The organism is Kitasatospora sp. NPDC002965 (genome assembly GCF_040611255.1).
In the GTDB taxonomy this organism is placed as follows: Bacteria; Actinomycetota; Actinomycetes; order Streptomycetales; family Streptomycetaceae; genus Kitasatospora.
This window is the reverse complement of record NZ_JBEXNT010000073.1, coordinates 1-47,349: the sequence shown is the minus strand read 5'-3', so window position 1 is coordinate 47,349 and position 47,349 is coordinate 1. Positions and strand designations below refer to the sequence as shown.

The 47,349-nt window shown below is 74.2% G+C and carries 3 protein-coding genes; 1 reads left to right on the top strand and 2 read right to left on the bottom strand.

Going from position 1 to position 47,349, the window contains the following annotated elements; all coding sequences use genetic code 11:
- Positions 1 to 3,311: type I polyketide synthase (locus ABZY91_RS25450; protein ID WP_355405386.1), on the bottom strand; the 3,311-nt coding region annotated here is incomplete at its 3' end.
- 251 nt (positions 3,312 to 3,562) lie between these two features.
- Between ABZY91_RS25450 and ABZY91_RS25445 the strand changes: the two genes are divergently transcribed.
- Entirely contained in the window at positions 3,563 to 5,911 is a 2,349-nt protein-coding gene (locus tag ABZY91_RS25445) for an FHA domain-containing protein (RefSeq protein WP_355405385.1), read from the top strand.
- A gap of 84 nt (positions 5,912 to 5,995) precedes the next feature.
- Here ABZY91_RS25445 and ABZY91_RS25440 read toward each other — a convergent pair whose 3' ends face one another.
- Positions 5,996 to 47,173 (bottom strand): type I polyketide synthase, encoded by a 41,178-nt coding sequence (locus tag ABZY91_RS25440; protein WP_355405384.1) that lies wholly within the window; start codon positions 47,171 to 47,173, stop codon positions 5,996 to 5,998.
- Positions 47,174 to 47,349: the final 176 nt, after the last annotated feature.

The window sequence follows — 47,349 nt, the reverse complement described above, 5'->3', positions numbered from 1 at the left end:
GCGACGAGCCGGGCCGCCGCCGGGGCGTCCGGCCGTTCGGGCAGGTCGACCAGTCCGCCCCACCGGTCCGGGTGCTCCAGGCCGAGGACCCGGGCCAGTCCCCAGACCGCCGCCGGGCCCGGGTCGGGCGCCGGATCGTCCGGCCCGGTGGCCACCGCGCGCCGGGTGACGAACCAGTGCGGTGCCGTCAGGCCCTGCCGGACGACCGCGAGGGCCTGCTCCGGGGTGGACACCGCGGCCAGCACACCGGCGAGGGCCGGCCCGGGCTCGGCGACCACCTCGGTGCCCGCGGCCCGCAGGGCGCCGGCGAGCGCCCCGTCCTCCTCGCCCAGCACCAGCCACGCGCCGTCCGGCGCGGCGGCGGGCTGCGGCGCGGTGGCGGGCTGCGGCACGGCGGTCTGCCCGGCGCCGGTCTGCGGCTCCGCGCCGGCCAGGTCGGTGGCCGAGGCGTCCGTGCCCGGCAGGTCGGTGGCCGGCGGGCCGGCGGTCAGGACGTCGTCCGCCGGCTGCCACTCGACGCGGTAGCGCCACCCCTCGGTGCCCGGCTGCTCCTCGGCCGGGCCGTCCAGCCAGAACCGCCGCCGGTGGAACGCGTACGTCGGGAGGTCGACGCGGCGCGCGCCGGGAAGCACCGCGCTCCAGTCGACCGGGAAACCGTGGACGAACAGCGTGCCCAGCGCGGTGAGCGCGGTGGTGGGCTCGTCGCGGTCCTTGCGCAGCGTCGGGACGCACACGGCGTCCGGGCGCAGCTGCCGGGCCAGCGCCGTCAGGACGCCGTCCGGGCCGAGCTCCACGAGCGTGCCGATGCCGTCCAGCGCGCCGACGGCGTCCGCGAAACGGACGGGCCGGCGGACCTGCTCGACCCAGTACTCCGGGTCCGTCCACTCCCCCGGTCCCACCCGTCGGCCGGTCACGCTCGACACCGCCGGCGTCGACGGCTCGGCGAAGGCCAGGGACTTCACGACGGTCCGGAACTCCGCCAGCATCGGCTCCATCAGCCGGGAGTGGAACGCGTGGCCGGTCCGCAGCCGACTGGTCTTCCAGCCGCGCCCGGCCGCGAGCACGGCCGCCTCCTCCACCGCGTCCGCGGCCCCGGAGACCACCACGGCCGCCGGGCCGTTCACCGCCGCGACGTCCAGCGTGCCGAACGCCGCCCGGACGTCGGCCTCGGAGGCTCCGACGGCGAGCATCGCCCCGCCGGCGGGTAGGGCCTGCATCAGCCGGCCGCGCGCGGCGACCAGCGCGGCCGCGTCCGCGAGCGACAGCACCCCGGCCACGTGCGCGGCGGCGATCTCACCGATCGAGTGCCCGACCAGGACGTCCGCCCGCACACCCCAGTGCGTGAGCAGTGCGTGCAACGCCACCTCGACGGCGAACAGCGCCGGCTGCGCGTACTCGGTCCGGTGGACGAGGTCCTCGTCGTGGAGCGCGACGGCCAGCGGCACGCCCAGGTGCGGGTCCAGCGCGGCGGTGACGGTGGCCAGCGCGTCCGCGAACACCGGGAACTCGGCGGCGAGTGCCGCCCCCATGGCCGCCCGCTGCGCGCCCTGGCCGGTGAAGAGGAACGCCCGCTTCCCGCGGACCGCGACCCCTTCGACCATGCCCTCGCCCCGGCCTCCGGAGGCCCAGGCGGTCAGCGCGTCGGCCGCCCGTGCCAGGCCGTCATCGGTCCGCTGCGCGAGGAACACGGCCCGGTGCGGCAGCGCGGCCCGCAGGGTGGTCGACCGGGCGAGGTCGGCCGGGGACCCGTCCGGATGCTCCCGCAGGTGGCGGCCGAGCCGTCCGGCCTGCCGGCGCAGCGCGTCGGCGTCCGGTCCGCTGACGACCAGCGGCACCACCCGGCCGGCCGCCGGAGCGGGTGCGGCCCGGGGGGCGGACGGGGTCTGGGACACGGACGGGGTCTGGGGGGCGGAGGGGGTCTGGGGGGCGGGGGGTTCCTCCACGATGACGTGGGCGTTGGTGCCGCTGATGCCGAACGACGAGACGGCCGCCCGGCGCGGACGGTCCACCGCCGGCCAGGGGCGGGCCTCGGTGAGCAGTTCCACGTCCCCTGACGCCCAGTCGACCTGGGGGGTGGGCGCGTCGACGTGCAGCGTGCGGGGCAGCACGCCGTGCCGCATCGCCTGGACCATCTTGATGATGCCGGCCGCCCCGGCCGCCGCCTGGGTGTGCCCGAGGTTCGACTTGATCGACCCGAGCCAGAGCGGGTCGCCGCCGTCCCGGTCCCGCCCGTACGTCGCCAGCAGCGCCTGGGCCTCGATCGGGTCGCCCAGCGTCGTCCCCGTACCGTGCGCCTCGACCACGTCGACGTCCCGCGGCGACAGACCGGCGTTCGCCAGCGCCTCCCGGATGACGCGCTGCTGCGACGGGCCGTTCGGCGCCGTCAGACCGCTGGAGGCGCCGTCCTGGTTCACCGCCGTGCCCCGCACCACCGCCAGGACCGGGTGGCCGAGCCGCTGCGCGTCCGACAGCCGCTCCACCAGCAGCATGCCGACGCCCTCGCCCCAGCCGGTGCCGTCCGCACCCGCCGCGAAGGACTTGCACCGGCCGTCGGCCGCCAGCCCCCGCTGCCGCGAGAACCCGACGAACGTCTCCGGGGTCGCCATCACCGCGGCCCCGCCCGCGAGGGCGAGATCGCACTCGCCCGCCTGCAGCGCCCGGGCCGCCAGGTGCAGCGTGACCAGGGACGACGAGCAGGCGGTGTCCACCGTCAGCGCGGGGCCCTCCAGGCCGAGCGTGTAGGAGATCCGGCCGGAGGCGACGCTGCCGGAGTTGCCGGTCCCGAGGTACGCCTCGACCTCGTCCGGGACGTCCAGCAGGCGCGCGGCGTAGTCGTGGTACATCAGGCCCACGTAGACGCCGGTGCGGGAGCCGCGCAGGCCCAGCGGGTCCACCCCGGCCCGCTCCAGCGCCTCCCACGCCGTCTCCAGCAGCAGGCGCTGCTGCGGGTCCGTCGCCAGCGCCTCGCGCGGCGAGATCCCGAACACGTCCGGGTCGAAGTCCGCGGCCTCGTAGAGGAACCCGCCTTCGCGCGCGTACGAGGTGCCGGGGTGGTCCGGGTCGGGGTGGTAGAGCCCCTCGACGTCCCAGCCGCGGTCGGTCGGGAACAGGCCGATGCCGTCCCGGCCCTCCTCCACCAGCTTCCACAGCTCGTCCGGAGTGGTGATCCCGCCCGGGTAGCGGCAGGCCATCCCGACGATCGCGATCGGCTCGCGGGCGCCGGCCTCGGCCTCCGCCAGCCGCTTGCGCGTCTGATGGAGGTCGGCGGTCACCCGCTTCAAATAGTCCCGGAGCCTCTGCTCAGTCGACACCAGCGCGTCACCTCACTCCGGTGGTCACCGGGATCGCAGGGTGGGACGGCACCGCGGACCGGCGGTACCGTCCCAGACGCTAGGAGCGGTCCCTCGGGCCCCTCAACCCCTAGGAGTCCCTTAGCCGCGGATCCCGGCCCGCCGGCGGGAATCCCCCCGACGGGCCGGGATCCGCCGATCGCGCGGTCCGAGGCCGTCACAGGGGGCAGGCGCCCGGGCGGCCGGGCCCCCACCGGACTAGCATCGACCGTATGGGAGAACGAGAGTTCGGGCCCAGCGCGCCCCAGCTCGTACTCGATGCCGAAGGCGACTCGCAGGTCATGAGCCCGAGCCGCTCCTACGCCGTCGGCCGGGACCCGGCCAGCGACGTCGTGTTCACCGACCCCCGGGTCTCCTGGCACCACGCCGTCCTGCACGAGGGGGACGGCCGGTGGGTGCTCGACGACGTCGGTTCCACCAACGGCACGTACACCGAGGGCCACCGCGTCCGGCACCTGGACGTCGGCCCCGGCAGCGTGGTCCGCTTCGGCGATCCCGCCGACGGGCCCCGCTGCAGCCTGAGCGCCCTGCCCGAGCCGATGACCGTCCAGCAGCGGCAGTCGTCCGCCCTCACCTCGATCACCGGCTCCTACCGCCCGCCGACCAGCATCCTCCCGCTGTCCGCCCGCGTCGTCCGGATCGGCCGCGCCCCCGACAACGACCTGGTGGTGAGCGACCTCTCCGCCTCCCGCCACCACGCCGAGCTCCGTGCCCTCCCCGACGGCCGGTACGAGATCGCGGACCTGGAGAGCCACAACGGCACCTACCTCAACGGCCAGCCCGTGTTCGAGGCCCTCGTCGGCCAGGGCGACCTGGTCGGCATCGGCCACTCGGAGTTCTGCCTGATCGGCGACGAGCTCCAGGAGTTCGTCGACACCGGCATCGTCGACCTCGACGTCGAGGACCTCACCGTCACGGTCGGCGACGCCCACGTCCTGCTCGACCATGTCACCTTCCCGGTCGGCGAGAAGAGCCTGCTGGCCGTCACCGGCCCCAGCGGCGCGGGCAAGTCCACCCTGCTCAACGCCCTCACCGGGCTCCGCCCCGCGACCGGGGGCACCGTCCGCTACGACGGCCGCGACCTCTACCGCGAGTACGCCGAGCTGCGCCACCGCATCGGCCTCGTCCCGCAGGACGACATCCTGCACACCCAGCTGCGGGTCCGCCGAGCCCTGCGGTACGCGGCCGAGCTCCGCTTCCCCGGCGACACCGCCCCCGCCGAACGGGAGGCCCGGGTCGAGGAGGTGATCAGCGAGCTCGGCCTCACCCAGCGCGCCGACCAGGTCATCTCCAATCTCTCCGGCGGCCAGCGCAAGCGTGTCAGCGTCGCCCTCGAACTGCTCACCAAGCCCTCCCTGCTGTTCCTGGACGAACCCACCAGCGGTCTCGACCCCGGCATGGACCGCTCGGTCATGCAGATGCTCCGCGGCCTCGCCGACGACGGACACACCGTCATCGTCGTCACCCACAGCGTGCTCAGCCTCGACCTCTGCGACCGTCTGCTCCTGCTCGTCCCCGGCGGCCGGATCGCCTGGTACGGCCCGCCCGGCGAGGCCCTCGGCCACTTCGGCTTCGACCACTGGCCCCAGGCGTTCGAAGCCTTCGAGAGCCGGCGCGACCACGACTGGGCCGGTCAGTACCGGGCGTCCACCCCCTACCGGCGCTACATCGCCGGCGCCATGGACCACCCCGCCCGCTCGCTCCCCGGCACGCCGGCGCCCACCGCCTCGGCCCCCCGACCCACCCCGAGGCGCTGGGGCAAACAGGTCTCCACCCTCGTCCGCCGCTACGCCACGGTGCTCGCCGCCGACAGGACCTTCCTCGCCGTGATGATCGCCCTGCCGTTCATCATGGGCGCCCTGACGCGCGCCCTCGCGGGCCGACAGCTCGACGAGGACACCGCCCTCAACGCGCTGCTCATCCTCTGCGTCGGCGGCGTCCTCACCGGGGCCGCCAACGCCGTCCGCGAACTGGTCAAGGAAACCGTCATCTACCAGCGCGAACGCGCCGTCGGCCTGTCCAGATCCGCGTACCTCTGCTCGAAGATCGTGGTGCTCGGCACCATCACGGTCGTCCAGTCGGTGGTCCTCACCCTGGTCGCCCTGGTCGGCGTCGGGCTCGGACCACCGGGGGCCGGAGGCGTGTTCCTGCCGCGCCTGGTGGAGATCACCCTCGCCGTCGCCCTGCTCTCCGTCACCACGATGGTCCTCGGCCTCCTCGTCTCCGCCGTGGTGAAGAAGGAGGAGGTGACCATGCCCCTGCTGGTCCTGGTCGCCATCGTCCAGGTGGTGTTCTGCGGCGCGCTGCTCCAGCTCGACCAGACGCCGATCCTCAACCAGCTCTCCTGGCTGGCGCCCGCGCGCTGGGGGTTCGGCGCGATGGCCGCCACCGTCGACCTGGGCGCCCTCCTGCCCGACCCCCTCACCGACGACCCGATGTTCGCCCACCGCGGCAGCGTCTGGCTGCTCGACATGGGCATGCTGCTGGCCCTCTCCGTGCTCTTCGGACTCGTCGTCGCCCGGCTGCTGCGCCGGCGCGAACCCGTGATCATGCGGAAGTAGGCCGCGTCCACCGGTCGCGCCGCGCCCTCGCGGCCGGTGGAGCGCCGGCCCCTGCGTGCCGGCGCTCCGCCCCGCCCCGGCCGGCTACAGGCCGAGGTCGTTGTCGATGAACGCGAACATCTCCTCGTCGCTGGCCTCCTCCAGCAGGTCGACGACCTCGTCCGCCTCCGTCGGCTGCCAGCCCGCGAGCAGCCTCCGGAGCCGGTCCGCGATCTGGTCGCGCACCGCGGGGTCGAGCCCGTCGGCGGCCAACGAGGCCTCGAACCGGTCGAGCTCGGCCAGCGCGGGCAGCGGCGGGGCCACCGGCTCCACCGGGGCCAACTGCTCGAACAGGTGCTCGGCCAGGTCGCCGGGGGTCGGGTAGTCGAAGATCACCGTCGCCGGCAGGCGCAGGCCGGTCACCGCGGTCAGACCGTTGCGCAGTTCGACCGCGGTGAGCGAGTCGAACCCCTGGTCGAGGAAGCCCCGGGCGGGCTCCATCGGATGGTCGGCCGGGTAGCCCAGCACCGTCGCCATGTGGCCGTGCACCAGGTCCAGCAGCAGTTCGCGCCTCGCCTCGTCCGACAGCCCCGCCAACCGCTGGGCGACCGGCACCACCGTGGGCGCCACGGCCCTGACCGCCGGCCTCCGGACCAGGCCGCTCAGCAGCGCCGGCACCTCCCCCGCCGCCCGCACGGCCGCCAGGTCGAGCCGGATCGGCACCACCGGCGCCGCCGCGGCGGTCACGGCAGCGTCGAACGCCGCCAGCCCCGACGCGACGTCGAAGGGCAGCACGCCGGCCCGGGCCATCCGCTGCCGGTCGGCCTCGTCCAGGTCACCGGCCATGCCGCCCTCGGCCCACGGTCCCCAGGCCAGCGCCTGCCCCGGCAGCCCGAGCGCCCGGCGGTGCTGGGCGAACGCGTCGAGGAACCCGTTGGCCGCGGCGTAGTTCGCCTGCCCCGGCGTCCCGAAGACCGCCGACGCGGACGAGAACAGGACGAACGCCGAGAGTTCCAGGCCCCGGGTGAGTTCGTGCAGGTGCAGCGTGCCGTCCACCTTCGGCCGCAGGACGCGGTCGAGCCGGTCGGGCGTCATCTGCTCGACGATCCCGTCGTCCAGGACACCGGCGGTGTGCACCACCCCGGTCAGCGGGTGCTCCGCCGGGATCCCGGCGATCACCGCGGCCAGCGCGGCACGGTCGGTCACGTCCGCCGCGGCGAGCGTCACCTCCACGCCTTCGGCGCCGAGCTCCCCGGCCACCGCCTCCCCGCCGCCGCTGCGGCTGACCAGGACCAGCCGGCGGATCCCGTGGGAGGCGACCAGATGACGCGCCACCCGGCCCGCGAGCGTGCCGGACCCGCCGGTGATCAGCACGGTTCCGGCGCCGAACGATCCGACCGCCGGGTCCGTGGCCGGGTCCGTGACCGATGCGGTGGTCGGATCGGTGACCCGGCCGGTGGTCGGGTCGATCGCCCGGTCACCGGCGGTCGTGCGCGCCAGCCGCGGCGCGAACAGCGCGCCACCACGGACCGCCACCTGAGGCTCACCGGAGGCCACCGCCGCCGGCAGCGCCAGCCAGGACGCGGCGTCCTCGTCGACGTCGACCAGGACGAACCGGTCCGGATTCTCCTGCTGGGCCGACCGGAGCAGGCCCCAGACCGCAGCCCCGGCGAGGTCGACGCCGTCACCGCCTTCGCCCCCTTCGCCACCGGGCAGGACCGCGTTCCTGGTCAGCACCACCACCCGGGAGTCGGTGACCAGCGAGCTCTGCACGACCGCCAGCACCCGGCGGACCTCCGCACGCGTCACCTCGGCGACCCCGCCGGCCCCCTGACCGCCGCTGCCCGCGCCACCCGCGGCCACGAGCACCACCGGGGCACCGAAGCCGTCCCGCGCCGGCACACCCGGCAGCTCCGGCAGCGGCTCCCCGAGCACCGCCCAGCCGGCCGCCCTCGGCGAGGCCGCCGAAGGGGAAGGCACCGGCACCCGGTCCCACTCGACCGCGAACAGGTCCGCCGCCACGGGACGGGTGGACGGCACCGGCCTCATCACCAGCGACCCGACCGCGAGCACGGCCTGCCCCGCCGTGGTGAACGCCTCCAACCGGACCGCGTCACCGCCGGCCGGACTGATCCGGACCCGCAACCGGTCCGCGCCGGCGGCGTACACCGCCACGTCCGACCAGCTGAACGGCAGCCGTGCCACCGCGTCGGCGTCACCGCCCTCGGCGTCGCCGCCCGGCAGGCTCAGCGCGTGCAGGGCCGCGTCGATCAGGGCGGGATGCGCACCGAACCGCGACGCCTCACGCCGGAACTCCTCGCCGAGGACCACCTCGGTGAACAGGTCGTCGCCACGACGCCAGACCTCCCGAAGCGCCTGGAACGCCGGCCCGTAGTCCAGGCCCATGTCCCGGAGACCGGCGTAGAGGCCGTCGAGCGGCACCTCCACCGCGCCGGCGGGCGGCCAGACGGCGGAGGTGTCGACGGCCCGCCCCGCCGCAGCGCCGGCCGGCGCGAGGGCGCCGGTGGCGTGGTGCTGCCAGCCGTCGCCGTGCTCGTCACGGGAGTGGATGCGCACGTCCCGGCGGCCCCGCTCGTCCGGGCCGTCCACCGTCACCTGGATCCGAACCGCGGCCCGGTCGGGAACGACGAGCGGCACGTGCAGCGTCAGCTCCTCGACGGTGTCGCAGCCGACCTGGCGGGCGGCCTGGAGCGCGAGCTCCAGCAGCGCCGTCCCGGGCAGCAGCGCCGCACCGGCGACCACGTGATCGGCCAGCCAGGGCTGGTCACCGAGCGAGAGCCGGCCGGTGAGCACCGTCCCGTCCCCGTCGACCAGCGGCACGACCGCGCCGAGCAAGGGGTGCTCGGCGGCGCCGAGCCCGGCCGCACCGAGATCGCCGGCGCCGCGGGTCGCGGCAAGCCAGTACCGCTGCCGCTGGAAGGCGTAGGCGGGGAGTTCGAGCGGCCGGACGCCGGTGAAGAAGGGCGACCAGTCGACCGGGACACCGTTGACGTGCAGGGTCGCGAGCGCCGTCAGTGCGGTGGTCGCCTCGTCGCGGTCGCGGCGCAGCAGCGGCGTGGCGACGGCGTCGGGCTGCTGGACGAGCGCCGACAGGACGCCGTCCGGGCCCAGTTCGACGAACCTGGTGACGCCGTCGAGCGCCGCGAGGGCGTCCGCGAAGCGGACCGGCTTGCGGACCTGGTCGACCCAGTACTCCGGGTCCGACCACTCGCCCGGCCGGACCGGGCGGCCGGTCACCGTGGAGACCGCCGGGAGCGACGGTTCGGCAAAGGCCAGGGACTTCACGATCACGCGGAAGTCCTCCAGCATCGGCTCCATCAGCCGGGAGTGGAAGGCGTGGCTGGTCCGCAGACGGCTGGTCTTCCAGCCCCGCTCGCCCGCAGCCTCCGCGACGGCGTCGATCTCGGCTTCCAGGCCCGCGACCACCACGGCCCCAGGGCCGTTCACCACAGCGACGTCCACGTCCGGGAACGCGGCGAGGACGTCCGCCTCGGAGGCTCCGACGGCGAGCATCGCCCCACCGGCCGGAAGGGCCTGCATCAGTCGGCCGCGTGCCGCGACCAGCGTGGCGGCGTCCCCGAGGGACAGCACCCCGGCCACGTGCGCGGCAGCGATCTCACCGATCGAGTGCCCCACCAGAACATCCGGCCGCACACCCCAGTGCGTGAGGAGCGCGTGCAGGGCGACCTCCACTGCGAACAGGGCCGGCTGGGCGTACCCGGTGCGGTGGATCAGCTCCTCGTCCGCGAGGACCTCCGCCAACGGCCGGTCCAGATCGGCATCCAGGTGCAACGCCACCTGGTCGAACGCGTCCGCGAACACCGGGAACGCCTCGTACAACCCCCGGCCCATCGACGCACGCTGCGCACCCTGACCCGTGAACAGGAACGCCACCCGACCCGCCCGTGCGGTGCCGGTCAGACCACCCGCACCGGACGCCACCGCGTCCAGCCCGGCCGTCAGCGCGTCGGTCCCACCCGCGAGCACCACCGCGCGATGCGCCAGCGCCGGGCGCCGCGCCGCAGCCGCGGCGAGCGCGTGGAGATCCTGGTCGGCGACGTGCCGCAGACGCTCCGCCTGGGCCCGCAGCGCCGACTCGGTGTGCCCGGCGAGCAGCACCGGGACGACCGTCGGCTCCGGGCCGTCGGCCGGGACCTCCCCTGCGGGGGCCTCTTCGAGGATGACGTGCGCGTTGGTGCCGCTGACGCCGAACGCCGAGACGCCGGCCCGACGAGGCCGGTCCCCGGGGTTCCAGGGACGCGACTCGGTCAGCAGCTCGACCTCACCGGCCGACCATTCCACGTGCGGCGACGGCTCGTCCGCGTGCAGGGTGGCGGGGAGCGTCTCGTGCCGCATCGCCAGCAGCATCTTGATGATGCCCGCGACACCGGCCGCCGCCTGCGTGTGGCCGATGTTCGACTTCACCGACCCGAGCCAGAGCGGCTCGCCGCCGTCACGGTCCTGACCGTAGGTGGCCAGGAGTGCCTGGGCCTCGATCGGGTCACCGAGCGTCGTGCCGGTGCCGTGCGCCTCGACCGCGTCGACGTCCTGCGGGGTCAACCCCGCCTGCGCCAGCGCCGCCCGGATCACCCGCTGCTGCGACGGACCGTTCGGCGCCGTCAGACCGTTCGACGCACCGTCCTGGTTCACCGCCGTGCCCCGGACCACCGCCAGGACCTGGCGACCGGCAGCCCGCGCCGACGACAACCGCTCGACGAGCAGCATGCCGACACCCTCGGACCAGCCCGTCCCGTCCGCGCCCGCACCGAACGACTTGCACCGGCCGTCGGCAGCAAGTCCGCGCTGACGCGAGAACTCCACGAAGACATCGGCGTTCGGCATCACGGTCGCACCGCCGACCAGCGCCATCGAGCACTCACCCGACCGCAGCGCCTGCGCCGCCAGGTGCAACGCGACCAGCGACGACGAGCACGCCGTGTCCACCGTCACCGCAGGGCCTTCGAGTCCGAAGGAGTAGGAGATCCGGCCGGACATCACCGACGAGGCCGTGCCCGTCAGCAGATGCCCCTCCAGGCCCTCCCCGCTCTCCACCGACCCGATGCCGTATCCCATGAACGAGGCACCGACGAACACGCCCACCGGCTCGCCGCGCAGGCCCAGCGGATCGACCCCACCCCGCTCCAATGCCTCCCACGACGTCTCCAGCAGCAACCGCTGCTGCGGATCCATCGCCAGCGCCTCGCGCGGCGAGATCCCGAACAGCCTGGCGTCGAAGTCGCCGGCCTCGTAGACGAAGCCTCCGTGCCGGGTGTACGAGGTGCCCGCGTGGTCCGGGTCGGGGTGGTACAGGGCTTCCAGGTCCCAGCCACGGTCGGCCGGGAAGGCCCCGATGCCGTCCCGGCCCTCGGCCATCAGATCCCAGAACGCCTCGGGTGTCTCCACCCCGCCCGGCAACCGCAGCCCCATCCCCACGATGACCACCGGGTCGTCCTGGACCGCGACCGGAACCGCCGCCCCGGTCGGTGCGGCTGCCTCCGCGCTGCCCACCACCTGTGCCAGCACGAACGCGGCGAGCCGCTCGGCGCTCGGGTAGTCGAACGCCAGCGTCGCCGGCAGCGCCAGCCCGGTCGCCGACCGCAGACGGTTGCGCAGTTCGACGGCGGTCAGCGAGTCGAAGCCCAGCTCCTTGAACGCCCGCGACGCCTCGATCTCCCCGGCCGACGCATGGCCGAGAGCCGCCGCGACCTCGGCCCGGACCAGCTCCAGCACGGTCCGCTGCCGCTCCGCCGACGACAGACCCGCCAACCGCGCGGCCAGCCCGGAGTCCGACTCCGGCACGGTGGCCGACTCGGCGGCCTCCGGCAGCCGGTCGAAGAACGGTCGGGCGCGGCTCGCGGTGAACAGCGGCAGGAAGTCCGCCCAGCGGACGTCCGCGACGGTGACGGCCGCCTCGCCCGAGCCGACAGCCGACGCCAGCGCTGCCAGCGCCCGAGCGGGATCCATCGGGCTCAGACCCCGCCGTCGCAGCTGCGCGGCCGTCTCGTCGTCCGCCGCCATACCAACCCGGGCCCAAGGGCCCCAGGCGACGGCGGTACCCGGCAGACCCTGCGCGCGACGCCGCGCCACCAGCGCGTCCAACGCCGCGTTCGCCGCCCCGTACGCCGCCTGCTCCCCGCTGCCCCAGACACCCGAGATCGACGAGAACACCACGAACGCGTCAAGATCCGTACCCACCAACGCGTCCAGGTGCAACGCCCCGTCGACCTTGCCCCGGATCACCCGGTCCAGATGCGCCTCGTCCGCGTCCACGAGTGACACGTCCTCGGCCACACCGGCCGCATGCACGACCGCGTCGACCCGACCGACCACGGCCAGCAACGCCTCCACCGCGGACCGATCCGCCAGATCACACGCATGGATCTCCGCCATCGGCAGCTCCGCCAACAACTCCGCCGCCCCGGGCGCTTGAGATCCACGCCGCGAGAGCAACACCAACCGCTCCGCACCGTTCGCCGCCGCCCACCGCGCCACCTCGACGCCCAGACCACCCGTCCCACCGGCGATCAGCACCGTGCCCCGAGGCTTCCAGACCGACCCGGAACCCACCGGCGCATGCTCCAAGCGCCGCACCAGCACACCGCCGCCGCGCACCGCGACCTGATCCTCCGCACCCAACGCACCACCCAGGACAGCAGCGACACGACCCGCCGCCCGACTGTCCACGACGGCAGGAAGGTCGAGCAGACCGCCCCACATCCCGGGGTGCTCCAGCCCCACCGCCCGGCCGAAGCCCCACAGCTGCGCCTGGTCGACGTCCACCGCGCCGTCCGCCCGGCCGGTGACCACGGCACCCCGCGTCACCAGCCACAACGCGGCCCCGGACCCGGCAGTCGCCATCGTCCGGACCAGTGCCAGCGCCTCGTCCACGGACCCCGGCGCCGCCAGGACGCCGACGACGTCCAGGCCACACAGGCGGGTGTCCAGCTCCGCCGTCGAACCCGCCGGCACCGAAAGGACCTTGGCTCCGTGCTGTTCCAGCGCGTCGGCCAACGGGACATCGCCGACCAGGATCCAGGTACCTCCCGCGAGGGACACAGCCCCGGGTTCCGGCAGCGGCTCCCAGGTGACGTGGTAGCGCCAGCCGTCCAGGAGCGAACGCTCCCGACCCTGCGCGCGCCAGGAGGTCAGCGCGGGCAGGACACCTTCCAGGTCGGCCTCCGCGACGCCGAGCTGCGCGGCGAGGCCGGGCAGGTCGCCCTGCTCGATCCGGTCCCAGAAACCCGCCTCGACAGCGTCGACCACCGGAGACCTGAATTCGAGCCAGTACTCCTGGCGTTGGAAGGCGTAGGTCGGCAGCTCGGCCGGTCGGACGCCCGTGAATAGCGGCGACCAGTCGACCGGGACGCCGTTGACGTGCAAGGTCGCGAGTGCCGTCAGTGCGGTGGTCGCTTCGTCGCGGTCGCGGCGCAGCAGGGGCGCGGTGACGGCGTCGGGCTGCTGGACGAGCGCGGACAGGACCGCGTCCGGGCCGAGCTCGACGTAGGTGGTGACGCCGTCGAGGGCGTCGAGGGCGTCGGCGAACCGGACGGGCTTGCGGACCTGGTCCACCCAGTACTCCGGGTCCGACCACTGCCCGACACCGACCGGGCGGCCTGTCACGGAGGACACCGCCGGGACCGAAGGCTCAGCGAAGGACAACCCACGCACCACGGCGCGGAAGTCCTCCAACATCGGCTCCATCAGCCGGGAGTGGAAGGCGTGGCTGGTGCGCAGGCGGCTGGTCTTCCAGCCGCGCTCGCCCGCAGCCTCCGCGACGGCGTCGATCTCGGCCTCCGGCCCGGCCACGACGACCGAGGACAGGCCGTTCACCACGGCGACGTCCACGTCCGGGAACGCGGCGAGGACGTCCGCCTCGGAGGCTCCGACGGCGAGCATCGCCCCACCGGCCGGAAGGGCCTGCATCAACCTGCCGCGCGCGGCGACCAGCGTGGCCGCGTCCGACAGGGACAGCACCCCGGCCACATGAGCGGCAGCGATCTCACCGATCGAGTGCCCCACCAGGACATCCGCCCGCACACCCCAGTGCGTGAGGAGCGCGTGCAACGCCACCTCAACCGCGAACAGGGCCGGCTGCGCATACCCCGTCCGGTGGATCAACTCCTCGTCCGCGAGGACCTCCGCCAACGGCCGGTCCAGATGGGCATCCACGTGCAACGCCACCTGGTCGAACGCGTCCGCGAACACTGGGAACGTGTCATACAACCCCCGGCCCATCGACGCACGCTGCGCGCCCTGGCCCGTGAACAGGAACGCCACCCGGCCCGCCCGTGCGGTGCCGGTCAGACCACCCGCACCGGACACCACCGCATCCAGCCCGGCCGTCAGCGCGTCGGTCCCACCCGCGAGCACCACCGCACGATGCGCCAGCACCGGACGCCGCGCCGCAGCCGCCGCCACGGCCGACAGGTCAGTGCCCGACACCGTCCTCAGCCGCTCCGCCTGGGCCCGCAGCGCGTCCGGGGTCCGGCCGGACAGCAGCACCGGCACCATCGGCAGGTGCGCGACCGGTACCGAGGCCGGCTCCGCCACCGGGGGCTCTTCCAGGATCACGTGCGCGTTCGTCCCGCTGACGCCGAAGGCCGACACACCCGCTCGTCGCGGCCGGTCCCCGGACGTCCACGGCCGCGACTCCGTCAGCAACCCGACTGCGCCTACGGACCAGTCGACCTCCGCCGACGGCTCGTCCGCGTGCAGGGTGGCGGGGAGCGTCTCGTGCCGCATCGCCAGCAGCATCTTGATGATGCCCGCGACACCGGCCGCCGCCTGCGTGTGACCGATGTTCGACTTCACCGACCCCAGCCACAACGGCTCGCCGCCGTCACGGTCCTGACCGTACGTCGCCAGCAGTGCCTGGGCCTCGATCGGGTCGCCGAGCGTCGTGCCGGTGCCGTGCGCCTCAACGACATCCACGTCGGATGCCGACAGGCCCGCCTGCGCCAACGCGGCCCGGATCACCCGCTGCTGCGACGGACCGTTCGGCGCCGTCAGACCGTTCGACGCACCGTCCTGGTTCACCGCCGTACCCCGCACCACCGCCAGGACCTGGCGACCGGCCGCCCGCGCGGACGACAACCGCTCGACCAGCAGGACACCGGCCCCCTCGGACCAGCCCGTCCCGTCCGCGCCCGCACCGAACGACTTGCACCGGCCGTCGGGCGCCAGACCCCGCTGACGCGAGAACTCCACGAAGATGTCTGGCGTCGGCATCACGGTGACGCCGCCGACCAGCGCCATCGAGCACTCACCCGAACGCAGCGCCTGCGCGGCCAGGTGCAGCGCGACCAGCGACGACGAGCACGCCGTGTCGATGGTCACCGCAGGGCCTTCGAGCCCGAACGTGTAGGAGATCCGGCCGGACATCACCGACGAGGCCGTGCCCGTCAGCAGGTGCCCCTCCAGGCCCTCCCCGCCCTCCACCGATCCGGTGCCGTACCCCATGAACGAGGCACCGACGAACACACCGACCGGCTCGCCGCGCAGGCCCAGCGGATCGACCCCACCCCGCTCCAACGCCTCCCACGACGTCTCCAGCAGCAACCGCTGCTGCGGATCCATCGTCAACGCCTCGCGCGGCGAGATCCCGAACAGCGCGGCGTCGAACTTGCCCGCGTCGTGGAGGAATCCACCCTCGCGGGCGTAGTAGGTGCCCGCGTGCTCCGGATCCGGGTGGTACAGCCCTTCCAGGTCCCAGCCACGGTTCGTCGGGAACGCGCCGATGCCGTCCCGGCCCTCGGCCACCAGATCCCAGAACGCCTCAGGTGTCTCCACCCCGCCCGGCAACCGCAGGCCCGTCCCGACGATGACGATCGGGTCGTCGGTGGCCACGGTCGTGACCTCGGGGCCCGCCACCGGGGCGGTCGCACCGACCATCTGTTCCAGGACGAACGCGGCGAGGCGCTCGGCGCTCGGGTAGTCGAACGCCAGCGTCGCCGGCAGCGCCAGCCCGGTCGCCGACCGCAGACGGTTGCGCAGTTCGACGGCGGTCAGCGAGTCGAAGCCCAGCTCCTTGAACGCCCGCGACGCCTCGACCGCCCCGGCCGACGCATGCCCCAGCACCGCCGCGACCTCGGCCCGGACCAGCTCCAGCACGGTCCGCTGCCGCTCCGCCGACGACAGACCCGCCAACCGCGCAGCCGGCCCGGAGCCCGACTCCGGAGCGACAGCAAGCTCGACAGCCTCCGGCAGGTCGGCCAGGAACGGCCGCTCACGTGCCGCCGTGAACAGCGGCAGGAACTCCGACCACCGCACGTCCGCGACGGTGACGGCCTCGTCCCCCGAGCCGACGGCCGACGCCAGCGCGGCCAGCGCCCAAGCGGGATCCATCGGATTCAGACCCCGCCGGCGCAACTGCGTGGCCGACTCGTCGTCGGCCGCCATACCGACCCGGGCCCAGGGGCCCCAGGCGACGGCGGTACCCGGCAAGCCCTGCGCGCGACGCCGCGCCACCAGCGCGTCCAGCGCCGCGTTCGCCGCCCCGTACGCCGCCTGCTCCCCGCTGCCCCAGACACCCGAGATCGACGAGAACACCACGAACGCGTCAAGATCCGTACCGACCAACGCGTCCAGGTGCAACGCCCCGTCGACCTTGCCGTCGACGACCCGGCGGACGTGCTCCTCGTCCGCGTCCACCAGAGCCATGTGCTCGCTGACGCCGGCCGCGTGCACGACCGTGTCGACCTTGCCGACCGTTGCCAGCAGCGCCTCGACCGCGGACCGGTCCGCCAGATCACAGGCGTGGATCTCCGCCATCGGCAGCTCGGCCAGCAGCTCCGCCGCCCCCGGCGCCTGAGATCCACGCCGGGAGAGCAACACCAGCCGCTCCGCACCGTTCGCCGCCGCCCACCGCGCCACCTCGGCCCCCAGGCCACCCGTCCCACCGGCGATCAACACCGTGCCGCGTGGACTCCAGACCGACCCGGAAGCCACCGGCGCATGCTCCAAGCGCCGCACCAGCACACCGCCGCCGCGAACGGCGACCTGGTCCTCCGCACCCAGCGCACCACCCAGGACGGCAGCGACACGACCCGCCGCCCGACTGTCCACGACGGCAGGAAGGTCCAGCAGACCGCCCCAGCGCTCGGGGTGTTCCAGCGCCAGCGTGCGACCGAGGCCCCAGGTCTGGGCCTGGACCGGACCGGCCGGAGCATCCGCCCTCCCGACGGACACCGCGCCCCGGGTGATCAGCCAGAGAGGTGCCGTCGACTCGACGTCCAGGCAGGCCTGGACCACGGCGAACGTGTCCAGCAGGGGCGCGTCCTCAAGAGCGGCGAGGCTCACCACGCCCGCGATCGGCTCGTCCAGCGCCCGCAGCCGCCGGGCGAGCGCGCCGCGCTCGTCCGCTCCGACCGTCAGAACCCGCGCACCGTGGCCGGTCAGGGCCGCCGCGAGTCCGACGGTGTCCGCGCCGACCAGCACCCAGGTGCCCTCCAGCACCGACGTGCCCGGCTCGGGCACCGGCTGCCAGCCGACCCGGTAGCGCCAGCCGTCCGACCGGGAGCGCTCGCGGCCGCGTGCCCGCCAGGACGTCAGCGCGGGCAGCACGCTCTCCAGCGGGGACAAGGGGTCGACGCCGAGTTCCGTGGCGAGCGTGGTGAGGTCGCCACGGTCGATCGTGGCCCAGAACCCGGCCTCGGCGGGATCGGCGGCCACCGCCTTCGCGGGCCGGCTCTCCAGCCAGTACCGCTGGTGCTGGAAGGCGTAGGTCGGCAGCTCAGCCGGTCGGACGCCCGTGAACAGCGGCGACCAGTCGACCGGGACACCGTTGACGTGCAAGGTCGCGAGCGCCGTCAGCGCGGTGGTGACTTCGTCGCGGTCGCGGCGCAGCAGCGGCGCGGTGACGGCGTCGGGCTGCTGGACGAGCGCGGACAGGACCGCGTCCGGGCCGAGCTCGACGAACCTGGTGACACCGTCGAGGGCGTCGAGTGCGTCGGCGAAGCGGACCGGCTGGCGGACCTGGTCGACCCAGTACTCCGGGTCCGACCACTGCCCGACACCGACCGGGCGGCCTGTCACGGAGGACACCGCCGGGACCGAAGGCTCGGTGAAGGCCAGGGACCGCGCCACGGCGCGGAAGTCCTCCAACATCGGCTCCATCAACCGGGAGTGGAAGGCGTGGCTCGTCCGCAGACGGCTGGACTTCCAACCACGCTCGCCCGCAGCCTCCGCGACGGCCTCGATCTCGGCTTCCAGCCCCGCGACCACCACAGCCCCAGGACCGTTCACCACGGCGACATCCACGTCCGGGAACGCGGCAAGGACGTCTGCCTCGGAGGCTCCGACGGCGAGCATCGCCCCACCGGCCGGAAGGGCCTGCATCAACCTGCCGCGCGCGGCGACCAGCGTGGCCGCGTCCGACAGGGACAGCACCCCGGCCACGTGCGCGGCAGCAACCTCACCGATCGAATGACCGACCAGGACATCCGCCCGCACACCCCAGTGGGTGAGGAGTGCATGCAACGCCACCTCCACCGCGAATAGCGCCGGCTGCGCGTACCCGGTGCGGTGGATCAACTCCTCGTCAGCCAGCACCTCCGCCAACGGCCGGTCCAGATGGGCATCCACGTGCAACGCCACCTGGTCGAACGCGTCCGCGAACACCGGGAACGCCTCGTACAACCCCCGGCCCATCGACGCACGCTGCGCGCCCTGACCCGTGAACAGGAACGCCACCCGCCCGACACCCGCCGTCCCCCGGAGTGCCGCAGCACCTGTGGCGACTCGGCGCATGCCCTCGACGAGGGTCTCCCGGTCACCGGCGAGCACCACGGCCCGGTGCGGCAGTGCCGCACGGCGGATCGAGGCGGCGCCGAGTTCCACCGGGCGAGCGATGTCCACTCCGGCGCTGTCGATCAGCTGTTGAGCCTGAGCACGCAGGGACGCCTCGTCCGTACCGGACAACAGCACCGGAGCCACCGGCAGTTCGACCGACATCGGGGCAGTGGGCTCGACGGCCGGCGGCTCCTCCACGATCACGTGCGCGTTGGTGCCACTGACACCGAACGCCGACACACCCGCCCGACGAGGCCGCTCCCCGGCGCTCCACGGACGCGACTCCGTCAACAGCGACACCGCGCCGGAAGCCCAATCCACGTGCGGGGAACGCTCGTCGGCGTTCAGCGTCGCGGGCAGGGTCTCGTGCCGCATCGCCAGCAGCATCTTGATGATGCCCGCGACACCGGCCGCCGCCTGCGTGTGCCCGATGTTGGACTTCACCGACCCCAGCCACAACGGCTCGCCGCCGTCACGGTCCTGACCGTAGGTGGCCAGGAGGGCCTGGGCCTCGATCGGGTCGCCGAGCGTCGTGCCGGTGCCGTGCGCCTCGACCGCGTCGACGTCCTGCGGGGTCAACCCCGCCTGTGCCAACGCGGCCCGGATCACCCGCTGCTGCGACGGACCGTTCGGCGCCGTCAAACCGTTCGACGCACCGTCCTGGTTCACCGCCGTACCCCGCACCACCGCCAGCACCCGACGACCCGCAGCCCGCGCCGACGACAACCGCTCCACGAGCAGCATGCCGACACCCTCGGACCAACCCGTCCCGTCCGCACCAGCACCGAACGACTTGCACCGGCCGTCCGGCGCCAGACCCCGCTGACGCGAGAACTCCACGAACACATCCGGCGTCGGCATCACCGTCACACCACCGACCAGCGCCATCGAGCACTCACCCGAACGCAGCGCCTGCACCGCCAGATGCAACGCCACCAGCGACGACGAACACGCCGTGTCCACCGTCACCGCCGGCCCCTCCAGGCCGAACGTGTACGAGATCCGCCCCGACATCACCGACGAAGCCGTACCCGTCAGCAGATGCCCCTCCACACCGTCAGCATCCTCGACCGGTCCGGAGCCGTACCCCATGAACGAGGCACCGACGAACACGCCGACCGGGTGTCCGGCCAGTCCGGCCCGTGGGTCCACGCCTGCCCGTTCGAACGACTCCCACGAGGTCTCCAGCAGCAACCGCTGCTGCGGATCCATCGCCAGCGCCTCACGCGGCGAGATCCCGAACAGCCCCGCATCGAACTCGCCCGCGCCGTAGAGGAACCCGCCCTCCCGGGCGTAGAACGTCCCCGCATGCTCCGGATCCGGGTGGTACAGGCCGTCCAGATCCCACCCACGATCCGTCGGGAACGCCCCGATCCCGTCCTCGCCTGCGGAGAGCAACTCCCAGAACCGTTCCGGCGAGTCCACCCCGCCGGGCAGCCGCAGGCCCATCCCGACGATCACCACCGGATCGTCGTCGGTGGCGACAGCGAGCGCCGGAACGGCAGGACCGGCCGCCTCCGCGCCTCCCACCTCGGCCAGGACGAACGCGGCGAGCCGCTCGGCGCTCGGGTAGTCGAAGGCCAGCGTCGCCGGCAATGCCAGCCCGGTCGCCGACCGCAGACGGTTGCGCAGTTCGACGGCGGTCAGCGAGTCGAAGCCCAGCTCCTTGAACGCCCGCGACGCCTCGATCTCCCCGGCCGACGCATGGCCGAGAGCCGCCGCGACCTCGGCCCGGACCAGCTCCAGCACGGTCCGCTGCCGCTCCGCCGACGACAGACCCGCCAACCGAGCGGCCAGACCGGTACCCGGCTCCGGCACGGTGGCCGACTCGGCGGCCTCCGGCAGGTCGGCCAGGAACGGCCGCTCACGCGCCGCCGTGAACAGCGGCAGGAACTCCGACCACCGCACGTCCGCGACCGTGACCAGGTCGTCCCCGGCGCCCACGGCCCGGGCCAGCGCGGCCACGGCGCGATCGGGAGCCATCCCCACCAGGCCCTGCCTGCGGAGCGAAGCGGCGGCCTCGACGTCGGCCGCCATGCCGACGCTCGCCCAGGGACCCCAGGCGACCGACGTACCGGGAAGCCCGGCGGCCCGCCGGCGCAGGACCAGGGCGTCGAGAGCGGTGTTCGCCGCCCCGTACGCGGCCTGCCGACTGCTGCCCCATGTCGCCGAGATGGACGAGAACACCACGAACGCGTCAAGATCCGTACCGACCAGCGCGTCCAGGTGCAACGCCCCGTCGACCTTGCCCCGGATCACCCGGTCCAGATGCGCCTCGTCCGCGTCGACCAGCGACACATCTTCGCCCACACCGGCCGCGTGCACGACCGCGTCGACCCGACCGACCACGGCCAGCAACGCCTCCACCGCGGACCGGTCCGCCAGATCACACGCATGGATCTCCGCCATCGGCAGCTCCGCCAGCAGCTCCGCCGCCCCCGGCGCCCGCACGCCACGCCGCGAGAGCAACACCAGCCGCTCCGCACCGTTCGCCGCCGCCCACCGCGCCACCTCGACGCCCAAGCCACCCGTCCCACCGGTGACGAGCACCGTGCCGCGCGGACTCCACGCACCGGCAGCACCGGCAGCACCGGCCGGCGCATGCGCGAGCCGCCGGACGAGCACGCCGCCACTACGCAGCGCGACCTGGTCCTCCGCGCCCAACGCGCCACCCAGGACCGCACCGAGGCGACCGGCCGCCCGGGTGTCGACGACCGGCGGCAGGTCGAGCAGGCCACCCCAGAATTCCGGGTGCTCCAGCCCCACCGCCCGGCCGAAGCCCCACAGCTGCGCCTGACCGACGTCCACCGCGCCGTCCGCCCGGCCGGTGACCACCGCGTTCCGGGTGACCGTCCACAGCGGGGTCGTGCTCCGTACGTCCGTCAAAGCCTGGACCAACGCCAGGTTTTCACCGACCGATCCGAGGACCGAAACGACGCCCTCCGCCTCCTGCCCGGCCAGCCGGGCCGCCAGCTCGGAGCGGGAGCCCGTCGGCACGGTCATGACCTCCGCGCCGAGGCCGGAGAGGACCGCAGCGAGGCCGAACCCGTCGTCGCCGACCAGCAGCCACGCCCCGCTGATCCGCCCGTGGCCCGCGACGGTGGTGGGGTTCCAGACGGCGCGGTAGCGCCACGCGTCGATCAGCGTCCGCTCCCGGCCACGCGCACGCCAGGCGGCCAGCGCGGGAACCAGGCCCGCCAGCGCCTCGGCCTCCACGCCGAGGCGGTCGGCGAGCGTAGCCACGTCACCCGACTCGACCACGGTCCAGAACCCGTCGTCGTCACGGTCTGAGCGGGGCCGGGCCCCCTTCTCGGGCCAGAACCGCTCCCTCTGGAAGGCGTAGGTCGGCAGCTCGGCCGGTCGGACGCCGGTGAAGAAGGGCGACCAGTCGACCGGGACGCCGTTGACGTGCAAGGTCGCGAGCGCCGTCAGCGCGGTGGTCGCTTCGTCGCGGTCGCGGCGCAGCAGGGGCGCGGTGACGGCATCGGGCTGCTGGACGAGCGCGGACAGGACCGCGTCCGGGCCGAGCTCGACGTAGGTGGTGACGCCGTCGAGGGCGTCGAGGGCGTCGGCGAAGCGGACGGGCTTGCGGACCTGGTCGACCCAGTACTCCGGGTCCGACCACTGCCCGACACCGACCGGGCGACCCGTCACGGAGGACACCGCCGGGACCGAAGGCTCGGCGAAGGACAACCCACGCACCACGGCGCGGAAGTCCTCCAACATCGGCTCCATCAACCGCGAATGGAACGCGTGGCTGGTCCGCAGACGGCTGGACTTCCAGCCCCGCTCGCCCGCCGCCTCCGCGACGGCCTCGATCTCGGCTACCAGACCCGCGACCACCACGGCCCCAGGACCGTTCACCACCGCAACGTCCACGTCCGGGAACGCCCCCAGCACCTCCGCCTCGGAAGCACCCACCGCGAGCATCGCCCCACCCGCCGGAAGGGCCTGCATCAACCTGCCACGTGCGGCGACCAGCGTGGCCGCGTCCGGCAGAGACAGCACCCCCGCCACATGAGCGGCAGCAACCTCACCGATCGAATGACCGACCAGGACATCCGCCCGCACACCCCAGTGCGACAGCAGCGCATGCAACGCCACCTCGACCGCGAACAGCGCCGGCTGTGCATACCCCGTCCGGTGGATCAACTCCTCGTCCGCGAGGACCTCCGCCAACGGCCGGTCCAAGTGAGCATCCACGTGCAACGCCACCTGGTCAAAGGCATCCGCGAACACCGGGAACGCCTCGTACAACCCCCGGCCCATCGACGCACGCTGCGCACCCTGACCCGTGAACAGGAACGCCACCCGGCCCGTCCGTGCGGTGCCGGTCAGACCACCAGCGCCGGACACCACCACGTCCAGCCCGGCCGTCAGCTCGTCGGTCCCACTCGCGAGCACCACCGCACGGTGCGCCAGCACCGGACGCCGCGCCGCAGCCGCCGCCACGGCCGACAGGTCGGTGCCCGACACCGTCCTCAGCCGCTCCGCCTGGGCCCGCAGCGCGTCCGGGGTCCGGCCGGACAGCAGCACCGGCACGGTCGGGTACGGCGCCGGTCCGGTCACGGTCTCGTCGGCCGGCGCCTCCTCCAGGATCACGTGCGCGTTGGTGCCGCTGATCCCGAACGAGGACACGCCGGCCCGACGCGGCCGGTCCCCGGAGGTCCACGGACGCGACTCCGTCAGCAGCCGCACCGCACCCGACGCCCAGTCGACGTGCGGGGACGGCCGGTCCGCGTGCAGGGTGGCGGGAAGGGTCTCGTGCCGAAGCGCCAGGACCATCTTGATGATCCCTGCGACACCGGCCGCCGCCTGCGTGTGACCGATGTTGGACTTGATCGACCCGAGCCAGAGCGGAACGTCTCCGTCCCGGTCCCGGCCGTAGGTCGCCAGCAGCGCTTCCGCCTCGATGGGGTCGCCCAGCGTGGTGCCGGTGCCGTGCGCCTCGACCGCGTCGACGTCCTGCGGGTTCAACCCCGCCTGCGCCAACGCCGCCCGGATCACCCGCTGCTGCGACGGACCGTTCGGCGCCGTCAGACCGTTCGACGCACCGTCCTGGTTCACCGCCGTACCCCGCACCACCGCCAGCACCCGACGACCCGCAGCCCGCGCCGACGACAACCGCTCGACCACGAAGACGCCGGCGCCCTCGCCCCAGGCGGTGCCGTCCGCGTCGGAGCCGAACGACTTGCACCGGCCGTCGGCGGCCAGCCCGCGCTGACGGCTGAAGTCCAGGAAGGCCGTCGCGGTCGCCATCACGGTGACACCGCCGACCAGCGCCATCGAGCACTCGCCCGACCGCAGCGCCTGCGCCGCCAGGTGCAGCGCGACCAGCGACGACGAGCACGCCGTGTCCACCGTCACCGCCGGCCCCTCCAGGCCGAACGAGTACGAGACGCGGCCGGACAGCACGCTCGCCGCGTTCCCGATGCCGATGTGGCCCGCCGAGTCCGCGACGTCCTCGGACCCGTCGTCCAGCAGCGCGACGTAGTCCTGACCGTTGGTTCCGGCGAACACGCCGACCTGCTCGCCGCGGAGCGACAGCGGGTCGACCCCGGCCCGTTCGAACGCCTCCCACGACGTCTCCAGCAGCAACCGCTGCTGCGGGTCCATCGCCAGCGCCTCGCGCGGCGAGATCCCGAACAGCCCCGCGTCGAACTCACCGGCGGCGGACACGAAGCCGCCGTCCCGGGTGTACGTGGTGCCGGGGTGCTCCGGGTCCGGGTGGTAGAGGGCTTCCAGGTCCCAGCCGCGGTCCGTGGGGAACCCGCCCATGGCGTCGGTCCCGGAGGCCAGCAGGTCCCAGAGGTCCTCCGGGGTGTCGGCCCCGCCCGGGAACCGGCAGGCCAGCCCGACGATGACGATCGGATCGTCGGTGACCGGCGCGGCCGGAGCGGCCGGTACCGCCGCAGCCCGTCCGCCGACGAGCCTTTCCAGCAGGAACCCGGCCAGCCGGTCGGCGTCCGGGTAGTCGAAGACCAGTGCCGCCGGGAGGGTGAGTCCGGTCGCGGCGGCCAGCCGGTTCCGCAGTTCCATCGCGGTGAGCGAGTCGAGGCCGAGGTCCTGGAACGAGCGGTCGGGCGCCACCGCACCGCCCGACCCGTGCCCGAGCACCGCGGCAGCCTGGTCCCGCACCTCGGTCAGCAGGGTCCGGCGTGCCTCGGCGGGCGAGAGGTCCGCCAGCCGCAGCGCGAGCGGCAGCCGGCCGGTCACGGTCACCTCGCGGACCGACGCCCGCACCTCCGGCAGGTCGGCCAGCACCGACGCCGGCCGCAGCACGCCGGACTCGGCGGCGAACCGGTCCCACCGCACGTCCGCGACGACCACTGCCGGCTCGCCACCGCCCACCGCGGCGGCCAGCGCGGCCAGCGCGGCCGCGGGGGGCAACAGGGAGAGGCCCGATCGGCGGAACTGCGCGGAGCCCGCGTGGCCGGCCATCATGCCGGCGTCGGCCCAGGGCCCCCAGGCGATCGAGGTGGCCGGCAGCCCGCGGGCCGCGCGGTACTCCGCGAGCGCGTCGAGCGCCGCGTTGGCGGCGGCGTAGTTGGCCTGGCCGGCGTTGCCGAGCACGCCGGCGGTCGAGGAGAACAGGACGAACGCCGAGAGCGGGCGGTGCTCCGTCAGTTCGTGCAGCTGCCAGGCCGCACCGGCCTTGCTCGCCAGCACCGCGTCCAGGCGGGCCGGGTCGAGCCCGGCGACCACGCCGTCGTCCAGGGTCCCGGCGGCGTGCACGATCGCCAGGTCGGGCTCGTCGTCGAACTCCCGCACCAGCGCCGCGACCGCGTCGCGGTCGGTGAGGTCGCAGGCACGGGCCTCGACGTTCTCGAACTCCGCCGTCAGCTCGCGGACACCCTCCGCCCCGGTCCCCCGTCGGCCGACGAGCACGACCCGTCGGGCGCCGTGCTCCACCGCCCACCGGGCGACCTGGCGGCCGAGACCACCGGTGCCTCCGGTGACCAGAACCGTCCCACGCGGCTCCCAGCCGCCTCCCGACCGCCGAGGCGCCGGGGTCAGGCGGCGGACCAGCAGCCCGCCGCCCCGGACCGAGACCTCGGTCTCGTCACCCAGCCCGCCGGCGAGCACGGCCACCAGACGGCCGCCCGCACGGGCGTCCAGGTGCTCCGGCAGGTCGATCAGCCCGCCCCAGCGGTCGGGGTGTTCCAACCCGACGACGCGGCCGAAGCCCCACACCTCCGCTCGGTGCGGGTCGACCGCCGGATCGGCGGACCCGGTCGCGACCGCCCCCCGTGTGAGGAGCCAGAGCGGCGCCGCGATTCCGGCGTCGCCCAGGGCCTGGACGGCGGCGAGTACGCCGGTGAGCGAACCCGCCGGTACCAGCACGCCGACCGGCGGTGCGTCGAGCGTCCGCAGCCGGTCGGCCAGCTCGGCCCGCACCCCGATCTCCAACCGGAGCACGGTCGCGCCGTGACCGGTCAGGACATCGGCGAGGGCGGCGGTCTCCTCGTCGTCCTCACCGAGAAGCAGCCAGGATCCGTCGACCCGGGCCGCGCCGGGATCGGCGACCGGCTTCCAGGTGACGCGGTATCGCCAGCCGTCGATGAGCGACCGTTCCTGGCCGCGCGCCCGCCAGGTCGACAGCGCGGGCAGCACGGTGGCGGCGGCATCGGTATCGACGCCCAACTCCGCTGCGAAAGCCGGGAGATCGCCCCTCTCGACGACGTTCCAGAAGCCCGCCTCCGCAGGTTCCGCCGAACGGCCGGGCGCTGCTGCTTGCAGCCAGTACCGCTGGTGCTGGAAGGCGTAGGTCGGCAGCTCGACCGGTCGGACGCCCGTGAACAACGGCGACCAGTCGACCGGGACACCGTTGACGTGCAAGGTCGCCAACGCGGTTAGCGCGGTGGTGACTTCGTCACGGTCGCGGCGCAGCAGCGGCGCGGTGACGGCGTCGGGCTGCTGGACGAGCGCGGACAGGACGCCGTCCGGGCCGAGCTCGACGAACCTGGTGACGCCGTCGAGCGCCGCGAGGGCATCCGCGAACCGGACGGGCTTGCGGACCTGGTCGACCCAGTACTCCGGGTCCGACCACTGCCCGACACCGACCGGGCGACCCGTCACCGACGACACCGCCGGGACCGAAGGCTCGGCGAAGGACAACCCACGCACCACGGCGCGGAAGTCCTCCAACATCGGCTCCATCAACCGCGAATGGAACGCGTGGCTCGTCCGCAGACGGCTGGACTTCCAACCACGCTCGCCCGCCGCCTCCGCGACGGCCTCGATCTCGGCTACCAGCCCCGCGACCACCACGGCCGCAGGGCCGTTCACCACGGCGACGTCCACGGCCGGGAACGCGGCGAGGACGTCTGCCTCGGAAGCACCCACCGCGAGCATCGCCCCACCCGACGGAAGGGCCTGCATCAGTCGGCCGCGTGCGGCGACCAGCGTGGCCGCGTCCGAGAGCGACAGCACCCCGGCCACGTGCGCGGCGGCGATCTCACCGATCGAATGACCGACCAGGACGTCCGCCCGCACACCCCAGTGCGTGAGCAGCGCATGCAACGCCACCTCCACCGCGAACAGCGCCGGCTGCGCGTACCCCGTCCGGTGGATCAGCTCCTCGTCCGCCAGCACCTCCGCCAACGGCCGGTCCAGATGGGCATCCACGTGCAACGCCACCTGGTCGAACGCGTCCGCGAACACCGGGAACGTGTCATACAAACCCCGGCCCATCGACGCACGCTGCGCACCCTGACCCGTGAACAGGAACGCCACCCGACCAGAACCCGCAACACCCGTCAGACCACCCGACCCGGAAGCTACCGCGCCCAGCCCGGTCGTCAACCCCTCGGTGTCACCGGCGAGCACCACCGCCCGATGGGCCAGCGCGGCACGCCGGGCTGCCGCTGCGGCGAGCGCGTGGAGATCCCGATCGGCCACAAGTCGCACCTGCTGTGCCTGGGCACGGAGCGCCGCCTCGTCCGCACCGGACAACAGCACCGGCACCAAGGGAAGTTGCACTGCCACGAGGGCGGCGGACTCGACGGCCGGGGGCTCCTCCACGATCACGTGCGCGTTGGTGCCGCTGACGCCGAAGGCCGACACACCCGCCCGACGAGGCCGGTCCCCGGGGTTCCAGGGACGCGACTCCGTCAGCAACTCGACGGCGCCCGACGACCAGTTGACCTCGGTCGACGGCTCGTCGGCGTGCAGGGTGGCGGGGAGCGTCTCGTGCCGCATCGCCAGGACCATCTTGATGATGCCCGCGACACCGGCCGCCGCCTGCGTGTGCCCGATGTTGGACTTCACCGACCCCAGCCACAACGGCTCGCCGCTGTCACGGTCCTGACCGTACGTCGCCAGGAGGGCCTGGGCCTCGATCGGGTCGCCGAGCGTCGTGCCGGTGCCGTGCGCCTCGACCGCGTCAACGTCCTGCGGGTTCAACCCCGCCTGCGCCAACGCGGCCCGGATCACCCGCTGCTGCGACGGACCGTTCGGCGCCGTCAGACCGTTCGACGCACCGTCCTGGTTCACCGCCGTACCCCGCACCACCGCCAGCACCCGACGACCCGCAGCCCGCGCCGACGACAACCGCTCCACGAGCAGCATGCCGACACCCTCGGACCAACCCGTCCCGTCCGCACCCGCACCGAACGACTTGCACCGGCCGTCGGCAGCCAGCCCGCGCTGACGCGAGAACTCCACGAACACATCCGGCGTCGGCATGACCGTCACACCACCGACCAGCGCCATCGAGCACTCACCCGACCGCAGCGCCTGCACCGCCAGATGCAGGGCCACCAGCGACGACGAACACGCCGTGTCCACCGTCACCGCAGGCCCCTCCAGGCCGAATGTGTACGAGATCCGCCCCGACATCACCGACGAAGCCGTACCCGTCAGCAGATGGCCTTCCAGGCCCTCCCCGCTCTCCGCCGCCCCGGTGCCGTATCCCATGAACGAGGCACCGACGAACACGCCCACCGGCTCGCCGCGCAGGCCGAGCGGATCGGCACCCGCCGCCTCCAGCGTCTCCCACGATGTCTCCAGCAACAGGCGCTGCTGCGGATCCATCGCCAGCGCCTCACGCGGCGAGATCCCGAACAGCCCCGCATCGAAGTCCCCCGCCCCGTACAGGAACCCGCCCTCCCGGGCGTAGAACGTCCCCGCATGCTCCGGATCCGGGTGGTACAACCCCTCCAGATCCCACCCACGATCCGTCGGGAACGCCCCGATCCCGTCCCTCCCGGACGCGACCAGATCCCAGAACTCCTCGGGCGTCCCCACACCACCCGGCAACCGCAGACCCATCCCCACGATGACGATCGGGTCGTCGCCGGTGGCGGCCAAGGGCACCGGAGCGGCGGGACCCGCGGCGTCCGCGCCGCCGGCCACCTGCTCCAGAACGAACCCGGCGAGCCGCTCGGCGCTCGGGTAGTCGAACGCCAGCGTCGCGGGAAGCACCAGCCCGGTCGCGGCCTGCAACCGGTTCCGCAGCTCGACGGCCGTCAGCGAGTCGAAGCCCAGCTCCTTGAACGCCCGCGACGGTTCGACCGCCCCGGTCGAGGCATGACCGAGGGCAGCGGCGACGTGCGTCCGTACGACGTCCGCGACGAGCCGCTGCCGGTCGGCGACCGGCACGCCCGCCAAGCGCTGGACGAACGCGGACGACTGGGAGCCACCCAGCGGCTCGGGGACGGCAAGGTCACGGGCGGCCGGGAGATCCGCGAAGAACGGCCGGGCGCGCGTGCTGGTGAAAGCGGGCAGGAAGTCGGCCCACCGGATGTCGGCGACGGTCACCTGGTCCTCGCCGGCCCCGACCGCGCCGGCCAGGGCGGCCAGCGCGAGCGCCGGGTCGACCGGGGTGATGCCGCGACGGCGCAGCCGGTCGGCGACCTCGGCCTCGGCGGCCATGCCGACCTCGGCCCACGGGCCCCAGGCGACGGCGGTGCCCGGCAGTCCTCGGGCACGGCGTCCGGCGACCACGGCGTCCAGCGCCGCGTTCGCCGCCGCGTAGGCGGCCTGGTCGGCGCTGCCCCAGATTCCGGCGATCGAGGAGAAGACCACGAACGCGTCGAGACGCGTACCGACCAGCGCGTCCAGGTGCAACGCCCCGTCGACCTTGCCGGACAGCACACGGGTCAGGTGCCCGGCGTCGGCGTCGGCCAGCCCGGCGTCCTCAGCCACACCTGCGGCGTGCACGACCGCGTCGACCGCGCCGACCTGTGCGAGCAGCGCCTCGACGGCGGCCCGGTCCGAGAGATCGCACGCGTACGCCTCGGCACCCGGAAGTTCGGCGAGCAGTGCTTCCGCGCCGGGCGCGGCGGGGCCGCGCCGGCTGACCAGCACGATCCGCTCCGCGCCGTTCGCGGCCGCCCATCGGGCGACCTGGGCGCCGAGCCCGCCGGTGCCTCCGGCGATCAGCACGGTGCCGCGCGGACGCCAGGTGGCTCCGCCGGTCGCCGGGGCGGCCACCAGACGCCGGACCAGAACACCGCTGCTGCGAACCGCCACCTGGTCCTCGGGGCCGAGCGCACCGGCCAGCACCGGACCGAGCCGGGCGACCGCCCTGGCGTCGAGGGTCTCCGGCAGGTCCAGCAGTCCGCCCAGGAGCTCCGGGTGTTCGAGGCCGACCACACGGCCCAGGCCCCACTTCGCCGCCTGCAAGGCGTTCGGCGCGCCGTCCGCCCGGCCGACGGACACCGCGCCCCGGGTCGCCAACCACAGCGGCGCACCGCCCTCGACCTCGGCCGATGCCTGGACGACGGCCAGTGCGCCCGCGAGGGACACGGCCGGGAGCACGAGGATGCCTGCGGGCTCCAGCTCACGCAGCCGCGTGGCCAGGTCGGCGCGGTCGCCGAGCGGTACGACCACGGCGTCGGCGCCGAGCGCGGTCAGCGCCTCGGCGAACTCGGACGCTTCGACGCGCACGGACGCCTCGTCACCAACGATCGCCCAGCGGCCACGGGGCGCCGCCTCGGCCAGGTCGGTGACGGGCTTCCAGGTGACACGGTGACGCCACCCGTCGATCAGCGAGCGCTCCCGACCGCGGGCCCGCCAGGACGCCAGCGCGGGAACGAGCGGTTCCAGGGTGGTGACCGGGACACCGAGCCTGGAGGCGAGTCCGGCGGTGTCGCCACGGTCGATCGGGTCCCAGAACGCCTCGTCGGCGGCCACGGCCGGCGCTTGGGCGCGGCTCTCCAGCCAGTACCGCTGGTGCTGGAAGGCGTAGGTCGGCAGCTCGGCCGGTCGGACGCCGGTGAAGAAGGGCGCCCAGTCGACCGGGACACCGTTGACGTGCAAGGTCGCCAACGCCGTGAGTGCGGTGGTGACTTCGTCGCGGTCGCGGCGCAGCAGCGGCGCGGTGACGGCGTCGGGCTGCTGGACGAGCGCGGACAGGACGCCGTCCGGGCCGAGTTCGACGAACCTGGTGACGCCGTCGAGGGCGTCGAGGGCGTCGGCGAAGCGGACGGGCTTGCGGACCTGGTCCACCCAGTACTCCGGGTCCGACCACTGCCCGACACCGACCGGGCGGCCTGTCACGGAGGACACCGCCGGGACCGAAGGCTCGGCGAAGGACAACCCACGCACCACGGCGCGGAAGTCCTCCAACATCGGCTCCATCAACCGCGAATGGAACGCGTGACTGGTCCGCAGGCGGCTGGACTTCCAACCCCGCCGGCCCGCCGCCTCCGCGACGGCGTCGATCTCGGCTTCCAGACCCGCGACCACCACCGCCGCAGGGCCGTTCACCACGGCGACGTCCACGTCCGGGAACGCGGCAAGGACGTCCGCCTCGGAGGCTCCGACGGCGAGCATCGCCCCACCGGCCGGAAGGGCCTGCATCAGTCGGCCGCGTGCCGCGACCAGCGTGGCGGCGTCCCCGAGGGACAGCACCCCGGCCACGTGCGCGGCAGCGATCTCACCGATCGAGTGCCCCACCAGAACATCCGGCCGCACACCCCAGTGGGCGAGGAGCGCGTGCAACGCCACCTCCACCGCGAACAGGGAGGGCTGGGCGTAGCCGGTGCGGTGGATCAGCTCCTCGTCCGCCAACACCTCCGCCAACGGCCGGTCCAGATGGGCATCCAGGTGCAACGCCACCTGATCGAACGCGTCCGCGAACACCGGGAAGGTCTCGTACAACCCCCGGCCCATCGACGCACGCTGCGCACCCTGACCCGTGAACAGGAACGCCACCTGACCAGAACCCGCCGTACCGGTCAAGCCACCCGCACCGGAAGCTACCGCGCCCAGCCCGGTCGTCAACCCCTCGGTGTCACCGGCGAGCACCACCGCCCGATGGGCCAGCGCGGCACGGCGGATCGAGGCGGCGCCGAGTTCCACCGGGCGAGCAGCGCCCACCCCGGCGCTGTCGATCAGCTGTTGAGCCTGAGCACGCAGGGACGCCTCGTCCGCACCGGACAACAGCACCGGAGCCAGCGGCAGTTCCACCGCGGCCACCGCGGCGGACTCGACCGTCGGGGGCTCCTCCACGATCACGTGCGCGTTGGTGCCGCTGACGCCGAAGGCCGACACACCCGCCCGACGAGGCCGGTCCCCGGCGCTCCAGGGCCGCGACTCCGTCAACAGCGACACCGCGCCGGAAGCCCAATCCACGTGCGGGGAACGCTCGTCGGCGTGGAGCGTCGCGGGCAGGGTCCCGTGCCGCATCGCCAGGACCATCTTGATGATGCCGGCGACACCGGCGGCGGCTTGGGTGTGACCGATGTTGGACTTCACCGACCCGAGCCAGAGCGGGTCGCCGCCGTCACGGTCCTGACCGTACGTCGCCAGGAGGGCCTGGGCCTCGATCGGGTCACCGAGCGTCGTGCCGGTGCCGTGCGCCTCGACGGCGTCGACATCCTGCGGGTTCAACCCCGCCTGCGCCAACGCCGCCCGGATCACCCGCTGCTGCGACGGACCGTTCGGCGCCGTCAGACCGTTCGACGCACCGTCCTGGTTCACCGCCGTGCCCCGGACCACCGCCAGGACCTGGCGACCGGCCGCTCGCGCGGACGACAACCGCTCGACGAGCAGCATGCCGACGCCCTCGGACCAGCCCGTCCCGTCCGCGTCCGCACCGAACGACTTGCACCGGCCGTCGGCAGCAAGTCCGCGCTGACGCGAGAACTCCACGAACACATCCGGGTTCGGCATCACGGTGACGCCGCCGACCAGCGCCATCGAGCACTCACCCGACCGCAGTGCCTGCGCGGCCAGATGCAACGCCACCAGCGACGACGAGCACGCCGTGTCCACCGTCACCGCAGGGCCTTCGAGCCCGAACGTGTACGAGATCCGCCCCGACATCACCGACGAAGCCGTACCCGTCAGCAGATGCCCCTCCACACCGTCGGAGGCCTCGACCGGTCCGGAGCCGTACCCCATGAACGAGGCACCGACGAACACGCCCACCGGCTCGCCCCGCAGGCCCAGCGGATCGGCACCCGCCGCCTCCAGCGTCTCCCACGACGTCTCCAGCAACAGGCGCTGCTGCGGATCCATCGCCAGCGCCTCACGCGGCGAGATCCCGAACAGGTCGGCGTCGAAGTCCCCCGCCCCGTACAGGAACCCGCCCTCCCGGGCGTAGAACGTCCCCGCATGCTCCGGATCCGGGTGGTACAACCCCTCCAGATCCCACCCACGATCCGTCGGGAACGCCCCGATCCCGTCCCTCCCGGACGCGACCAGATCCCAAAACTCCTCGGGCGTCCCCGCACCACCCGGCAACCGCAGACCCATCCCCACGATCACCACCGGGTCGTCGCCGGCAGGCGCGACGGCTGCCGCGACGGTCGCGTCCGAAACGAAGGTGCCCGGAGCGAAACGTCCCAGCACGAAGGCGGCGAGCCGCTCGGCGTCCGGGTAGTCGAAGACCAGCGTCGCGGGAAGCACCAGTCCGGTCGCGGCCTGCAACCGGTTCCGCAGCTCGACGGCCGTCAGCGAGTCGAAGCCCAGATCCTTGAACGCCCGCGACGCCTCGACCGCCCCGGCCGACGCATGGCCGAGCACCACGGCCACCTCGGCCCGCACCAGGTCCAGCACCGCCCGGTGCCGCTCCACCGCCGACAGGCCGGCGAGCCGTGCGGCCAGACCGGTCTCCTCCGGCACGGGACCTCCCGTCATGGCGGGGGCCAGCCTGGTGAACAGCGGCCGCTCGCGAACGGCAGTGAACAGCGGCAGGAAGTCCGCCCAGCGGACGTCCGCAACGGTGACGGCCGCCTCGCCCGAGCCGACGGCCGACGCCAACGCGGCCAGCGCCCGAGCGGGATCCATCGGGCTCAGACCCCGCCGGCGCAGCTGCGCGGCCGTCTCGTCGTCCGCCGCCATGCCGACCCGGGCCCACGGACCCCAGGCGACGGCGGTACCCGGCAGACCCTGCGCGCGACGCCGCGCCACCAGCGCGTCCAACGCCGCGTTCGCCGCCCCGTACGCCGCCTGCTCCCCGCTGCCCCAGACACCCGAGATCGACGAGAACACCACGAACGCGTCAAGATCCGTACCGACCAACGCGTCCAAATGCAACGCCCCGTCGACCTTGCCCCGGATCACCCGGTCCAGATGCGCCTCGTCCGCGTCCACGAGTGACACGTCCTCGGCCACACCGGCCGCATGCACGACCGCGTCGACCCGACCGACCACGGCCAGCAACGCCTCCACCGCGGACCGATCCGCCAGATCACACGCATGGATCTCCGCCATCGGCAGCTCCGCCAACAACTCCGCCGCCCCCGGCGCCTGAGATCCACGCCGGGAGAGCAACACCAACCGCTCCGCACCGTTCGCCGCCGCCCACCGCGCCACCTCGACGCCCAGACCACCCGTCCCACCAGCGATCAACACCGTGCCCCGAGGCTTCCAGACCGACCCGGAACCCACCGGCGCGTGAACGAGACGACGGACGAGCACGCCACCGCCGCGCACCGCGACCTGATCCTCCGCACCCAGCGCACCACCCAGGACGGCAGCGACACGACCCGCCGCCCGGCGGTCCAACTCGACCGGCAGATCGAGCAGACCGCCCCATATCCCGGGGTGCTCCAGCGCCACCGCCCGGCCGAAGCCCCACAGCTGCGCCTGGTCGATCTCTCCAACGCCGTCCGCCGGTCCGGTGACCAACGCGTTCCGGGTCACGAACCACAGCGGCGTCCTGCACCCGGTGTCCACCAGCGTCCGGACCAGGTCGAGCGCATCGGCCAGGGACGTCGGCGACGCGACGAGACCCGTGACGTCCAGACCCGCCAACTGCTCCCGGCCGGTCACCTTCAGCACTGAAGCGCCCAGTGCCGCCAGCACCTCGGCAAGGCCGTGGACGTCCTCGCCGACCACCGCCCAGGCACCGTCGAGCCTGGCTTCGGCGGACACGGTCGCCGGCTCCCAGTCGACCCGGTACCGCCAGCCGTCGACCAACGACCGTTCCCGGCCCTGTGCCCGCCAGGTGGCCAGCGCCGGAACGAGGCTCTCAAGTGCCGTCGCCGTGACGCCCAGCTGGTCGGCCAAGGTCCGCAGGTCACCGCGCTCGACGGTGGCCCAGAAGTCGGCGTCCTCGCGGTCCGGCCCGGAGGTCCGGCCGACGGGCGCCTCGTCGGGCCAGTACCGCCGTCGCTGGAAGGCGTAGGTCGGCAGCTCGGCCGGTCGGACGCCCGTGAACAACGGCGACCAGTCGACCGGGACACCGTTGACGTGCAGGGTCGCAAGTGCCGTCAGTGCGGTGGTGACTTCGTCGCGGTCGCGGCGCAGCAGGGGCGCGGTGACGGCGTCGGGCTGCTGGACGAGCGCGGACAGGACCGCGTCCGGGCCGAGTTCGACGAACCTGGTGACGCCGTCAAGGGCGTCGAGGGCATCGGCGAAGCGAACGGGCTTGCGGACCTGGTCCACCCAGTACTCCGGGTCCGACCACTGCCCGACACCGACCTGACGACCCGTCACCGACGACACCGCCGGGACCGAAGGCTCGGCGAAAGACAACCCACGCACCACCGCGCGGAAGTCCTCCAACATCGGCTCCATCAACCGCGAATGGAACGCGTGGCTCGTCCGCAGACGGCTGGACTTCCAACCACGCTCGCCCGCAGCCTCCGCAACGGCCTCGATCTCGGCCTCCAGACCCGCGACCACCACGGCCCCAGGACCATTCACCACCGCGACGTCCACGTCCGGGAACGCGGCAAGGACGTCCGCCTCGGAAGCACCCACCGCGAGCATCGCCCCACCCGACGGAAGGGCCTGCATCAGTCGGCCCCGGGCCGCGACCAGCGTGGCCGCGTCCGACAGGGACAGCACCCCCGCCACATGAGCGGCAGCAACCTCACCGATCGAATGCCCCACCAGCACGTCTGCCCGCACACCCCAGTGCGTGAGCAGCGCATGCAACGCCACCTCCACCGCGAACAACGCCGGCTGCGCATACCCCGTCCGGTGGATCAACTCCTCGTCCGCCAACACCTCCGCCAACGGCCGGTCCAGATCGGCATCCACGTGCAACGCCACCTGGTCGAACGCGTCCGCGAACACCGGGAACGCCTCGTACAACCCCCGGCCCATCGACGCACGCTGCGCACCCTGACCCGTGAACAGGAACGCCACCCGACCAGAACCCGCAACACCCGTCAGACCACCCGACCCGGAAGCTACCGCGCCCAGCCCGGTCATCAACCCCTCGGTGTCACCGGCGAGCACCACCGCGCGATGGGCCAGCGCGGCACGCCGGATCGAGGCCGCGCCGAGCGCCACCGCCGGGTCCCCGCCTTCTCCGGCGGAGGCCAACATGCGCGCGGCCTGAGCCCGCAGAGCCTCGGAGGTGTGACCGGAGAGCACCACCGGCACGATCGGCAACCGCGTCGGCACCGGCGCGGACACGGGCTCGATCGCCGGGGGCTCCTCCAGGATCACGTGCGCGTTCGTGCCGCTCATGCCGAACGACGAGATGCCGGCCCGGCGCGGGCGGTCCCCGGCGCTCCACGGCCGGGACTCCGTCAGCAGCTCGACGGCGCCGGACGCCCACTCCACGTGCGGGGACGGCTCGTCGGCGTTCAGCGTCGCGGGCAGCACACCGTGCCGCATCGCGAGAATCATCTTGATGATGCCCGCGACACCGGCCGCGGCCTGCGTGTGCCCGATGTTGGACTTCACCGACCCCAGCCACAACGGCTCGCCGCCGTCACGGTCCTGACCGTACGTCGCCAGGAGGGCCTGAGCCTCGATCGGGTCACCCAGCGCCGTACCTGTGCCGTGCGCCTCCACCGCGTCCACGTCAGACGCCGACAGGCCCGCCTGCGCCAGCGCCGCCCGGATCACCCGCTGCTGCGACGGACCGTTCGGCGCCGTCAGACCGTTCGACGCACCGTCCTGATTGACCGCCGTACCCCGCACCACCGCCAGCACCCGACGACCCGCAGCCCGCGCCGACGACAACCGCTCGACCAGCAGCATGCCGACACCCTCGGACCAGCCCGTCCCGTCGGCACCCGCGCCGAACGGCTTGCACCGGCCGTCGGGCGCGAGGCCCCGCTGGCGCGAGAACTGAACGAAGGTCTCCGGGCCCGACATCACGGCCACACCGCCGGCCAGCGCCATCGAGCACTCACCCGACCGCAGTGCCTGTGCGGCCAGGTGCAACGCCACCAGCGACGACGAGCACGCCGTGTCGATGGTCACCGCCGGGCCTTCGAGCCCGAACGTGTAGGAGAGCCGCCCGGAGACGACGCTGCCGGCCGTTCCGGTCAGGAGGTGGCCTTCCAGCTCGTCCGGGAGCCCCGCCGCCAGGTCTGCGTAGTCGATGCTGTTGGCACCGGCGAACACGCCGACCTGCTCGCCGCGGAGCGACGACGGATCGATCCCGGCCCGCTCGAACGCCTCCCACGCGGTTTCCAGCAGAAGCCGCTGCTGCGGATCCATCGCCAGCGCCTCACGCGGCGAGATCCCGAACAGGTCGGCGTCGAACTCCGGTGCCTCGTAGAGGAATCCGCCCTCGCGGGTGTACGTGGTGCCGGCGTGGTCCGGGTCGGGGTGGTACAGGCCGTCCAGGTCCCAGCCACGGTCGGTCGGGAACGCCCCGATCCCGTCGCGACCGGAGGCGACCAGCTCCCAGAACGCTTCCGGGGTGTCCGCCCCGCCGGGGAGCCGCAGGCCCATGCCCACGATGACGATCGGATCGTCGTCGCCTGCGGCCACCGTGCCCACAGGCGCCAGCACCGCGTCCACCGAGCCGCTCAGCTCGCCCAGCAGGTGGGCCGCCAGCCGCTCGACGCTCGGGTAGTCGAACACCAGCGTCGCCGCGAGCACCAGTCCGGTCGCTCCCTGGAGGCGGTTCCGGAGCTCCACCGCCGTCAGCGAGTCGAAGCCGAGCTCCTTGAACGCCCGCCCCGGTTCCAGTCCCTCGGCCGAGGTGTGACCCAGCACGGCGGCGACGTGCGACCGCACGACCTCGCCGACCAGGCGCTCCCGCTCCCCTGCGGCGAGGCCCGCCAGCCGCTGCGCCAACGTGGAGAACACCGTGCCGCCGACGGCCGGCGCCGCCTCCACCTCGGGCAGACCGTCGAACAGCGGACGGGCCCGCGTCGCCGCGAACACCGGGACGAACGCGTCCCACCGGACCTCGGCGATCGTCAGTGCGGCCTCGTCGCCGTTCACCGCGCCGGCCAGTGCGGCCACCGCCAGTCGCGGGTCGAGCGGCACGAGGCCGCGACGCCGGAGCTGGGTCGCGACCTCGTCGTCCGCGGCCATGCCGATCTCGGCCCACGGCCCCCAGGCCACGGCCGTTCCCGGGAGCCCGTGCGCGCGCCGCCTGGCGATCAGGCCGTCCAGGGCCGCGTTCGCCGCCCCGTACGCGGCCTGGTCACCGCTGCCCCAGACACCGGAGATCGACGAGAACACCACGAACGCGTCGAGACGCGTACCGACCAGCGCGTCCAGGTGCAACGCACCGTCGACCTTGCCGGACAGCACGGCGCGGAAGTGCGCCTCGTCGGCGTCGCGCAGCGGCACGTCGGCAGCGACGCCCGCCGCGTGCACCACCGCGTCGACGTCGCCGACGACGGCCAGCAGGGCCTCCACCTCGGCCCCGTCGGCCAGATCGCAGGCGTGCACCTCGGCGTTCGGCAGCTCGGCCAGCAGCTCCGCCGCACCGGGCGCCCGGGCTCCGCGCCGCGACACCAGCACCAGCCGCTCGGCGCCGTTCGCCGCGGCCCAGCGCGCGACCTCCGCGCCCAGGCCGCCCGTGCCACCGGTGATCAGCACCGTCCCGCGCGGACGCCAGGCGGGGGCCGCCGTGCTCGCCGGGGCGTGCTCCAGCCTCCGGACGACCACCCCGCCGCCGCGCACCGCGACCTGGTCCTCGGCGCCGAGCGCTCCGGCCAGCACCGCACCGACCCGCGCGGCCGCACGGGCGTCGACGACCGGCGGCAGGTCGAGCAGCCCGCCCCAGAACTCCGGGTGCTCCAGGCCGACCACCCGGCCGAAGCCCCACAACGCGGCCTGGTCGACGTCGACCGGGCTGTCCGCACGGCCGGTCGTCACGGCGGCCCGCGTCACCAGCCACAGCGGGCTCTCGTTCCGCACGTCCGTCAGGGCCTGAACCAGCGCCGACGCGTCGCCGAGCGAGGTCGTCGACGCCACGACGCCGGAGATGTCGAGCTCTTCGAACCGGGCGGCCAGTTCGGCGCGGGTCCCTGCCGGCACCCGGACCACCGAGGCGCCGAGCCCGCTCAGCACCTCACCGAGCCCGTGGACGTCGTCCCCGACCACGGCCCACCGTCCGGCCGGTTCTGCGGCCGGCAGGTCGGCGGGCTTCCAGGTGACCCGGTAGCGCAGGCCGTCGATCAGTGACCGCTCCTGGCCCCGTGCCCGCCAGGACGCGAGCGCGGGCAGCACGTTCTCCAGCGACGCGGTCGGGACGCCGAGCTGCGCGGACAGGCCGGACAGATCGCCCTGCTCCACCGTGGCCCAGAACCCGGCCTCGACGGGGTCGGCGGCCACCGCCTTCGCGGGCCGGCTCTCCAGCCAGTACCGCTGGTGCTGGAAGGCGTAGGTCGGCAGCTCGACCGGTCGGACGCCCGTGAACAACGGCGACCAGTCGACCGGGACACCGTTGACGTGCAGGGTCGCCAACGCCGTGAGTGCGGTGGTGACTTCGTCACGGTCGCGGCGCAGCAGGGGCGCCGTGACGGCGTCGGGCTGCTGGACGAGCGCGGACAGGACCGCGTCCGGGCCGAGCTCGACGAACCTGGTGACGCCGTCGAGGGCGTCGAGTGCGTCGGCGAAGCGGACGGGCTTGCGGACCTGGTCGACCCAGTACTCCGGGTCCGACCACTGCCCGACACCGACCGGGCGGCCTGTCACCGACGACACCGCCGGGACCGAAGGCTCAGCGAAGGAGAGGGACCGCGCCACGGCGCGGAAGTCCTCCAACATCGGCTCCATCAACCGCGAATGGAACGCGTGACTCGTCCGCAGACGGCTGGACTTCCAACCACGCTCGCCCGCAGCCTCCGCAACGGCCTCGATCTCTGCTTCCAGACCCGCGACCACCACCGCCCCAGGACCGTTCACCACCGCAACGTCCACGGCCGGGAACGCCGCCAGCACCTCCGCCTCGGAAGCACCCACCGCGAGCATCGCCCCACCCGCCGGAAGTGCCTGCATCAACCTGCCGCGCGCCGCGACCAGCGTGGCCGCGTCCGCGAGCGACAGCACCCCGGCCACATGCGCGGCAGCGATCTCACCGATCGAGTGACCGACCAGCACATCCGCCCGCACACCCCAGTGCGACAGCAGCGCATGCAACGCCACCTCCACCGCGAACAACGCCGGCTGCGCATACCCCGTCCGGTGGATCAACTCCTCGTCCGCCAGCACCTCCGCCAACGGCCGGTCCAAGTGAGCATCCACGTGCAACGCCACCTGGTCGAACGCGTCCGCGAACACCGGGAACGCCTCGTACAACCCCCGGCCCATCGACGCACGCTGCGCACCCTGACCCGTGAACAGGAACGCCACCCGACCAGAACCCGCAACACCCGTCAGACCACCCGACCCGGAAGCTACCGCGTCCAGGCCACCGATCAACTCACCGGTCCCACCGGCGAGGACCACCGCCCGGTGAGCCAATGCCCCACGGGAGAGCGACGCGAGGCCGATTCCGGGCAGGTCCTCGCCCGCCACCGCCCCCAGTCGCTCGGCCTGGGCCCGCAGCGCGTCCGGGGTCCGGCCGGACAACAGCACCGGCACCAAAGGCAGTTCCACCGCCGCCACGGCAGCGGGCTCGACCGCCGGGGGCTCCTCCACGATCACGTGCGCGTTCGTCCCGCTCACACCGAACGCCGACACACCCGCCCGACGAGGCCGGTCCCCGGCGCTCCACGGACGCGACTCCGTCAACAGCGACACCGCGCCGGACGCCCACTCCACGTGCGGGGACGGCTCGTCGGCGTTCAGCGTCGCGGGCAGCACACCGTGCCGCATCGCGAGAATCATCTTGATGATGCCCGCGACACCGGCCGCGGCCTGCGTGTGGCCGATGTTGGACTTCACCGACCCCAGCCACAACGGCCCGCCGCCGTCACGGTCCTGACCGTACGTCGCCAGGAGTGCCTGGGCCTCGATCGGGTCACCCAGGGCGGTACCCGTGCCGTGCGCCTCCACCGCGTCGACGTCCTGCGGGGTCAACCCCGCCTGCGCCAGCGCGGCCCGGATCACCCGCTGCTGCGACGGACCGTTCGGCGCCGTCAGACCGTTCGACGCACCGTCCTGATTGACCGCCGTACCCCGCACCACCGCCAGCACCCGACGACCCGCAGCCCGCGCCGACGACAACCGCTCCACGAGCAGCATGCCGACACCCTCGCCCCAGGCGGTGCCGTCGGCGCCTGCGCCGAACGGCTTGCACCGGCCGTCCGGGGCGAGTCCCCGCTGACGGGAGAAGTCGATGAACGCGTCCGGCGTGGACATCACCGTCACACCACCGGCCAGGGCCATCGAGCACTCGCCCGACCGCAGCGCCTGCACCGCCAGGTGGAGGGCCACCAGCGACGAGGAGCAGGCCGTGTCCACCGTCACCGCCGGGCCTTCGAGCCCGAACGTGTAGGAGAGCCGCCCGGAGACGACGCTGCCGGCCGTTCCGGTGCCGAGGTACCCCTCCAGGTCGGTGGGGACGTCGTGCCGCTGGCTGGCGTAGTCCTGGCCGTTGGAGCCGGCGAACACGCCGATCTGGGCACCGCGCAGAGCCGTCGGGTCGAAGCCGCCGCTCTCCAGCGCTTCCCACGTGGTCTCCAGCAGCAACCGCTGCTGCGGGTCCGTCGCGAGCGCCTCGCGCGGCGAGATCCCGAACAGGTCGGCGTCGAACTCGCCCGCGCCGTAAAGGAATCCGCCCTCCCGGGCGTAGGAGGTGCCCGCGCGGTCCGGGTCGGGGTGGTACAGGCCGTCCAGGTCCCAGCCGCGGTCCGTCGGGAAGCCGCCGATCGCCTCGGCGCCGGAGGCCACGAGGTTCCAGAACGCCTCGGGGGTGTCCGCGCCGCCCGGGAACCGGCAGGCCATCCCCACCACGACGATCGGGTCGTCGTCGGCCGCGGCCGTCCGCGGGACGCCGACGGCGTCGACCGCGTCGACGGAGCCGCCGAGCTCTTCGAGGAGGTGGGTGGCCAGCCGCTCGACGCTGGGGTGGTCGAAGACCAGGGTCGCCGGCAGCGCCAGGCCGGTCGCGGCCTGCAGCCGGTTGCGCAGCTCGACGGCGGTGAGCGAGTCGAAGCCCAGCTCCTTGAACGCGCGGTCGAGCGCCACCGCCTCGTCGGACGTGTGGCCCAGGACCACGGCGACGTGCGTGCGCACCAGGTCCGCGACGAACCGCGCCCGTTCCCCTGCGGCGAGGCCCGCGAGGCGCTGGCCCAGGGTGGAGAACACGGTGCCGCCGACGGTCGGCGCCGCGACCTCGGGCAGAGCGTCGAACAGCGGGCGCGGGCGGGCCGAGGCGAACAGCGGGACGAACTCGGCCCAACGGACGTCGGCGACGGTGACGGCGCCGTCCCCGCCGCCTACCGCGGCGGCCAGGGCGGTGATCGCCTGGGCGGGCGCCAGCGGGAGGAGGCCCTGGCGGCGCAGCAGCTCGGTCTCGCCCTGGTCGGCGGCCATGCCGATCCGCGCCCAGGGGCCCCAGGCGATCGCGGTGCCCGGCAGTCCGTGGGCGCGGCGGCGGGTGACGAGGGCGTCCAGGGCGGCGTTGGCCGCCGCGTACGCGGCCTGGCCGCGGCTGCCCCAGACTCCGGAGATGGAGGAGAAGACCACGAACGCGTCGAGTCGCGTACCGACCAGCGCGTCCAGGTGCAACGCCCCGTCGACCTTGCCGGACAGCACGCGGTCCAGGTGGGCGTCGTCGGCCTCGACCAGCGTCGCGTCCTCGCCTACGCCTGCCGCGTGCACGACGGAGTCGATCGGGCCGACCGCCGTCAGCAGGGCTTCGACCGCGGACCGGTCGGCCAGGTCGCAGGCGTGGATCTCCGCGGTCGGCAGCTCGGCCAGCAGCTCCGCCGCGCCGGGCGCCCGCGCTCCGCGCCGTGACACCAGCACCAGCCGTTCGGCGCCGTCGGCCGCCCACCGGGCGACCTCGGCCCCGAGGCCGCTCGTGCCGCCGGTGATCAGCACCGTGCCGCGCGGGCGCCAGGCGGGGGCCGCCGTGCTCGCCGGCGCGTGTTCCAGCCGGCGTACCAGCACGCCGCCGGTGCGCACCGCGATCTGGTCCTCCGTGCCCAGCGCGCCGCCGAGGACGGCGGCGATCCGGGCCGCCGCACGGGGGTCGACGGCCTCGGGCAGGTCCAGCAGTCCGCCCCAGAACTCGGGGTGCTCCAGGCCGACGACGCGGCCGAAGCCCCACAGCGCGGCCTGGTCGACGTCCACGGCGCCGTCCGAGCGGCCGGTCGAGACGGCGCCGCGCGTCACCAGCCACAGCGGGGCGCGGCAGCCGGTGTCGGCCAGCGCCCGGACGTGTCGCAGTGCTTCGCCCACGGAGGACGGTGAGGCCACCACGCCGGTGAGGTCGAGGTCCGCCGCGGCCGCCGCGTCGGTCAGCGGCACGACGGTCGCCCCGAGCTCCCCGAGCAGCGCGCCGAGGCCGTGGGCGTCGTCGCCCACGAGTGCCCAGGTGCCGGTGAGGCCGGCCCTCCCGGCCTCGGTCGCCGCCACCGCCGTCGCGGTCGCCGCTACGCCCACGGCCGGGGTGCCCGCCTCGGCCGCCGGCTGCCACGTGACGCGGTACCGCCAGCCGTCGACGAGCGAGCGTTCACGGCTGCGGGTCCGCCAGGAGGCGAGCGCCGGCAGGACCTCGGCCACGGCCGCGGTGTCGACGCCGAGCTCCGCGGCGAGCGCGGGGAGGTCGGCGCGGTCGACCGCGGCCCAGAAGCCGGCGTCGCCCGGGTCGGTCGGGTCGGTCGGACCGGAGCGCGCCGGAGCGCTCTCCAGCCAGAAGCGCTGTCGCTGGAACGCGTAGGTCGGCAGGTCCACCACCCGGGCGTGCGGGAAGAGGGCGGGCCAGTCCACCGCCGTGCCGTTGGCGTGCAGTGCGGCCAGGGCCGCGGCCGCGGTGGCGGCTTCGTCCCGGTCGCGCCGCAGCAGCGGGACGCAGAGCGTCTCCGGGGCGGCCTGCTGTGCGAGCGCGGTGAGGACGGCGTCCGGCCCGAGCTCCACGTGCACCGTGACACCGTCCAGCGCGGCCAGCGCGTCGGCGAAGCGGACCGGCTCGCGGACCTGCTCGACCCAGTACGCGGGGTCGCTCCACTGCCCCGGCTCGACGGGCCGTCCGGTCACGGTGGAGACGACCGGCAGCTTCGGCTCGTGGAACGTCAGGAAGCGCAGGACACGGCGGAACTCGGCGAGCATCGGTTCCATCAGCCGCGAGTGGAACGCGTGGCCGGTCCGCAGCCGGGTGGTCCTCCAGCCCAGCTCGGTCGCCGCCGCCTCGGCCCGGTCGATGTCGCCCGCGGCTCCCGAGAGCACGACGGCGGTCGGTCCGTTGACCGCCGCGACGTCGATCTCCGGGAACGCCGCGCGCACGTCGGTCTCGGTCGCGCGGACGGCCAGCATCGCGCCGCCGGGCGGCAGTTCCTGCATCAGCCGGCCGCGTGCGCCGACCAGGGCGGCGGCGTCGGCGATCGACAGCACTCCGGCGGCGTGGGCGGCCGCGATCTCGCCGATCGAGTGGCCGACCAGGACGTCCGGGGTGACACCCCAGTGCCGGAGCAGCGCGAACAGGGCCACCTCGACTGCGAAGATCGCCGGCTGGGCGTACTCGGTCCGGCCGAGCAGGTCGCCGTCGGTGAGCGCGTCGGCCAGCGGCCGGTCGAGTTGCAGGTCGAGGTACCAGGCTGCCTCGTCGAAGGCTGCGGCGAACACCGGTTCGGTGGCGTACAGTTCACGGCCCATCGCCGTCCGCTGCGAGCCCTGGCCGGTGAACAGGAAGGCGGTCCGGCCCCGGCCCGCGGCGGTCCCGGTGACCACCCGGGCGGACGGGTTCCCGGCGACGAGCGCGGCGAGGCCCTCGGCCAGCTGCTCGCGGTCCGTGCCGAGGACGACGGCGCGGTGGGCGAAGTGGGTGCGCGTGGTGGCCAGGGACAGGCCCAGGTCGGCGAGGCCGGCGTCCGGCCCGTCCAGCCGCGACAGCAGCTGTGCCGCCTGCCCGGCGAGCGCCTCCGGGGTCCGTCCCGAGACCGGCAGCGCGAACGTCCGGGCCGCCGCGGCGTCCCGGTCCGTGGTGTCCCGGTCCGCGGCGTCCCGGTCCGGTGCGCCCTGTGCGGGGGCCGAGCCGGGCGCCGGGGCCGCCGCGGGCGCGGGGTCCTGCGCCGGCGGTGCTTCGAGGATCAGGTGGGCGTTGGTGCCGCTCATGCCGAACGAGGAGACCGCCGCCCGCCGGGGCCGGTCGGTCTCGGGCCACCCCTGGGCCTCGGTGAGCAGCCGCACGGCGCCCGTGGTCCAGTCCACGTGCGGCGTCGGCTCGTCCACGTGCAGGGTCTTCGGGAGCAGGTCGTGGCGGAAGGCCTGCACCATCTTGATGACGCCGCCCACCCCGGCCGCGGCCTGGGCGTGCCCGATGTTCGACTTCAGGGAGCCGAGCCAGAGCGGTGCGGCCCCGTCCCGGTCGCGGCCGTAGGTGGCCAGCAGCGCCTGGGCCTCGATCGGGTCGCCGAGCGTGGTACCGGTGCCGTGCGCCTCGACGGCGTCGACGTCGGTCGGCTCCAGCCGCGCGTTGGCCAGGGCCTGCCGGATCACCCGCTGCTGGGACGGGCCGTTCGGCGCGGTGAGTCCGTTGGACGCGCCGTCCTGGTTGACGGCGGAGCCCCGGATCACGGCGAGCACCCGCCTGCCGGCGGCCTGCGCGGAGGAGAGCCGCTCGACCAGCAGCATGCCGACACCCTCGGCCCAGGCGGTCCCGTCGGCCGCGGCCGCGAACGGCTTGCACCGGCCGTCGGCGGCGAGGCCGCGCTGCCGGGAGAACGCCACGAACGACGCCGGGCTCGCCATCACGGCGACGCCGCCGGCGAGCGCCATGGTGCACTCGCCCTGGCGCAGCGCCTGCGCGGCCAGGTGGAGTGCGACCAGCGAGGACGAGCAGGCCGTGTCGACGGTGAGCGCCGGGCCCTGGAGGCCCAGGGTGTAGGAGACGCGGCCGGACGCGACGCTCGCCGCGTTGCCGGTGACCAGGTAGCCCTCCAGGGCGTCGGTGGCGTCCTGGAGCCGCGGCCCGTACTCCTGCGCCTCGGCGCCGACGAAGACGCCGACGCGCTGTTCGCGCAGCGTCTCCGGCGGGATGCCGGCGCCCTCCAGCGCCTCCCACGAGGTCTCCAGGACGAGGCGCTGCTGGGCGTCCATGGCGAGCGCTTCGCGCGGGTTGATCCCGAAGAAGTCGGCGTCGAACCCGGCCGCTTCGTAGAGGAATCCGCCCTGGCGGGTGTAGCTGGTGCCCGGCTCGTCGGGGTCGGCGGAGTAGAGCGCGTCGAGGTCCCATCCGCGGTCGGTCGGGAACTCCCCGATCGCGTCGGTCCCCGACTCCACGAGGTGCCAGAGGTCGTCGGCCGAGCCGACCCCGCCGGGGAAGCGGCAGGCCATGCCGACGATCGCGATCGGCTCGTCGGCGTGTCCTTCGGCGGTGTCGCCGTCGGCCCGTTCCGGGGCGAGGCCGAGCAGTTCGGCGTAGAGGTGGCGGGCGAGCGCGGCGGGCGTCGGGTAGTCGAACGCCAGCGTCACGGGGAGCGCGAGCCCGGTCGCGGCGGTCAGCCGGCTGTGCAGCTCCACCGCGGTCAGCGAGTCGAAGCCGGTCTCGAAGAAGGTGCCGTGGGCGGCGACCGGCTCGTCGGCCGGGCGGCGCAGCGCGGCGGCGGCGAGCTCGGTCACCAGGCCGGTGAGCACCTGCTGCGCCTCGGGCGCCGGCAGGGCGGCCAGGCGCGACCGCAGCTCCGGCCCCGCCCCGGTGCCCGTTCCGGCACTGCCGCTCGGCACGGATGCTCCGAAGTCCCCGGACGAACTCATCATCAAGCGCTCACCTTCGGCGAGAAGAACCGTGGATAGCCCACACCGTTCGGCGAGGCTAACCAGCCGGTTCCCGGGGCACAGCTCCTACCGCACCCCTAGGGAGCAGGGGGTCTGTCCCGGGGGTCGGGGGGCGCGGCCGGGTGCCGGCGGACGCGCGGGCCGGCGGGCGGGGGCGC

Coding starts and splice junctions, on each gene's coding strand:
- ABZY91_RS25440 (WP_355405384.1), bottom strand. CDS start 47,173: ATGATGAGTTCGTCCGGGGACTTCGGAGCATCCGTGCCGAGCGGCAGT.
- ABZY91_RS25445 (WP_355405385.1), top strand. CDS start 3,563: ATGGGAGAACGAGAGTTCGGGCCCAGCGCGCCCCAGCTCGTACTCGAT.